This is a genomic window from Nocardia sp. NPDC057227 (assembly GCF_042669725.1).
Taxonomy (GTDB): Bacteria; Actinomycetota; Actinomycetes; order Mycobacteriales; family Mycobacteriaceae; genus Nocardia; species Nocardia asteroides_A.
In genome coordinates this window covers 55,703-111,385 of the sequence record NZ_JBHUXA010000019.1, presented here as the reverse complement: position 1 = coordinate 111,385, position 55,683 = coordinate 55,703, and the positions used below count along the sequence as shown (strand labels likewise).

The following is a 55,683-nucleotide window of genomic DNA, read 5'->3' as shown; positions in this document are numbered from 1 at the left end:
GGCCGACGGGGTGGATCGCGGCGCTGGTCTGCGCCGGGATCGGCTTCGGCTGCGCCGCCGCGGTGCTGCTGCTGCACCGGTTCGGTGCGCTGCCGCGCGCGGAGGTCACGGCATGAGCCTGCCCGGTCCGGAGCGCGGCGATGCCGGCGCGCCGGAAGGAGCGGATCGCGGTGGCGGAGTACTCCCCCGCACGCCGGGCAGCGCGGACGCACGCAACTTCCTCACCGACAATCCCGAGCTGTACCAGGCGCAGTTCCCGGATCCCGGTCACCTGGCGGCCGGGTGGGTCGACGAGATCGGGCGACGGTTCGGGGGCGGGCGCACGCTGCTCGACCTCGGCTGCGGGACCGGGCGGGACGCCGGATACCTGGCCGGGATCGGCTACGCGGTGACCGGGCTCGACTCCTCCGTCGCCATGCTCGAGCACGCCGGGAAGGCACACCCCGCGGCCACTTTCGTCCACGGCGACCTGCGCGAATTCGAACTCGACACCCGGTTCGCCATCATCACCTGCCTGGACAGCGCCCTGCTCTACTGCCACACCAACGCCGAACTCGCCGGTTTCCTGCGGCACTGCGCCCGGCACCTGACCCCGGGCGGGCTGCTGATCGCCGAGATGCGCAACGGCGCCTTCTTCCTCGGGAGCACCGAACTGCTCGACACCCCTGGCACCCGCGCGCTCACCTGGGACGGCAATACCTACCACTCGCACACGACCCTGCGCATCGACCACACCGCACAACTCCTGCGCCGCAGCCGGATCTGGGCCCTCCCGGACGGCACCGCCCTGCACCAGGAGTCGGCCTGGCGCCTCCTCTTCCCGCAGGAGCTGCGGTACTTCCTCGACGTCGCCGGATTCGACGTCCTCGCCCTCTTCGACGGCCCCGGCCCCCGCACCGACCCGGTGTGGGAACCCGGCGCGGCGCCGTCCGCCGACGCCGCCTCCGGCGATCGGCTGCACCTGGTCGCCCGGCTCCGGGCGGCCGCCCCCGAAGGAGAAGCCTGATGCAGCACCCCACCCTCGACCGGCGCCGGTTCCTCGGAATCGCCGCGGGAACGGGCGCCGTCGCGCTCGCCGCCGCCTGCGGCACCGGCCCCGAACCCGCCGCCGCGCCGCGCGCGGGCGGCAGGCTGCGCGCGGTCTTCGCCGGCGGCGGGGCCCGCGAGGTGCTCGACCCGCACCGGGCGAACCTGTTCGTCGAGGCCGCGCGGGCGAAGGCGCTCTACGACAAGCTCGCCGACCTCGGCTCCGACGTCGCCCCGCGGCCGCGGCTGGCCGAGCGCTGGGAGCCGGACCCCTCGCTCACCCGCTGGCGGATCACACTGCGGCAGGCGGTGTTCCACGACGGCCGTCCGCTGCGCGCGGCCGACGTGCTGGCCAGCTACGCCCGCATCCTCGACCCCGCGCAGGCGCTGCGCGCCCGCTCCAGCCTCGCGGTCATCGACCTGGCCGCCAGCCGCGCGGTGGACGACCGCACGGTGGAGTTCGCGCTACGCCGCCCGTTCGTCGAGTTCCCCAACGTGCTCGCCGCCTTCGGCGCGTACATCGTGCCCGAGGGCCACACCGACTTCGACCGCCCGAACGGCACCGGCCCGTTCGCCTTCCGCACCTTCGAACCGGGCCGCAGCACCCTGCTCGCCCGCTTCGCCGACCACTGGGACGGCGCCCCGCACCTGGACGAGCTGGAGTTCCTGCTCGCCAACGAGGAGTCCGCGCGGATCAACGCGTTGCTCGGCGGCCAGGTCGAGTACGCGCACGACCTCTCCGCCACCACCGCGCGCAGCCACGAGGCCGGCGGCCGGGTCGCCGTGGTGCGCTCGGCGAACAGCCTGGCGCACGGCTTCGCCATGAAGCTGGACCGGCCGCCGTTCGACCGCCGCGAGCTGCGCGAGGCGCTCTTCCTGCTCACCGACCGGCAGCAGCTGGTGGACAGCGTGCTCTCCGGCGCCGGGCAGGTGGGCAACGACCTGTTCGGCCGCGGCTACCAGTACTACGACGACGCCATCCCGCAGCGCACCGTCGACCTCGACCGGGCGCGGGCGCTGGTCAGGGCGGCCGGGGCCGATGGCGCGCGGATCGACCTGCTCACCTCCACCGCCTCCGCGGGCATGGTGGAGGCGGCCACGGTGCTCGCCGACCAGGCCCGCGCGGCCGGGCTCACGCTGAACGTGGTGCAGGGCAACAAGGACACCTACTGGGCCGACACCCTGAACACCGGGGCGCTCACCAGTTTCCGCTCCGGCACCATGCCGATCGAGACGCACATCGCGCAGCGGCTGCTCGGCGGCGCGAGCAACAATGTGACCAAGTGGAACCGGCCGGAGTTCGACGCGCTCTACGACACCGCCGTCGCCACCGCCGACCCGGCCGCCCGCACCGAGGTGTACGCGCGGATGCAGCGGCTGCTGCACAGCGACGGCGGCTACCTGTGGTGGGGGTTCGGGGAGAGCATCGTCGGCACCGCGCGCTCGGTCTCCGGCGTGGCGTCTGCGCCTGCCAACACGCTGGACTGGGCGCGCTTCGACAAGGTCTGGATGGCGTGAGCCTCGGCCGGTACGTGGCGCGGCGGCTCGCGCTCGGCGCGGCGCAGGTGCTCGCCGTCGTCACCCTGGTGTTCCTGCTGGTTGAGGCGTTGCCGGGGGATGCGGCGGTGACGCTCGCCGGGGACAACCCGGATCCGGAGCGGATCGCGCGCATCCGCGCCGCCATGGGGCTGGACCGGCCCGCGCCGGAGCGGTACCTGGACTGGCTGGCCGGGCTGCCCCGCGGCGACCTCGGCACCTCGCTCGCCGCCGACCGGCCGGTGCGCGCGTTCCTCGCGGCCGCGGTGCCGCCGACGCTGCTGCTCGCCGGGCTCACCCTTGCGGTGCTCGTCCCGCTGGCGGTGTGGCTCGGGGTGCTCGCCGGCAGCCGGGAGGGCGGGGTCACCGACCGGGTGGTGAGCGGGGTGAGCATCGGGCTGCACGCGGTGCCCGAGTTCGCGCTGGCGCTGCTGCTGGTCGCGGTGTTCGGGGTCGGGCTCGGGTGGTTGCCGCCGACCGCCGTCGGGATCGACCCGTTCGCCGAGCCGGCCGTCCTGGTGCTGCCGCTGCTGGTGCTGGCCGCGCGGCCGATCTGCTCGGTGGCGCGGCTGGTGCGCGCCGGGACGATCGAGGCGCTGGAGTCGGGGTACGTCCGGCAGCTGGTGCGGATCGGGTTGCCCCGGTGGCGGATCCGCTACCTGCACGCGCTTCCGAACGCGGTGGCGCCCGCCGTGCAGCAGCTCGCGCGCACGGTCGACTGGCTGCTCGGCGGTGTGATCGTGGTGGAGGCGGTCTTCGTGATCCCCGGGCTCGGGACCGCGCTGGTCGACGCGGTCGCGGCGCGTGACCTGCCGGTCGTACAGGGGCTCGCCGTGCTCTTCGCGACCACGACGGTGCTGGTCAACCTGGTCGCCGACGTGGCCGCCTTCCGGCTGGCGCCCCGGACGGCGGGGCTCCGGTGAGCGCGGATCGCGAATTCGCCGCGCGATCCCGGCGCCTCGCGCGCTACGGCGTCGGGGTCGCGCTGCTCGGCGTGCCACTGCTGCTGGCGCTGGCCGGCCCCTGGTTCGTGCCGGACGAGCTCACCCGCGGTATTCCGTTCGCGGGCGGCGCGGGGAACCCGCTCGGCACCGATTTCGTCGGCCGCGACGTCTGGCACCAGGTGCTGCTCGGCGGGCGCAGCGTGGTGCTGATCGCGCTCGCCGCCACCGCGCTCTCCTACCTCGCCGGCATCCCGGTGGCGCTCGCGGCCGCCACCACCCGGCGCCGCCTGGTGGACGAGGCGCTCATGCGCCCGCTCGACCTGCTGCTCGCGGTGCCCTCGCTGCTCCTGCTCATCCTGGTCGCCGGGATCGCCCGCGCCGGAACCGGCATCGTGATCGCCGCGGTCGCGCTGGTGAACCTGCCCGACGTGGTGCGGGTGGTGCGCGCCGCCGCGCTCGAGGTCGCGGGCCGGCCCGCGGCCGAGGCGCTCCGGCTGCAGGGCGAGAGCCGGGTGTACATCGCCGTCCGCTACGTCGGCCGGTCCCTGCTGCGCACCCTGGCCGCCGATCTCGGCATCCGGCTCACCGCGGCGCTCTACCTCGTGGCCTCGGCCTCGTTCCTCGGCATCGGCGTCGCCCCGGACGCCGCCGACTGGGCCGTCATGGTCGACCGCAACCGGGCCGGCCTGTTCCTGCGACCCTGGGGAGTCGTCGTGCCCGCCCTGCTCATCGTCTCGCTCACCGTCGGCCTCAATCTCGTCTTCGACAACGCGACGGATCGGCGGGGCCGATGAACCCGGTCGCCGAGATCGCCGCCCTCTCGGTCACGGCCGGTGATCGGACCCTGCTCGATGCGGTCGACCTGCGGGTCGGCGCGGGCGAGATCGTCGCGCTGGTCGGCGGCTCCGGCAGCGGCAAGACCACGACCGCGCTCGCCCTCTTCGGCGAGTTCCCGCCCGGCGCCGAGGTGCGCGGTTCGGCGCGGGTCGCGGGCCGGGCCGCCTTCGTCCCGCAGCATCCGGCGGCCGCGCTCGACCCGGTGCGCCGCATCGGCTCCGCGCTGCGCGAACTCGCGAGGCACCACGGCAACGCCGATCCGGGGAGCGCGCTGCACCGCGCACACCTTCCGGACGACCGCCGCTTCCTGCGCCGCTTCCCGCACCAGCTCTCCGGCGGGCAGCAGCAGCGACTGCTGATCGCCCAGGCACTGCTCGGCGATCCGGTGCTGGTGGTCGCCGACGAGCCGACCACCGGTCAGGACCCGGTGACCAGGGCGGCCGTCGTGGACGAGCTGCGCGCACTGCGCGCCGCCGGAATCGCCGTCCTCGTCCTCTGCCACGACCTGGACGTGGTGCGGGCGCTGGCCGACCGGGTGATCGTGCTGGATCGGGGCCGGGTGGTCGAGGAGGGCACGGTGGCCGCGGTCTTCACCGCACCGGCGGCGGAGTACACCCGCGCCCTGGTGGCGGCGCAGGGCAGACCGCACCCGCGCCGGGACGTCCGCGCACCCCGTGCGGGGATCCGGCGCGAAGGTGCCGTCGCCGCCCCGGCCGCACGGGCGGACGGCCCCGTCGGCGGCGCCCGTCTGGAGGTCAGCGGCCTCGCCGCCCTGCACCACCGCGACACCGTGCTGACCGGCATCACCCTCACCGTCGAGCCGGGCAGCTGCCTCGGCATCGTCGGCCGTTCCGGCAGCGGCAAGACCACCCTGGCCCGCTGCCTGGCCGGGCTGCACGCACCGGCCACCGGCGCGATCCGCCTGGACGGCATCCGGCTCCCGCGCACCATCGAAGCCCGCGGCCGCCCCGGAATCGCCGACGTGCAGTACGTCTTCCAGGACGCGGCGGGCTCCTTCGACCGGCACCGCCCGATCCTGGAGCAGATCGCCAGAACCGCGATCCGCCTGCGCGGCCTCGATACCGCGCAGGCCCGCACGGCCGCCGCGGAACTGCTCGAGCGCCTCGGACTACCCGCACCGGCGACCGCCCGCCGCCCGGCCCACCTCTCCGGCGGCGAACTGCAGCGCGCCGCTCTGGCCCGCGCGCTCCTTGCCCGCCCCCGGCTCCTGATCGCGGACGAGATCACCACCGCCCTGGACACCGTCACCAGGGCCGCGATCCTCGACCTGCTGGCGGGGCTGGACACCACCCGCGTGGTGATCGCGCACGACCTCGCCGTGCTCGCCCGCGTCGCCGACACCGTCGCGGTCCTGCACGACGGCCGCCTGGTCGAACACGGCCCCGCGGCAGCGGTTCTCGGCGCATCCAGGCACGCACCGCTCCGCTGACCGGGGCCGGCCCGCACGGGGCCGGCCCCGCCCCGCTACTTCGCGGGGTACGGCGCGTTGATCGTGCTGAAGTACTGGATCGCCGCCCCGATGGCGGCGGGCGCGGTCACCAGGATCTGCCCGGCGACCGTGCCGAGCGCGCCGATCGCGAGCACCCCGCCGATGCAGCCGATCGCGGCCGCGGGGACGAACGGCCCGAAGAGCCCGACGATGGTCGCCGAGGCGACCGTCGCCCCGGCGATCCCGCCGAGCACGCAGCCCGCCGCGGCGCCGGTGAGCCCGCCGACCAGGGTGCCGATGGTGGCGCCCATGCTGATGGTGCTCGTCATCCGCGACCACGCCGCCTGTTCCCGGTCGTACTCGGTCTTCCAGGGCGCCTTGTCCTCGTACGGCAGCGCGACCGGCTTGTACACCGCGCGCTCCGGCTCGAGCCGCGGCGTGAGCACCGCGGTCCGGCCGGAGATCTCGGCGGCGATCGGGAATTCGAAGTCGTCCAGCCGGAAAGTGAGCGGCGCACCGGCCAGCGTGGCGCCCTCCGGCGAGACGATCCGCAGGACGCCGTCCGCCACCTCCAGTGCGCCCGAGCCGATCTCGATGATCGAGGCGGTCTCGGTGGCACGGGCCTCGAACGTGACGGCCTCGCCGCCCGGCGCGGGCGCGGCGTGCGCCGTGCCGGGCAGCGCGCCGAGCGCGGCGAGCGCCAGCGCGGGAGCGGCAAAGGTCCTTCGCAACATGATTCATCCTCATCGATCGAGCGGTACGAGCCCGCTCACACTATCGACAACGATTATCATTAGCAATCGACCCGAGGGTCACCCGCTGCGCTGCGCCGCCAGCAGATCGAGCGCGATATCGGTGATCAGGTCCTCCTGGCCGCCGACCAGGCGGCGCTCACCGACGGCGAGCAGGATCTGCCTGGTGTCGAGGCCGTACTGCTTGGCGGCGGCCTCGGCGTGCCGCAGGAAGCTGGAGTAGACCCCGGCGTAGCCGAGCGTCAGGGTCTCCCGGTCGACCTGGACCGGGCGGTCCTGCAGCGGGCGCACGATGTCGTCGGCGGCGTCCTGCAGCGCGAACAGGTCGCAGCCGTGCTTCCAGCCGGAGTGGTCGGCGACCGCGACGAAGGGCTCGATCGGGCAGTTGCCCGCGCCGGCGCCGTGCCCGGCCAGCGAGGCGTCCACCCGGATGACGCCCTCCTCGACCGCGACCACCGAGTTCGCCACCGAGAGCGAGAGGTTCTGGTGCGCGTGGATGCCGATCTGGGTGCCCGGATCCAGGATGTCGCGGTAGGCGCGCACCCGGTCGCGGACCCCGTTCATGGTGAGCCGCCCGCCGGAGTCGGTGACGTAGACGCAGTGCGCGCCGTAGGACTCCATGAGCTTGGCCTGCTGCGCCAGCGCGGCGGGCTCGGCCAGGTGCGACATCATCAGGAAGCCGCTGACGTCCATGCCGAGCTCGCGGGCGGTGCCGATGTGCTGGGCGGAGACGTCGGCCTCGGTGCAGTGCGTCGCCACCCGCACCGAGGTGACGCCCATGGCGAAGGCGCGCTTCAGCTCGGCGACCGTGCCGACGCCGGGCAGCAGCAGGGTGGTCAGCTTCGCCCGGTGCACCACCGCGGCGGCGGCCTCGATCCACTCCCAGTCGGTATTGCTGCCCGGGCCGTAGGTGAGGCTGTGCCCGGCCAGGCCGTCGCCGTGGGTGACCTCGATGGCGTCGACGCCGGCGGCGTCCAGCGCGGCGGCGACCCGGCCGACGTTCTCCGGGGTGATCCGGTGCCGCATGGCGTGCATGCCGTCGCGCAGCGTGACGTCCTGGATGTAGAGCGCGGCGCCGTCGACGGCGCTGGGGCGGGTGGTCTCGGTCATCGGACTGCCTCCGAAAGCAGGGTGTCGGCGATCTGCTCCGCGACCTGCAGGGCGGCGGAGGTCATGATGTCGAGGTTGCCCGCATAGGCGGGCAGGTAGTGCGCGGCGCCCTCGACCTCGAGGAAGACCGCGACCTTCCACAGGCCGGGCCCCCGGTCGACGCCGCCGGTCAGCGTGGTGACCGGCTCGGCGTCGTCCAACCGGGTGAACTGCACCTCCTGCTTGAGCCGGTACCCGGGGACGTACTTCGCGACGGCGGCGACGGTGTTCCGCACCGACTCCCGGATCGCCTCCTGGTCGGGGTCGGTGACCAGGGTGAGCACGGTGTCGCGCATGATCAGCGGCGGCTCGGCCGGGTTGAGCACGATGATCGCCTTGCCGTGCGCGGCGCCACCGACCTTCACGATCGCCTCCGAGGTGGTCTCGGTGAACTCGTCGATATTGGCGCGGGTGCCCGGCCCGGCCGACTTCGAGGCGATGGAGGCGACGATCTCGGCGTAGTGCACCTCGGTCACCGCGGCGACGGCGGCCACGATCGGGATGGTGGCCTGCCCGCCGCAGGTCACCATGTTCACGATCGGGGCATCGATGTGCTCGTCCAGGTTCACCGTCGGCACCACGAACGGGCCGACCGCGGCCGGGGTCAGGTCGATGATCCGCTTGCCGTAGGGGCGCAGCGCCTCGACATTGGCCAGGTGCGCCTTGGCCGAGGTGGAGTCGAAGACGATCTGGATCTCGTCGAAGAGCGGGTGCTCGATCAACCCCCGCACCCCGCTGTCGACGGTGGCGACGCCGAGCCTGCGGGCGCGGGCGAGGCCGTCGGATTCGGGGTCGATGCCGACCAGCACGGCGATCTCGACGTGCTCGGCGACGCGGAGCAGCTTGATCATCAGGTCGGTGCCGATATTGCCCGACCCGATGACCGCGGCTTTGATCCGGCTCATGCTTTCCTGCTTTCGGGAGTGCTGAAAATGGCGGTGACGCTGCCGATTCCGGAGAGCTCGGCCCGGTAGGCGGCGCCCGGCGCGACCGGCGCCAGCGGGCCGAGCGCGCCGGAGAGCACGATCTCGCCCGCGCGCAGCGGGGAGCCGAACTCGCGGGCGGTGTTCGCCAGCCAGGCCAGCGCCGCCCACGGACTGCCGAGGCAGTCGGTGCCGCGGCCGGCGGAGATCTGCTCGCCGCCGGTGGTCAGCACCATGGTGACCTGCTCCAGGGCGGGGGCGTCGGCGATCGGCAGCGAGTCGCCGAGCACGTAGAGCCCGGAGGAGGCGTTGTCGGCGACGGTGTCGGCGAACTGGATGTCCCAGTTCGCGACCCGGCTGTCCACGATCTCCAGCGCGGCGTGCACCGTCCGGACGTAGCCGGGGGCCTCGGCGGCGGTGATCGGGCCGGTGATGTCGGCGGCGAGGGTGAAGCCGATCTCGGCCTCGATCCGCGGCTGCAGCAGCCTGCCGAAGTCCACCTCGGCATCGCCGGAGCAGTCGAAGTCGTCGAGCAGCACCCCGAAGTCGGGCTGCTCGACGCCGAGCTGGCGCTGCACCGCGGGCGAGGTCAGCCCGATCTTGCGACCGATGACGGTGCGGCCGCCCGCGAGCAGCGCCGCGAGGTTGCGCTGCTGGATGGCGTAGGCCGAGGCCAGGTCGTCCGAGGCGATCAGATCGCGGATGGGGGCGCAGGGAATGCCGGTCGCCGCGGCGGCGGCGAGCCGTGCGGCCGCCGCCTCGATCGTCTGGGGTTGCACCGTTGTCATGGTTCGTACGGTAGGCCCGCCGCACGGCCGTGAATAGGATCTGTCCCATGAAACGGGACAACCTGTCGCTGCTGCAGCGCTCGGCGCTGGTGCTCGACGCCTTCCCCGGCGGCACCGCGCTCACCCTCGCCGAGGTGGCGGCGCGCACCGGGCTGCCCCGCTCGACCACGCACCGGGTGCTGACCGGGCTGGTCGAGCTGGGCTGGCTGGCCCGCACCGGCGGCGGCTTCGAACTCGGGCTCGGGCTGTTCGAGCTGGGCGAGCGGGTCGGGCTCAAGTACCGGCTGCGCTCGGCGGCGTTGCCGTTCATGCAGGATCTCTACGCGGTGACCGGGCAGACCGTGCACCTGGCGATCCGGGACGGGCTGGACGCGGTGTACGTGGAGAAGATCCACGGCCACGCCGCGCTGCCGCTGCCCTCGCAGATCGGCGGCAGGCTCCCGCTCACCTGCACCGCCGTCGGCAAGGCGCTGCTGGCGCCGGAGCGGCCGGAGGTGCGGGCCGCCGCGCTGGCCGCGCCCGCGCGCAGCTACACCGGCAACTCGATCACCGACCCGGCGCGGCTGGCCAGGGAGCTGGAGGCGGTCCGGCGCACCGGCGTCGCCGTCGAGCGCGAGGAGTCCGCGCTCGGCTGCTGCTGCGTCGCCGCGCCGGTGCTGCAGGCCGGGAGCCCGATCGCCGCGCTGTCGGTCTCGGTGCCGACCGCCGTTTTCGCGCCCGAACTGCTCGCCCCCGCCGTCCGCACCGCCGCCCTCGCGCTCGGCCGCGCGCTCTCCAAGGGCCCCGCGACCGAACTCTGACCGGCGGCGTTTGCCCGCGACGGGCCGGTCGGGCAGAGTAGCGACCGGTGTGCCGGGAAGTCTGGTCGGCACCCGGCCCTGGCTACGGGCCGGGTTCTCCGTCGAAGGGACCCGTCATGCCGCGCCTGCTCCGCCCCGGCTCCTGGGCCGAAGCGCAACGGCTGACCGCGATCCTGCGCACCGAGACCGCGGGCGGACTGCTGCTGATCGGGGCCGCGCTCGTCGGCCTGGTCTGGGCGAACAGCCCGTGGTGGCACGGGTACGAAGCGCTGCGCGACCTCCAGGTCGGCCCGGCGGCACTGCACCTCCACCTGCCCCTGCACGCCTGGGCCGCCGACGGCCTGCTCGCGATCTTCTTCTTCGTGGTCGGCCTCGAACTGAAGCGCGAGTTCGTCGCCGGTGACCTGCGCGATCCGCGCCGGGCGGCGCTGCCCATCCTCGCCGCGGTCGGCGGGATGATCGCGCCCGCGCTGATCTTCGTCGCGGTCACCGCCCGCACCGGCGGCGACGCGCTCGCCGGCTGGGCGGTGCCGACCGCCACCGACATCGCCTTCGCGCTCGCGGTGCTCGCCCTGCTCGGCGCCCACCTGCCCGCCGCCCTGCGCACCTTCCTGCTCACCCTCGCGGTGGTCGACGACCTGCTCGCCGTCACCGTGATCGCCGTCTTCTACACCGACGACCTGCGGCTCGGCTACCTCGCCGCCGCCGCGGTTCCGCTGGCGGTGTTCCTCGTCGCGGTCCGGCGGCGCCTGCCGGGATGGCTGCTTCCGGTGCCCGCCGTGCTCACCTGGTGGCTGGTGCACCAGTCCGGCGTGCATGCCACGGTGGCCGGGGTGCTGCTCGGACTGGCGGTGCCGGTGCTCGCCGGGAACTCCGACGGCCCCGGCCCGGCCGAGCGGCTCGAGCACCGCATCCGCCCGCTCTCGGCCGGCTTCGCCGTCCCGGTCTTCGCGTTCTTCGCCGCGGGCGTGCACCTGGGCGGCGCGAGCGCCCTCGGCGCTGCGCTGCGCGACCCGATCACCATCGGGGTGGTCGCCGGGCTGGTGCTCGGCAAGGTGGCCGGCATCGTCCTGACCAGCTACCTGCTCGCCACCTTCACCCGCTCCCGCCTCGACGACGACCTCGCCTGGGTGGACGTGCTCGGCGTCGGGCTGCTGGCAGGCATCGGCTTCACCGTCTCGCTGCTCATCGCCGACCTCGCCTACGACGACCCGCTCGCCACCGACCACGCCAGCATCGGGGTCTTCCTCGGCACCGTCACCGCGGCGATCCTGGCCGCCCTCGTGCTGACCGCCCGCAATCGTGCCTACCGGCGGATCGCCGAACGCGAGCAGCGCGACGACGACAACGACGGCATCCCGGACATCTACCGGCCCTGAGTCAGCCTCCGCGCAGCAGCCGGGACAGCCGCCAGCGCGCATCGCCCTCCTGCGGCCCCAGGTAGAGCACCGCGACCCCGGCCACCACGATCCCGGCCAGGTTGAGCGCCAGCTGCCCGATCGACATGAGCGCCGCGTGCCACTCGCCGATCGTGCTCGCGACCACCGCGAACCCGGCCGCGGGCACCGTCGTCACCGAGATGAAGACGCCGACCAGCGCCGCCGACTTCGCGGTGCAGAGCGCCAGCATCCCGGCCGCGCCCGCGAGCACCGCGACCACCAGCGAGAACGGCCCGACCCGGTAGATGAAGTCGACATTCTGCGCCGCCTCGAACCCGGTCAGCGTGATCCAGCCGAACTGCTCCCAGCACAGCGTCGCCGCCAGCGTGATCGCCATCGCCAGCGGGAAGCCGGCCAGCAGCGCCAGCGCCGAGCGCCGCACCAGCGCCCGATCCCGGCGGACGACGCCGACCGCGAACGCGGCGAGCGGGCCGAACTCGGGGCCGACCACCATGGCGCCGACGATGGTGACCGACGAATCGGTGGCCACCCCGACCGCCGCCAGCAGGCAGGCGATGGTCAGGAAGGCGAGGAACGAGGCGCTCAGCGTCGACTCCTCGTGCGTGCGGGCCAGCAGCTCCTCCCACACCACCGCGTCGGTCGGCTCACCGGGCGCCGCCTCGTCCGCGCGCTCGGCGGCGTCGGAGAGCACCGTCTCGATCGGCTCCAGCGTGATGGCGCCTGCCTGCGCCAGCCCCAGCCGCTCGAGTTCGGCGAGCACGGTGTTGGCGGCCTCGCGCGCCACGTCGGCGTGGATCAGATCGCCCTCCGGCGCCAGCGCGGCGCCGGGGAGCAGCGACAGGTGGGTGACGCCGGGATCGGCGCGCAGCGCCGCCAGCACGTCGGGGGTCGAGCCGACCGGACTGATGATGCGCAGGTGCAGCACGCCGGGCTTCCTCCCGATTCCGCCCGAGGTGGGCTCCGCAGAATCTACCGGCGCTCCGCCCCAGCCGCACCCGCGGTAACGAGCCGCGTACCGCGCGCGACATGTTTGCCGACAGTGTGCTGCATCGGGTCGAGCGAGCGGAGGCGTGGTGAACGGCGACGGCGCCGGACGGACGGACGATCCACCGGCGGCACTCTGGGCGGAGCGGCTCGCGGAGTTCGCGTGCTGCCGGGTCCGCGTCCGCGTCGACGGCCCGCACGACGGCAGCGGCGCGGTCGCGGTGACCACGCTGGTCTGGTCCGACGGCCCGACCGTCACGCAGATGCGCGCGCTGATCGCCGAATTCGGCGCGCTGGAGCCGCGGCTCACCGGCACCGCGCTCGGCTTCGAGCACCGGCACACCGCCCGCGGCCGCGCGCTCGGCGTCCTGGCCTGGCTCGACCGCGACCCGGCACGGGTGCGGCTGCCGGAGGCGATCGTCGCCCAGCTGGCCGCCGAGCAGATCGGCTACCCGGAGGCGGCGGCCGCGCACTGGCAGCTTCGTGCCACAGGTTTGCTCGGCCTCGGTTCGCGGGTCGGCGAGTTCACCCTGCCCGCACTGCGGCTGCTCCAGCAGTCCGCACGGGCCGACGGCTGGCCCGCCGCGCTGCACTGGCTGGACGGGCTGGCCGAGGATCCGGGCACCCGGCTCACCGTGGTTGACTGAACCCGCAGCGGAGGCGATAACTCCACTTTCGCTGGCGAAAATCATTGTGGCAGAACAGAAGAATCACCGTTCCGTAACGCCGAATTCTGGTTAGGCTGCGGTCCGTGAAAATACCGAGACTCGGTGTCCGCGCCCGAGTCCTCGCCGTCGCGCTGGTTCCGAGCGTGGCGGTGCTGCTCGTCGGGAGCGGCACCGTGGCCTCCCTGGTGTCCGAGGCCGATTTCGCCGCCGAGTGGGCGACCCAGATGCAGCAGACGCTGCCGCAGACGGTGCAGGTGATCGGCGCGATCCAGGGCGAACGCCTGGTCACCATGGCGCACCTCGCCGGCGACCGGGCCGCGACCGCCCGGCTGGCCTCGGCGCGCGCCGCGATGGACACCGCCATCCGCAAGGCGTTCGAGGTGCAGGCGGCGATCGACACCATCGACCGGGACGCCACGATGCAGAACGACGCCTTCGACCAGCTCACCGAGGTGCTGGTGACGGTGCGGGCGGGCGCGGACGCGGGCGCGCTCCCGCTGGAGGACGCCTACCGCTTCTACAACGGCATCCTGGACTCCATCCTCGACGGCACCGCCAACGCCAGGAACGCCACCCCGGACGCCGAGGTCGCGGTGCAGATCGCCGACGGCATCCGGCTGCTGCAGGCCGCCGAGAGCATGTCCCGCGGCAACGCACTCGGCTACGCGCTGGACACCGCCGCGACCGCGACCACCGCGAACGCGGCCGAACTCACCAGGCAGGCCGGGTACTACCGCACCGAGCTCGCCGCCTTCACCCGCGATATCGACGAGCGCGACCGGAGCCGGACCGCCGAGCTCATGGCGACCCCGGCCTGGCAGATGCTGGAGGCCACCGAGCGGGCCGTGCTCACCCGCGCCGCGCTGCGCGCCACCGAGGCCGGTGGCGTGCCCGTGCTGCCGGTGACCCCGCAGGAGTGGCAGGTCGCCGCCGCGGACGTGAGCGAGCGCATCCTGAACCTCTGGGTCGAGCAGAGCCACGACACGCAGGCGCTCGCCACCGAGAACGCCGATGCCACCGAGCGCAATTCGCAGCTCGCCGCGGCGGCGATGCTCACCGTCTCGCTGCTCGCGCTCGGCGTCTCGCTGCTGCTCGCGAACCGGATCCTGCGCAGGTTGCGGCGGCTGCGCGCGGAGACCCTGGAGCTGGCCGACCATCGGCTGCCCGAGGTCATGCAGCAGCTCGGCGCCGACCGCACCGTCGACCCGGCGACGGTGGCCCCCCGGCTGGATTTCGGCACCGACGAGATCGGCCAGGTCGCCTCGGCCTTCGAGCGCGCCGCCGCCTCGGCCATGCGGGCGGCGGTGGCCGAGCGCCGCACCCGCGAGGGCGTGCGCACGGTCTTCCTGCACATGGCGCGGCGCAGCCAGGTGGTGGTGCACCGGCAGCTGGAGCTGCTCGACGACGCCGAGCGCACGCAGGAGGACCCGGAGCTGCTCGGCACCCTGTTCAAGCTGGACCACCTCGCCACCAGGGAGCGGCGCAACGCGGAGAACCTGATCGTGCTCGGCGGCGGGCAGGTCGGGCGGCGCTGGCGGCACGCGGTGGCGCTGATCGACCTGGTGCGCTCGGCGGTCGGCGAGACGCTGGACTACTCCCGGGTCCGGGTGGCCCGGCTGCCCGAGCTGCACATCATCGGCGGCGCGGTCGCCGACCTGGTGCACCTGCTCGCCGAGTTGGCCGACAATGCCGTGACCTTCTCCCCGCCGCAATCGCGGGTGGAGATCTCCGGCACCGCGGACAGCCGCGGCGTGCTGCTGGTGATCGAGGACCAGGGCACCGGCATGATGCCCGCCGACATCGTCCGGGTGAACGCCACCCTGGCCGACCCGCCGGACTTCGGCACCGCGGGCGATTCCCGGCTCGGGCTCTTCGTGGTGGCCCGGCTCGCCGCCAGGCACGACATCGAGATCGAGCTGGGCGAATCGGTCTACGGCGGCATCCGCGCCACCGTGCTGATCCCGGCCCGGCTCGCCGTCTCGGAGCCGGTCCCGATGCGGGGCTGACCCGGCGACGGATTTGGCTAACATCCAGCGACCCTCGGCGATAAGGTATGCGCACCCGGATATACGACCTGCTCACCTCCCGGAGGACGCCATGACCGCCGCCACCCATCAGGAGCACACCGACCACGAGCACGCGCACGGCGAAGGCTGCGGCCACGTCGCCGTCCCGCACGGCGACCACATCGACTTCGTGCACGACGGCCACCTGCACCGCGCCCACGACGGGCACTTCGACGAGTGCGAGACCGCCGGGCACCACACCCACGATGGCCACGCCCACGAGCACGGCGCAGGCTGCGGCCACGTCGCGGTGCCGCACGGCGATCACGTGGACTACGTGCACGACGGGTGCAGGCACGCGGCCCACGACGGCCACTACGACGAGCACTGACCTCGGTCAGACCACCTTGGCCGCGATCAGCAGCTCCCAGATCGCGCCCTGATCGACCACCTCGACGCCGAGCTTCTCGGCCTTGGCCAGCTTGCTGTCGCCGACCCCGGCGCCGGTGATGAGCAGGTCGGTGCTCGCCGAGACCGAGGACGCCGCCGTGGCCCCCGCCTTCTCGCAGAGCCGCTGGAAGGTCGGGCGGGCCACCTTCTCCCCCGAGCGCGGGTCGGCGATGGCCCCGGTGATCACCACGGTCTTGCCCGCCAGCGGCGCGCCCGCGGCGACCACCGGCGGCAGATCCTCCTGCCGCACATCCAGATTCACGCCCCGCGCGCGGAGCCGTTCGAGCTCGGGGCGCAGCCGGGTGAGGTGCTCGACCAGCGAGGCGGCCACCTTGGGGCCGATGTCCTCCACCGCGACCAGCCGCTCCTCGCCCGCGTCGGCGACCTCCTCCAGCGACCCGAACCCGGAACGGGCCAGCCGGGCCGCCGTGCCGTCGGAGGCCATCGGAATGGCCAGCCCGATCAGCGCGCGGCGCAACCCGACCTGGCGGCTGCGGTCGATCGACTCGATCATCCGGGTCGCGGAAACCTCACCCACCCGGTCGAATTCGAGCAGCCGCTCCTTCGTGAGCGTGTAGAAATCCGACGGATTCTCCAGAATCCCCGCCTCGGCGAGGCGCTCGATCCACTTCTGCCCGATGGCATCGATATCGGCCGACGCCCGCGAGGCCCAGTGGATCAACCGGCGCACGGTCTGCGCGGGGCAGGCGGCATTGGTGCAGAACAGCTCCCGGCTGTTGCCCTGCTCGAGCACCGGCTGCGCACACGAGGGACAGACGGTCGGAACCTCGATGTCCTTTTCCGCGCCGGTCCGCTTGGAGGCGTCCAATACCCCGGCCACGAAAGGGATCACGTCCCCCGCACGGCGAACGAGCACGGTGTCGCCGACCTTGATGTCGCGGGCCAGGATCACCTCCTGGTTGGCCAGCGTCGCCTTGGTGACCGTGGTCCCGCCGACGAAAACCGGCTCCAGCCACGCCACCGGAACGATCTTGCCGGTCTTGCCGACATCCCAGATCACCTCGTTGAGCAGCGTCGTCTTCTCCTCGGCGGCGAGCTTGAACGCCAGCGCGCCGCGCGGGGAGTTCGACCGCGTCCCGGCGGCGGCGTAGGCGGCGCGATCGGCCAGCCGCAGCACGGCCCCGTCCAAGTCGTAGTCGAGATCGTTGCGGCCCTGCTCGATCGCGGTGATCGCCGCCTGCGCGGCCTCGGCGTCGTCGCACAACCGCATGGCCGCGCCTGCCACACCGATCGCGGCGAGCCCCTCCCCCAGGTCGGAGGCGGCCCCGCCCTCGGAGGTGTCGAGATCGAACCCGAAGAACTGCAGCCTGCGCTCGGCCACCGTGGCCGGATCCTTGGCCCGCAGCGTGCCCGCGGCGGCATTGCGCGGATTGATCAGCGGCTTGTCCGGGTGCGCGGTGTTGTAGGCGAGGAACGTGGAGCGCAGCATGACCGCCTCCCCGCGCACCTCGACCCGCCCCGGCACCTCGACCCGCTCCGGCACCCCGTCCACCAGTGCCCGGACCAGCGGCGTGACATCGTCACCGGTCGTGCCGTCACCGCGGGTGACGGCGCGGAGCAGCGCGCCGTCGGAGTAGACCAGGGCCAGCGAGAGCCCGTCCAGCTTGGGCATCACCGCCACCGGCTGGCCGGGGAAGCGGTCGAAGAAGGCCGCGACCTGCTCGGGCTTGGTCGCCTTCTCCAGCGAGAGCATGGGCCGCGAGTGCCGGACCGGGGCGTGCAGCACGGCGGGCGCACCGACCTGCTCCAGCGGGTTCGGGTCCGGCGCCAGCTCCGGATGCTCGGCGATCAGCGCGCGCAGCTCGTCCTCGACGACGTCGTACTCGGCGTCGGCGACCAGCGGCGAGCCCCGATAGTAGGCATCGCGCATCGCGACGATGCGATCGGCGAGCTCTTGGATTCGTTCCCCGGCTTCCACGCCCCAGAACCTACCCAGCGGCACCGACAAAAGATGCCCCGACCACGCCGGGCAGAATGCGACGGCGTGCGACCCACTCCGATCACCGCCGACCTCGTGCGCGGCGCCGCCGAACTGGAATCGACCCCGCGCGGGCTCCGGCCGCACCGGCTGCCCGGCTGGGCCCGCCGCCAGTTCCCCGACCCCTACCTGGGGCAGATGCAGGCGCAGACCGCCGGGGTGCGGCTGGTCCTCCGGACCGCGGCCACCGCGCTCACGCTCACCACGCACCCGTCCCGGCTCTCCTACCGGGGACTCCCCCGCCCGCGCGGCCGGATCGACGTGGTCGTCGACGGCGCGGTGGTGCTGCGCGACGAGCTGACCGGCGGCGACCACACCGAGCTCGACCCCGCGACCGGGGCCGCGACCCCGCATCCTGGCCCGGCGCACACCACCGCGGTGACCGGGCTGCCCGGCCGGGCGGCAACGGTGGAGATCTGGCTCCCGCACAACGAGTCGGTCGAGCTGGTCGCCCTGCACGCCGACGCGCCGATCACCCCGGACCCCGAGCCCGGCAGGCGCTGGATCCACTACGGCAGCTCGATCAGCCAGGGCTCGAACGCGTCCGGGCCGACCGATGTCTGGACGGCGATCGCCGCGCGGGCGGCCGGGGTGCAGCTGCGCAACCTCGGCTTCGGCGGGAACGCGCTCGTCGACCCGTTCGTCGCCCGCACCGTCCGGGACGCACCCGCCGAGCTGATCAGCGTGAAGCTCGGCATCAACGTGGTGAACGCGGACGCCATGCGGCTGCGCGCCTTCGTCCCCGCCGTGCACGGCTTCCTCGACACCCTCCGGGACGGGCACCCCGCCACCCCGCTGCTGCTGATCTCGCCGCTCTACTGCGGGATCCACGAGCACACGCCCGGCCCGGGCGCCTTCGACCCGGCGAGCATCGCCACCGGGACGCCGCGCTTCATCGCCACCGGCGACCCGGACGACGTCCCGCGCGGCAGGCTCACCCTGACCGTGGTCCGGGAGGCACTGGCCGAGATCGCCGCGCAGCGCGCCGACCCGAACCTGCACCACCTCGACGGCACCGCGCTCTACGGCCCCGCGGACGCCGAGACCCACCCGCTGCCGGACGGGCTGCACCCCGACACCGCCGCGCACCGGATCATCGGCACCCGGTTCGCGGAGTACCTGGGGCGGTTCTGATCAGGAGGGGTGGATCCAGGGGCCGATCGGGGTCGGCGGCAGCGCTCGTACCACGCCCATCAGCGGGCCGCACCAGAAGCTGGACGACATGCAGACGAAGGCGCCCGTCTTGTCGTAGTTCCAGGCGTCGCCGTGCCAGCCCCAGGTGAGGCCGTCCTCCGACGGGCTCATCGGACACTCCTGCGGCGCCTTGCCCGCGCACGGCCCCTCGATGTTCCAGGGACCGACCGGATAGGCCGACGCCGCAGGTGCCAGCAACGCACCGGCACACGCGATACCCGCGCCGGCGACCAGGGTGGCGAGAATGGGACGTTTCATACTGGGCTCCCTCTGAGCGACGATGTGACCGGTTCCGCCAAGTGCGTCGGGGTACCGGTCCGCATCGTTACCTCGCCGACGGTCACGATTCGGCAGTCGGCCGCGAGCAGCGTGGAGGCGGTGAGCCCGAACATCGCATGAAAACTGTCGCTGAAGTGGCTGGGTGAGGCGAAGCCCGCGTCCGCGGCGGCCCGGGTCAGGTCGCCGCCGGCGGCGAGGGCGTGCCCGGCCCGCAGCATCCGGGCCCAGAGCCGGTAGCGGCGGAAGCTGGTGCCGGTCTGCGCGGCGAAGAGGTGCAGGAAGCGCGAGGTCGAGAGCCCGGCCGCGGCCGCGAACCCCGCCGCGCCCGGCGCATCGGCCGGGTCGGCGAGCAGCATCCGCAATACTTCGGCAATCCTGGGGTCGGCGGGCGTTCCCGCGATCCGATAGTCGAAGAACATCCGCCCCGGCCCCGCCTCGATCCGGTGCACCGTGCGGGGCGGGATGCGCGCACCGCGCACGCGGCGCCCGACCCCGGCGACGGTCAGGTGGAAGGGCTCGTCCACCCCGACGGCGTAGCAGGGGACGGCGGTGCTGTGCGCGTCGAGCCGCAGCGAGGGCCCGAGGTAGGCCGCCCGCCCCGGCCACAGCCAGATCGTGGACGCCGTCATCCCGCCATCATCGCCTACGCGACCGCGCACAGGGCGGCACCGGACACCAGCTCGACCAGCAGGTAGAAGTACACCGGGTAGAACGGCACCCCCGGGTCGAGCAGCCGGGAGAGCAGCCGCCCGCCCGCCATCCCGAGCAGCGCGATCCCGGCCGCGAGCACTGCCCCGGTGTGCGCTCCCCCGGCCCCGGTGGCGGCCCACGCCAGCACCCCGGCCAGCGCGATGCCGAAGCCGCCGTAGACGGCGCGCACCTCCGACGCGGCCGCCGGGGTGGTGGCACGCATGCCGAACGGCGCGACGATCCGGTCCGGCGCGGCGAGCGCGGCCAGCCCCATCAGCGCGAAACCCGTTGCCGCCAGGGCCAGTACGGAGATTCTCATAACGCCGGTCCCGGCGGGTGATGTGTCGTCACCCGGCCATCGTCGCGGACGAGCACCGCCGCCGCTTCCGGAAACGTGCTGCGCTCAGCTGCTGCCGAACCAGCCGGGGCCGACGTAGTCGCTCGGGGTCGGCCGGTTCGGCTCGTCCCGCGGCGGCTCCTGCGGCCGGTCGCGCCGCTCGTGCGGACAGCACTTCGCCCTCGCGGAGTGGAGCATCCTCCCCCCCTGCTCCGCACGGCGCCCGAATGTCAGCCCGCCCGGTAGACGGCCCCGGTGAGCTCCGCGGAGAGCCTCCACATGCGCTCCGCGTCCTCGGGATCGCGCAACCGGGAGAACAGCTTCTGCTCGGCGGGCGCGCCGCCGAGGTGCCCCGGCCCGGACGGTCCGTAGAGCCGCCCCGGCTGCGCCTCCGGCGCGGTGGCGGCGTAGAGCGCGGGCAGTCCGGCGGTCTCGGCGGTGCCGACCAGGATGCCGCGCGCGGAGAGCCACCGGATCACCCGCACCTGGGGGGTGTCCCCGGCCCGCCCGACCTCGGGGCGCGCGGCGAGCAGGCTGGTCGGGGCGACGCCGGGGTGCGCCAGGTTGCTGCTGATGCCCCACCCCGCGGCGCGGCTGCGCCGGTCCAGCTCCAGCCCGAAGAGCCCGAGCGCGATCTTGGAGTGGCGGTAGGCGCGCATGCCGTCGTAGGAGCGCTCCCAGTTCGGGTCGGCCCAGTTGATCGCCCCGCCGTTCGCGGCGATGCTGAGCTGCGAGGTCACCCTGGCTTCCCCCGCCCGCAGCAGCGGCAGCAGCTCCGCCACCAGGGCGAAGTGACCCAGGTGGTTGGTGCCGAACTGCAACTCGAAGCCGTCGGCGGTGCGGCGCTGCTCCGGCGGGGTCATCACCCCGGCGTTGTTGACGAGCAGGTGGATCGGGAGGCCCTCGTCCCGCAGGGTCCGGCCGAGCGCCGCGACCGAGGCGAGCGAGGAGAGGTCGAGCTCGCGCAGCGAGACCGCCGCGCCGGGTGCCGCCGCGCGGATCCGCTCCAGCGCCGCCGCTCCCTTGCCCGCGCTGCGCACCGGCAGCACCACCTCGGCGCCGGCCGCGGCCAGCCGGGTCGCGATGCCGAGCCCGATGCCGTCGCTCCCGCCGGTGAGCACGGCGCGCCGTCCGGTGAGCGGCGGAACGGTGATGTCGATGGTTCTGCGTGGCACGGTGTCCTCCAGAGGTCGGTTGCCTCCACCGTCGCCGACCCGCCCGCGCGCATCCAGGGATCACCGATCCGTGGCTCGCGACCCCGCCTGCCAGTAGAAACGAAGCAGAACGAGAGGAGGACCCGAGATGATCGATCGACCGGGTCTCGCGGAGTTCCTGCGCCGCAGGCGGGCTGCGCTGCAACCGGAGGACGTCGGCCTCCCGCGCGGCCCGCGCCGCCGGACCAGCGGGCTGCGCCGCGAGGAGGTCGCGGCGCTCTGTCACATGTCGGCCGACTACTACACGCGGCTGGAGCGCGAGCGCGGCCCGCACCCGTCGGTGCAGATGCTCGCCGCCATGGCGCAGGGGCTGCGGCTCACCCTGGACGAGCGCGACCACCTGTTCCGGCTCGGCGGGCACAACTCCCCCGCCCGCGGCACGAGCGGCGAGCACATCGGCGCGGGCATGCTCCGGATCCTCGACCGGTTGCAGGACACCCCCGCCGAGATCGTCACCGAACTCGGCGAGACGCTGCGCCAGACCCCGCTCGGGGTCGCGCTCACCGGCGACACCGCCGCGCTCACCGGACCGCGGCGCTCCATCGGCTACCGCTGGTTCACCGATCCCGCCGTCCGGGAGCGCTACCACCCGGCCGACCACGCCTTCCTCTCCCGGGTCTACACCTCCGGGCTTCGCGAGGTGCTCACCCGCCGCGGCCCCGGCTCCCGCGCCGAGCACTACGCCGAGCTGCTGCTCGCCGCGAGCCCCGAGTTCCGCGCGCTCTGGGAGGTGCACGAGATCGGCATCCGCCCGGCCCAGGTGAAGCGGCTGGTGCACCCGGAGGTCGGCGCGCTCGAGCTGCACTGCCAGACCCTGCTCGACCCCGAGCACGCGCACCACCTGCTCGTCTTCACCGCGGCGCCCGGCAGCGAGAGCTACGAGAAGCTCCAGCTGCTCGGCGTGATCGGCGCCCAGACGCTCTCCTGAGCGCTACCGGGCGAGCACCGCCACCGCTAGCTGCTGCCGAACCAGCCGGGGCCGAAGTAGTCGCTCGGGGTCGGCCGGTTCGGCTCGTCCCGCGGCGGCTCCTGCGGCCGGTTGCGCCGCTCGTGCGGATAGCACTTCTGCCCGGGCAGCGTCGGACCGTCCCAGACGTGGCAGTCGAAGGGTGCGCCGACCTCCACCCGCCGATCGGGGGCGGCGACCGCGGGCGCGGCGAGGGCAACGAGCGGGATCGCGGCGCAGACGCCTGCGAGCGCGAGACGGGTGAGCAAGGAACGGTTCTCGGTTCGGCCGGGCACGGTGGATCCTTTCACTGCGGAGTGAAGCACCCTCCACCCTGCTCCGTGCGGCGCCCGAAAGCCAGGCCGCCGGGTTAGAGTCCGATCGTGGCGGAACCGGCAGGGCAGCGTCGTACCGAGCGCGGCCTCGAGCGGCTGATCTTCTTCAGCGACGCGGTGGTGGCCATCGCGATCACCCTGATCGTGCTACCGCTGGTGGACAGCGCCCGCGACGTGGGCGAGGGCAGCACCGCGGAGTTCCTCTCCGACAACAGCTACGCGCTGTGGGCGGCGGGCATCAGCTTCGTGGTGATCAGCTCCTTCTGGCGCGACCACCACAGCCTCTACGAACGCGCCACCGGCTACACCCCGATCCTGGTCCGGCTGAACCTGCTGTGGCTGGCGGGGATCGTGTTCCTGCCGGTCGTCACCGTGCTCGACGTCTACTCCCACACCCGCGACCGGCTCACCCTCGGCCTCTACGTCGGGACGATCGTCGTGGTCATGGCGCTGCTGCGCGGCCAGGCGCTGATCCTGCACCGCGCCGGGCTGCTCGCCGATGACGGCGGGCCGACCGCCCCGGCCGCGCGGTGGGCCGCGGTCGGCGCCGGGCTCGCGGCGCTGGCCCTGGTGCTGGTATTCCCGGTCGTCGGGCTGTGGTCGCTGCTCCTGCTACTCCTCGCGATCCCGATCCGCCGCTGGTCGCACCGGCACGGCGGCCGCTCGGTGTGATCGGCGCCCGCACGATCCCCCGCGGGGCTACCCGGCGCGCAGCCCCGGCCAGCCGTACGGGGTCGGGCCCGGGGCGAGCCCGGCCTGCACGACCGTCTCGAACGGTGCCGCGGTGGTCGCGGCCGATCGATTCGGTGCGACCCCCATCTCGCGCCGGACGGCGTCCATGTCCAGCCACATCACCTGCTGCACCACGTCTTCGAGCTGGGCGGCGGTGTGGAAGCCCGCGTTCGCGTAGACCAGCAGCCCCTCCCGGTAGGCGTGCAGCGTCGGCAACCCGGTGACCTGCGCGGCGGCCGCCAGCGCCGACTCGGCCTCGGTGTCGACCGTGGCATGCACGATGTCGCGGTGCAGGTTCGACGATTCCTCGAAGACCGGCGCGAACCGGGTGCACCAGCCGCACCAGGACGCCCAGTAGTCGACCAGGACGATGGCTCCGCCGGACACCGCCCGCTCGAAACTCCGCTGTGTGAAAGCCTGCGTGGGCATACCGGAAATCCTGCCACGGATTCCGGGCGGGGAACGCGCTCAGGCGAAGCCGGTCAGGAAGAGCGCCTCGGCGAGCGCGGTGCGGCGCAGCTCCTCCGGGTCGACGCTCTCGTCGACGGCGTGGATCCGGCACAGCGGCTCCTCGACGCCGAGCAGCGCGATCTCGGCGCGCGGCACCACCTCGGCCAGCACCGTGCAGAGCGGGATCGAGCCGCCCTGCCCGGAGTGCACCACCTCGGCGCCGTAGGCGGTGCGCAGCGCCGCGGTGAGCGCGCGGTAGCCGGGGCCGTCGGTGGCGGCGGCGAAGGGCGCGCCGATCGCCTGCGCCTCGACCGCCACCTCGACCTGCCAGGGGATGTGCGCACGCAGGTGGGCGGCGAGCGCGTCGTAGGTGGCGCGCGGGTCGAGCCCGGGCGGGACCCGCAGGTTCAGCAGCGCGGCCGCCTCCGGGATCACCGCGGCCACGGCGTCGGCGGTGCCGGGGGCGTCGATGCCGATGACGGTCACCGCCGGACGCGCCCACACCATGTCGGCGGGGGTGCCGGTGCCGAGCAGCTCGGTGCCCGGCAGCGCGGTGGAGTCGGCGCGGAAGACCTCCGGCGGGTAGGGCGCGCCGGTCCAGCGCTGGCCGCCGGGGACGCCGTCGATGGTGGTGTCGCCCGCGGCGTCGCGCAGCGAGGCCAGCCCGTGCAGCAGCGCGGCCATGGCATCCGGCGCCGCGCCGCCGAACTGCCCGGAGTGCACCGCCGAGCCGAGCGCCCGCACGGTGACCTTCGCGTTCACCACGCCGCGCAGGCTGGTGGTGAGCGTCGGGGTGCCGACGGCGACGTTGCCGGTGTCGCCGATGACGATCACGTCGGCGTCGAAGAGCTCGGGGCGCTGCCTGGCGAGGTCGTCCAGCCCGGCGCCGCCCGCCTCCTCCGACCCCTCGACCACGATCCGCACCGCGCAGCCGGTGGCTCCGGCGGCGCGCAGCGCGGTCAGGTGCGCGACCAGGTTGCCCTTGCAGTCCGCCGCGCCGCGGCCGTACCAGCGGCCTGCCCGCTCGGTGAGCTCGAACGGCGGCGAACTCCAGCGCTCGACCGGCCCGGCGGGCTGCACGTCGTGGTGGCTGTACAGCAGCACCGTGCGCGCGTCGGGGGTGGCGCCGGGGCGGTACCCGACCACCGCCGGGCTGCCGTCCGAGGTCTCGATCACCTCGACCTCGAAGCCGAGCTCGGCGCAGGCCTTCGCGCTCCACTCGGCCGCGGCCCGGCACGCCGCCCCGCTGCCCGGCTCGAGGTGCACCGAGCGGTGCGCCACGAGTTCGGCCAGATCGGCACGGGCCCGCGTCATCAGTGCGGCGACGCGGGCGCTCAGCTGGGTATCCACGGCCTCCACCGTAGGCGCTGCTACAGCACGGGCAGCGGATGCGAGGGCGGGAAGACCACCGGCAGCGCGGCCAGCGCGCGGTGGAACGGGCCGGGCCGCCAGACCAGCTCGCCCGGCGGCACGGCCAGCTCCACCTCGGGCAGCGTGTCGAGGAGGCCGATGCCGTGCCCCGCCCGCTGCCCCTGTTGCCGATCGGTCGCCTCCGCCGACATCGAATCGTAAAAGATCTTCGGCGGAGCGCGAAATCAGCGCCCGTAGCGCTCGTGCAGCGCGGCGGCGAGCACCGCGTCGCCGTGCGCCGACGGGTGGAACGGGAGTCCGACCGGGTCGGCCCGCGGGTCCAGCACGCCGTTCAGCCACGGCGCGGCCGAGCACAGCCCGTGCCCGGCGGTGAGTGCCCTGGTGTCGAGGAAGTCGATGCCGAGCTGTGCGGCCGCCGCCCGCTGCGCGGCGTCGATCCGGTCCAGGTACTCGATCAGCCCGCCGCCGCGCGGCTGGACGAAGGCGCCCGCGCCCAGGATGTTCAGGCACACCGAGTCCTGGCCGGACGGAAAGAGCTCCGGGTACCCGACCAGCACGATCCGCGCGTTCGGCGCGTAGTAGCGCAGGTACCGCACCACGTCGCCGATTCGGGCCGCGTAGGCCGGGCCGGTGACCGCGCGGAAGTCGGTGATCCGGCCCGCGGCCGCGGCATCCCGGTCGCAGCCGTCGGCCAGGTTGAACACGCACGGGATGAGCGAGGTCCAGAGCGTGGCCCGGTGCTCGACGCCCCAGTCGTCGTTGAGCCCGAACTGGATCGCCACCATGCGGGTGCGCGGGCCGAAGCCGCCCGCCCGGTCGGCGTCGAGCGTTTCGCGCACCAGCGAGTAGCCGCGGTCCGATTCGATGGCCGCGCCGGAGCAGGAGCGGTCGACGAAGTCCGGGGTGTTCGCCGTGCCCGTCAGGCGGCTCAGCTGATTGGGCCAGGAGGTCTCGCCGCGCAGGCACTCCTTCGCGTCGGCCTCCCAGCGGAACCCATTCGCGGCGAAGGAGTCACCCAGCACGACCAGCGCACTGCCGTCCCCATCCGCCCCGGCCGCAGGCGCCGAGGGGACGAGCGCGGCGACGGCCAGCGCCAGCGCTCCCGCCCAGCGCGCCGCTCTCCCGATCACGCTCGGTACCCGGCTCGCGGCTCGATCGGCGTGCGCGGCGCCTGCCCGGCCGCGCTCCCGGCGGGCACCGTCGCCCCGCGGGCGACGACCGCGAAACCCATCCGCATCGGTTCTCCGTTCCTCCGCCGTGCGCACGAGCCACACGAGCCGATGCCACCCTGTCGCACGGGGCGACGCTCGCCGAGCCCCCAATTTCCTGGGGACGGAACGGGTTCGGGCCGCGGTCAGCCGGGCTCGGTCATGGCGAGCAGCTCGGCCCTTGCCAGCGCGAGCTCCGCGGCGTTCAGGTACGGGCTGGACCGGGCGACCGCGAGCCCCTCGGCGGCGTGCTCGATCACCAGCACCCGCGCCGCGGGCAGCCCGTCCGCGGCCAGGGCGGCCCGCCACCGCTCGGCATCGCGCGCGAAGAGTTCGTCGACCCCCGGCGGGTTGCCGATCGCCGCGGCCAGCCCGGTGGGGTCGAGCACCGTCGCGAAGAAGTCGCTGTCGCCGGTCATGGCGCGGATGTAGCCGCGCAGGAGCTTGCCCGGCCGGTTCTCGGCGAGGTCGACGTGCGCGTGGATCTCGCTCCACATGCGCTCGATCGTGTCCTCGACCACGCCGCAGAGCAGGGAGTCCCGGCTCGGGAAGTGGTGCCGCAGCCCGCTCTGCGTCACCCCGGCGGCCTTGGCGATCTCGGCGAGGCTGGCCTTGGAGCCGTGCTCGGAGAGCATGCGCCCCGCGGCGTCCAGGATTGCCCGGCGGGTGCGTTCCTTGTCCCGGGTCGTGGCCGGTTCAGTGCGCGTCACGGGTCCCAACCCTGGCACCTCGGGGCGAGGGAATCACCCTCCAGGCCACAACCGCCGAGGCGACGAGCAGCACGGCCGCGATGAACGAGGTGGTCTGCACCGCGGTGGCGAAGGCCGTCCTGGCGTGCTCGACCACCACCGGGTCGGCGACGGAGCCGACGGTGCCCGCGAGCGACGCCTCGGCGGACGCCGCGTCGGCCGGGGCGGTCCCGGCGGGCAGATCCAGGTGCGCGCGGTACACGGCGAGGTGGATCGAGCCGAGCACCGCGATGCCGAGCGCCGTGCCGAGTTCGTACGCGGTCTCGGCGATCGCCGAGGCGGCGCCGGCGCGCTCCTTCGGCACCGCCGAGACCACCGCGTCGGTGGAGAGCGTCATCGCCACACCGATCCCGAGCCCGACGACGACCAGGGCGAGACCGAGCCCCCAGTAGGTGGACCGGAACGTGGTGAGCCCGATCCCGGCCAGCCCGAGCGCACCGAATCCGAGCCCGAGCGCGATCGCGCGCCCGGCCCCGAGCCGCGCCGCCAGCACGCCGACGAAGGCGATCACCGCCATCGCGGCCAGCGTCGTCGGCAGCTCGGCCAGCCCGGCCCGCAGCGGCCCGTACCCGCGCACCAGCTGCAGGTACTGCGAGAAGAAGTAGAGCAGCCCGACGAAGGCGAAGATCGCCAGGCCGTTCGCGGCCACCGACCCGGCGAAGGCGGGCACCCGGAACAGCGTGATGTCGAGCAGCGGATGCGCCAGCCGCAGCTGCCTGCGCACGAAGATCAGCCCGGCCGTGACCCCGGTCGCCGCGCAGAGCGGGACCGTGAGGTCCCACCCGCTGCCGACCCAGTGCTTCACCGCGTACACCAGCGGCACGATCGCCAGGATGGACAGCACCGAGGACAGCACGTCGATGGACGTCGCGGTGTCGCCGCGGGACTCGGGGATCAGCACCGGCCCCGCGATCAGCACCAGCGCCATGATCGGCAGGTTGATCAGGAACACCGAACCCCACCAGAAGTGCTCCAGCAGCACCCCGCCGACCAGCGGCCCGACCGCCGCGCCCGCCATCGCGCCGGTCGACCACACCGCGATCGCGGTGGTCCGCTGCTTCGCGTCGGCGAACATGGCGCGCACGATCGACAGCGTCGACGGCATGAGCGTCGCACCCGCGATCCCGAGCAGCGCGCGGGCGGCGATCAGCGTCTCGGCGTTCGGCGCGAACGCCGCCAGCGCCGACGCCGCGCCGAACGCCGCCGCACCCGCCAGCAGCAGCCGCTTGCGGCCGATCCGGTCGGCGACATTGCCCATGGTGATGAGCAGCCCGGCGAGGACGAACGAGTAGATGTCGCCGATCCAGAGCAGCTGGGTCGCGCTCGGCGCGATGTCGGCGGTGAGCGACGGGACCGCCAGGTAGAGGACGGTGCCGTCGACCGCGAGCAGCGTGACGACCAGCACCAGGACCGCGAGGGCCGACCATTCCCTGCGTCCGGCCCGCGGGGTGGGTTGCAGCGTCATGCCCCCAAGCTAACAACTCGATCGAGCTGTTGTAAAACTCGTGTGAGTTTCTTCATCGAGGTGCAGGGCCATCAGCACGGCGTCCCAGAGCTCGCCGTCGCGGCGGCGGTAGTGGCGGCGCAGCCGCCCCTCGACCTCGAATCCGGTGCGCCGGTACAGCGCGATCGCGGGTTCGTTGTGCGGCCACACCTGCAGCGTCACCTTGTGCGCGCCCTGCTCGCGAGCCCAGGCGACGACCCGGTCGAGCAGCGCGGCACCGATGCCGCGCCCGCGGTGCCCGGCGGCGACCATCATCCCGAAGGTGGTGACGCCCGCCGTGCTGATGTACGTGTGGGCCGTGCCGGCGAGGACGCCGTCGCCGTCGGCGACGAATACGCCCTTGCCCTCCGCGATCGCCGTCCGGATGGCCACGGCCGCGGCGGCCTCGTCCACCGGCGATTCGGCGCCGATCCAGCGGCCCTCGGCCGCGACCGCGGCGCGCAGTGCCGCCATCGCCTCGGCGTCGGCGGGCGTGGCGGGGCGCACCACCACCTGCCGCGACGTACTCACCCGGCGATCCGTGCGGCCGAGCGGTCGAGCACGGCCGCGGGGGCCGCGATGTCGAGGCGTTCGCCGATGCTGCGCATGTTCAGCCCCCGTCGAGGAGCGCGATGGTCGCGCGGTTGATCCGGTCGCGCCCGAGGGTATCCCGTGCTCGCCGCCGTCGAACTCGCCGCCGCGGCAGCCTTCGCGAGCATCCGATCGTGCGGCACCGCTACGGCCGCAACCTCGCCTTCACCCGACCCGTAGGGTCGGGAGATGGCTGTGCGGCGCCTCGAATTCCCGGCTCTCGACCCTGTCCTCGACGACCGCGCGCTGCGCGAGCTCTACGCCTATCCCCCGGCGCTCACCCGGCCGTACGTCCGGGTGAACTTCGTGAGCAGCATCGACGGCGCGGTGACCGACGGCGACACCGTCGCCACCCTGACCACCCCCGCCGACAAAGCGCTCTTCTTCGCGCTGCGCGCCGTCGCGGACGCGGTGCTGGTCGGCGCGGGCACCGTGCGCGCGGAGAACTACGGCCCGGCCGGTGGTGACGAGGAGGTTCGGCGGTGGCGCGCCGAGCACGGGCTGGCACCGATCCCGCCGGTGGTCGTCGTCTCCGCCTCGGCCCGGATCGAGCCGGACTCCCGGCTGGTCACCGCCGCGTCGATCGCGCCGGTGCTCGTCACCGCCGCCGCGGCCGACCCCGAGCGAGTTGCCGCGCTGGAACAGGCCGGGGTCCGGGTCATCCGATGCAGCGGCCCGACGGTGACCAGCGCCGAACTGCTCGCCGCGCTCGCCGATCTCGGGCTGCACCGGGTGCTCTGCGAAGGCGGGCCGACCCTGCTCGGCCAGTTGCTCGACGACGACGCGGTGGACGAACTGTGCGTCACCACCTCGCCGCTCACCGTCGGCGGCGAAGCGAGCCGGATCGCGCACTCGCCCACCGCAGCCCGGCGGCCCATGCGCCGCGGACGCACGCTCGCGGACGACGACGGCACCCTCCTGGTGCAGTGGATTCGCGACCGCGGCTGAGGGCCTCGATCGGCACCCCGAGCACGTCCCGCACCGGCCGCCCCGTGATGATGTGGCGGTGAATGTGGATGACATCGGCACCCGGACCCGCGAGCTGGCGACCCGACTGGGGATTCAGCCCCCGGAGGTCCAGGAGGGACCGGTCCCGGCGTGGATAGCCGAAGGCGTCCGCGCCGTGCCGCGGCCCGACCAGACGCTGCTCGTGGTCGGGCCCGTGTTCGACGAACTCGCCCCGGCCGAGCGGGACGCCGGGCTGGCCAGCGCGATGGTGGTCGCGGAGCTGTACCGGCGCGGCAAGTGGAAGCCGCTCGCCGCGGCCGCCGTGCTCACCGTGGCCGTCGGCGTACTGGCCTTTCTCCTCGTCAGCCCGAAGTGGCTGGCCATCCCGATCGTCGTGGTGCTGTTCCCGATCGGCTTCGTGCTCGCGCAGGCCCTCTGGTTGCGCGGCGTCGCCTACGGCCACGATCGCCGGCTCGCGGAGGTGTTCGGCCGCGACACCCCGGAGCTGCTGCTCGAGCTGAATGCCCGCAACGAGCACGAGATCCGCGGCGTGCTGCGCGCCTACCTCGCCGTGTCGAATCCCGCGCGCAGCCGCCGCCGCGCGCGCCTGCACTCCGCCTGAGCCCGGCCCGGCCGAGGCTCGATCCGTCCCGAGCGTGGCCGCTCCCGAGAGTGGGCTCGCTCGTGATATCCGGCTTCGCTTCGGCCATCGCGGTGGCCACAGCACTGGCACAACCACATCGAGCAGGGGGTGCGGCTCCATACCGCAGGGCGGGCCTCGATCAGAGGTGTAAGCCCCAGATCCGCCGTTGGCCTTCGGCGGTGGTGGCCCGTTCGACGTGGACCTGGCCGCCTTCGTTGCCGTCGATGGTGTAGGGAACGACGATCTGTAGCGCGGTTCCCTCGGCGTGCTCGACGACGAATTCGGCGGCGTCGGTGTCGGTGGGCGGGACGGTGACGTCTAGGACGATGGCCAGGGCACGGTGGGTGCCGCGGTCGGTGTCGAGGATCAGGGCGTCGATGATCGCCGACCGCGTGGCTGCCGCCGCGGGGGCGGTCCGCAGGGATCGGGCGCCGTGGTGATCGACGGCCAAGGCGAAGGGGATGAAGCCGCGATGGCTGCCGAGCTGCTTTTCGACCAGGTCCATGGCCACGGCGAACAGGGCGTCGATATCGTCCTGGGCTTGCTGTGTCGCCTCGTCCCGCCACCTCCTGGCCACGCACCCCCACCCTCCTGTTGCCCGGTTATCGTGTACCGGGGACTGTAGTTGTTCCTGCCGACCCCGGGGCGGCAGGTTCGGAGGGGGATTGTTTGTGAGTGACGAGCTGACCTTTTCACCGCAGCAGATGCGCGCGGCCGCCACCCGGTTGCAGGATCTGCAGCGCACGCTCAGCGACGCGGCCCGCACTGTCGACAGCGCCCATACCGACCTGCACACCACGTGGACCGGCTCGGCGGCGAGTTCGATGATGACTCTGTGGCAGCGCGAGTTCACCACCGTCTCCCCGTTCCTGGACCGGCTCACCGAGCTGGCGACGTCGCTGGCCGCGGCGGCGGACTCGATGGAGAGCCAGGAGGCGGCGAACACGGCCTCGATCGAGGGCTCCACCCCGCCGCCGAGCCACTGACATGGCCGCTCACTCGTTCGACCTGGACGCTCTCGCCGCCTTCTCCGGCACGCTGAACGGATTCCTGCGCAGTCTCAGCACCGAGATGGGCTCGGTCACCGCCGCCATCAGCGCGCTCGACAGCGGTTTCACCGGGCAGACCGCCGATGCCGTAGCGACCGCGCACCGGATGTGGCAGGCCGAGGGCGCGGAGATCATCGCCCAGCTCGCCGACTACCGGACCAAGCTCGACAACGCCCACCACAACTACTCCGCCGCCCGCCGAGCCATCGCCGACACCCTCAATTCCTCCGCGGCCGGGGGTTGAGGTGATCGAGCCGGAGGCGTACTACACCGCCGCCGCCCGCCTCGTGCTGGCCAGCACCACCATCGACCGTGCCCTGCGCGACCTCGACACCGCGTTGGACGTGATCCGCTCGGCGGGCCATCACGAAGCCGGGGTGCGCTGGTCGACCAGCTACGACCAATCGGCCTCCGACGTCTTCGAGCTCGCCTCCTTCTGCGCGATGGCCGCCCGCGAACTCGGCTACCAGGTGCACGCCTTCGGCATCATCCACGCCGAGACCGAAGCCGCCACCGACCCCGCCCAGGGCCCCTACACCCCACCGGCGAATCCGCAGGGCACCACGATCACCACCGCCCTGCACCCGACCAAGATCTCCGCCGGCGGCAGCGGCGACCGGCCCGCCCACTGGGACTACATCGCCGCCCGGGTCACCAAGAAATGGCCCGACGCCGACTTCACCCGCATCGCGGCCGCGGGTGAGCTGTTCCAGGGCTTCGGTACCAGCGCCGACACCGACAGCTACTCGGTGTTCGACGAGGTCAAAGCCGCGCTCTACGAGCAGACCGAACCCGAGATCGACACCGTCCTCGACGACCTGAAATTCCTGGCCACCGCCTACCGCGACACCGGCATGCTCGCCTCCGCGCTGCGCGCGGCCTGCGCGGAAGTCGCCACGAAGACCGATATCGAACGCCAGCAGGTCCAGGCCATCCTCAATGCCCTGCACACCACGATGATCGCCCTGGACGTCGCCGAGATCGGCGCCAAGGGCAACCCTCCCCCGGCCCGCCAGGTCAGCGAGCAGGCCATCGAGCTCGAACGCGAGAAGAACCTCGCCATGGCCACGAAACACTTCCACGAGCTCATGACCGAGCTCGAGGAGTTCGTGGCGGCCGCGATCGAGTCGAACACCGGCGTCTACACCACCGCCACCGCCTCCTCGGCCCTGCTACGCCCGATCCTGGGCCGGATCCCGCGCAAGACCGATCCCATCCACAACGGTGGCGGCGGTAAACAGAACGAGGAGACCGGGGAGCGCGGTGAGGAACGCGCCGGCATCCCCCCGGGCCCGCACTCGACCATCCCGGTCAGCGGCCCCAACACCCCCGACTACGTCGACATCCCCAACGAGCAGATCACCGAGGTCAAGAACAAGAACTCCCTCGACCGCAGCGACACCGCCCAGATCACGAACTACCTCACCTACGCCGACAGCGTCGGCTACTCGGTCATCCTGGTCACCGACCACCGCACCCAGCTCACACCCGACGTCCAGCAACTCGTCGATCAAGGCAGGATCACCCTGATCAGGAAGGAACTCGACGATGGCGACGGACACTGACCCCGGCTCGCCCCGCGCAGCGCTGGACACCGTGATCGAACAGCTGACCGTCCTCATCGACCGGATCGAACGGACCGCAGCCGAGACCAGCACCACCGCCGACCGGATTCCCGCCGAGCCGGCCACCGCCCTCAGGGCATGGGTCAGCGATGCGGAACGGGTCCGGTCCCGGCTGCAGAACCACCGCAAACTCCTGCAAGCACGCGGGGCACTGCTCTCCGCCGAGACCGCCGCCGCGCAACTCCCCGACCGGACACCATCACCGGGTCCGGCGGCCCCGACCCGAGACTCCCCCGAAGAAACCCCTCTGATCCACCCTGCCTACCCGGGCATGCCCGAAGGCGATGACTGGCTCGACCATCCACCCGCGGGCGTGCGCGACGGCCGCGGGGGATTCGAACTGCGGCTGTTCCGCGAGCTCGCCGCCGTTGGCGTACGCAGCTACTCGTTGAGCGTGCTCACCAAGTTCCCGGACATGCCCGCCGCGGTCCCGATCGTCGCCGACTGGCTCACCCACCTCGACGAACGGGTCCCCGGCCCGGAAGCCTTCGGGGTGCTCGGCTCCCCGGAAGAACACAAAGCCGTCCTGCGCGCGGACCTCATCCGCAACCTCGCCAAGCGCAGCGCCCGCGGCAACCCCGCCATCATCGACCTGCTCAGCACCCAGCTGCGCCGCACCCCGCCCCTGCGCTTCGACGTCCGTTTCCACGCCGCCACCGCGATCGCCGACCTCGCCCGCCCCACCGACTTCGACCTCGTCGCCACCCTCCTCGACGAACAACCACCGGGCGAGCAGACCCGCAACGCCCTGCTCACCTACATCGCCCGCCAGGGCGATCCCCGCGCCCGCGACATCGCCGCCGCCCACCTCCACCACCCCGACACCCGCGCCGCCGCCATCGACGCCCTCACCCGCCTGCGTGCCCCCGACGCCACCCCCCTCATCGAGCCCTACCGCAACGACCCCGACCCCTACGTCCGCCAACGAGCCATCCGCGCGCTCGAGAAACTCTCCCGATGACCCACACCGTGTGGCCGGGTAACCGGCACTACGCGATGATCGCCGGCCTCACCCTGACCGCATTTGCAACAGCGGCGTGCTCCCCCGGCCCAGCACCCGACGAGCAACCGAACAGCGCTGTAGGCCTGTGGGATCCGTGCACGGAAATCCCCCACTCCGTACTGGCCGAACTCGGCGTCGACCCCGCCACCGAGACCGGCACCAGCCGCGAAACACCCCGGATCCGGCTCTGCCAATGGACCAGCTCCCCCGCGACCTGGCAGCAGATCCTCGAAGTCACCGCCACGACCATCGCCTTCGACACCACCAAGCAGATCAACGCCGAGAGCGGCTTCACCGAAATCACGATCCACAGCCGCCCCGCCATCCGCACGAGGTCCGTTGTCACCCCCGAACAAGGCCGATGCGACATCGCCTCGGCATCGCCGTGGGGAACGGTCACCGTCTCCGTCACACTCAACAGCACCGATGATCCCTGCCCGGCCGCTGAAGCAGCCGCTGCCAGACTCGACGCGGTAATTCCGCAGTGACCGCCTGCCGGTCCACATAGACATCGGATGGGTGGTGGCCAGCCCGCGAGTTGCGCGCCGACAGGTGGGCCGTCCTCGGGTTTACAGTCCACCTCTCCGGTTGCAGTTTGCCGCCGCCGGGCGTGAGCGCACCACCACCGTGCGCCTCGATGGCCGAACTGGCGACCGCGGTCGCGGTCCTGACCGGCGAACCGCACCCCCTGGCGCGGCATGTCCGCCCGGTCGTGGCACGGCACCGCGACACTCCGGGCACCGGATCGACCTCCCGGAACGTGTAGCGTGTCGCTGCAAGAACACATCCAGGTTGCGTTTTCGCGTTGAAAAGTGTGTCGTGGAGCCATGACCAGCACATCGGGAGACGCGTACCCCGTCACGGACACGATGACCACCTCCGTCTCCTCGCGCGAGGGCGCGACGGTGCTGGCGGTGGCGGGCGAGGTGGATCTGGCGACGGCGCCCGCGCTGGAGAACGCGATCGACGCGATCCTCGGCGAGAAGCCCGCGTCGCTGATCATCGACCTGACCGAGGTCAGCTTCCTGGCCTCGGCGGGGATGGCGACGCTGGTGGCCGCGCATCAGCGGGCCGGGGAGTCGACGGCGATCGCGGTGGTGGCGGACGGCCCGGCGACGAGCAGGCAGCTCAAGATGACCAGCCTGGATCAGGTGTTCTCGCTGTACGCCACGCTGGACGAGGCGGTGGCGGGACGCCGCTGACCCATCGGCACGTGGTTCGGCCCCGCCCGGGAAGGGCGGGGCCGAACTCCGTTCAGACGATGTCGCGGAGCTGCTCGATGAGCTGCACCCGCTCGGCGGAGCTGCCCGCCAGCGGGACCACGTTGAGCACGGTGACGCCTGCCTCGCGGAAGGCGGCGACGCGCTCCTTCACGAAGCCGGCCGGGCCGATCAGGGAGACGTCGCGGACCAGGTCGTCGGGGACGGCCTTGGCGGCCTCCTCCTTCTTCCCGGCGAGGTACAGCTCCTGGATGCGGTCGGCTTCGGCGCCGTAGCCGTAGCGGGTGGCGAGGGTGTGGTAGAAGTTCTTGCCGCGCGCGCCCATGCCGCCGATATACAGCGCGAGGTGCGGTTTGACGAACTCGAGCAGCGGGGTCACGTCCTCGCCGATGGCGAGCGCGGGGCCCGCGTAGACCTCGAGGTCACCGAGCGCGGGGTCGCGCTTCGCCTGCCCGGCGGCGAGTGCGTCGCCCCAGACGTCCTTCGCCTTCTCGGGCAGGAAGAAGATGGGCTGCCAGCCCTCGGCGAGCTCGGCGGCGAGCTCGACGTTCTTCGGGCCGAGCGCGGCGAGCAGCACCGGGATGCGTTCGCGCACCGGGTGGTTGATCAGCTTGAGCGGCTTGCCGAGGCCGGTGCCCTCGCCCTCCGGCAGCGGGATGCGGTAGTACTTGCCGTCGTACTCCAGCCGCTCGCGGCGCCACACCTTGCGGCAGATCTCGATGAGCTCGCGGGTGCGGCCGATCGGCGCGTCGTACGGCAGGCCGTGGAAACCCTCGATGACCTGCGGCCCGGAGGCGCCGAGGCCGAGCACGAAGCGGCCGTCGGAGACGAAGTCGAGGCCGGCCGCGGTCATCGCGGTGAGGCTGGGGGTGCGGGTGTAGATCTGCAGGATGCCGGAGGCGAGCTGCACCCGCTCGGTGCGGGCGGCCAGGAAGCCGAGCGCGCTCACCGCGTCGAAGGAGTACGCCTCGGGCACGAACACGATGTCCAGCCCGGCGCGCTCGAGGTCGGCCACCTCGGCGGCGACCTCCTTGAAACCGCCCGAGTAGTTGATCCCCAATCCGATCCGCATGGGGTCAACATATCCCCGGCTACGGCCGGGGCGAGCACCGGTGCGGTCGGATAGCGTGTAGCGGCCAGCTACCGACCTCGAAAGGTGCCGCCCCGTGTCGCAGTCAACCGCGCCGAGCCCGCAGCCCGGAACCGAAGCCGGATTCGGCGCCGTCACCGTCGCCGCGTACCTGGAGCAGCTGGGCGCCAAGGTGCCCGCGCCCGGCGGCGGCGCGGTCGCGGCGCTGCACGCGGCACAGGGCGCGGCGTTGGTCGCCATGGTCGCGCGCTACACCACCAGGGCGAAGGACGCCGAGCACCGGCCGGAGATCGACCGGATCATCGCCGCCGCGGACGCCGCCAGGGAGCGCGCGCTCGCCCTGGCCGACGCCGACGCGGCCGCCTTCACCGCGGTGGGCGCCGCCTACAAACTGCCGAAGGAGTCCGCGGCGGAGCAGGCGGCCAAGCGGGCGGCGATCACCGCATCGCTGCTCGGCGCGGCCCGGGTGCCCGCCGACGTGGTCGATGCCGCCGACGAGGTGCTCACGCTCGCGGCCGACCTGCTGCCCATCGGCAACCCGAACGTGGTCACCGATATCGGGGCCGCCGCGGACGCCGCGCGGGCCGCCGCGACCAGCTCGCGGCTGAACATCGAGATCAACCTGGTGTCGCTGCGCGGCGCGGCCGCTGATAACGATCTGGCCGACTTCGCCGCCGCGCTGGCCCGCGTCGAGGAGATCACCGCGCGGGCGGATGCCCTGCACACGGACGTCGTGCGCGCTCTCGGCAACTGAAACCGACCGTGTCTCAACCGGGTTACCCCGGATCGAGGGCGCGCGCTCGGCTGGACCGCGAAGATCATGACGGCCTAGGCTGAACACCTACTTACCACACCCGGTTCGAAGGTGGTTGTCATGAGGAGCGCGTGTCGGCCTCTTTTCCTGCTCGCCGCGGTGGTCGCGCTGGCGGTGACCGGCGCGGGCTCCGCGTTCGGCAGCATCGCGACCGCGCCCGCGACGCCCGCGATCGTCGCGATCAGCCCGTCCGACGGCACGACGGTCGGGATCTATCCCCCGGTCACCGTGCGCTACGCGGCGCCGGTCACCGATCGCGCGGCGGCCGAGCGGGCACTGACCGTGCTCGCCCCCGAGGCGGTGCCGGGCCACGTGACCTGGCGCGGCGCCACCGAGATGACCTGGCTGCCGGAGGCCTATCTCCCCGCCCGGACCAAGGTTCAGGTCTTCGCGGCCGGTTGGCGCACCGAGTTCGAGACCAACGCCGGCTTCAGCGCCGAGGGTGACATCTCCGCGCACACCTTCACGGTGAGCATCGGCGGCGTCCCGGTGCGCACCATGCCCGCCTCGTACGGCAAGCCCGGCTGGGAGACTCCGGCGGGCACCTTCCCGATCCTGGAGAAGTTCCGCCGGGTGACCTTCGATTCGCGCACCATCGGCATCCCGCTCAGCTCGGCGGAGGGCTACCTCATCCAGGGCGAGTACGCGGAGCGGCTCACCTGGGGCGGGGTCTTCGTGCACTCGGCGCCGTGGTCGGTGGAGTCGCAGGGCTCGGCGAACGTCAGCCACGGCTGCGTGAATCTCGCCCCGGACGACGCCGCCTGGTTCTACGAGAACGCCGGGATCGGCGACCCGGTGCAGCTGCACTGGTAGTTTTCGCCGCCGCCGCCCGGGTACGCGCCGCTCGACGGCCGGGGCGGGCCCGGCCGCGGGCGGAGGTGTCATGCGGATCGGGTACAAGCTGGTCGCGGAGGCGTACGGGCCGAAGGAGCTGATCAGGCAGGCGGTCGCGGCCGAGCGGGCCGGGTTCGACTTCGTCGAGATCAGCGACCATTTCCACCCGTGGCTGGACAACCAGGGGCACTCCCCGTTCGCCTGGACGGTGCTCGGCGCCATCGCCGCGCGCACCGAGCGGGCCGGGCTGGTCACCGGGGTCACCTGCCCGATCATCCGCTACCACCCGGCGATCGTTGCCCAGGCCGCGGCGACGCTGGCGCTGGTCAGCGACGGCCGCTTCACCTTCGGCGTCGGCTCCGGCGAGCGACTGAACGAGCACGTGGTCGGGCGCGAGTTCCCGCCGGTGCAGACCAGGCACGCCATGTTCCGCGAGGCGCTGGAGATCATCCGGCTGCTCTGGCAGGGCGGGTACCGCAGCTACGAGGGCAGGTACCTGCAGCTCTCCGACGCCAGAATCTTCGACCTGCCGGACGAGCTGCCGCCGCTGGTGGTCGCCGCGGGCGGACCGGAGGCGGCGCGGCTGGCCGCCGAGCTCGGCGACGGCCTCTTCGCCACCGACCCGGACGCCGAACTCGTGCGCGCCTTCGCCGAGGCAGGCGGCTCCGGCCCGCACTACGCCGAGGTGCCGCTGGCCTGGGCCCCCGACGAGGACACCGCCGCCCGGGCCGCGCTGGAGACCGCGCGCTGGGCGGTGACCGGCTGGAAGGTCATGAGCGAGCTGCCCAACCCGGTGAACTTCGCCGCCGCCACCGAGACCGTCCGGGTGGACGACATCAAGCAGAACTTCACCTGCGGCAGCGACCCGGCGCGCGTCGTCGAGGCGGCCCGGCCCTTTGCCGACGCGGGCTTCGACCACCTGGTGTTGCTGAACGCGGGCCCGGACCCGGACGGCTTCCTCGATTTCTACGCGAGCGAGCTCGACCGCCCGCTGCGCGCACTCGGGGTGTGAAAGCGGCCGCCCGCTACCGTTTTCGGGGTCGGGCGATCTTGGTCGAGCGCACTCGAGTAAAGTGCAGGTAATGAGGCGCGACACGGGGTGGGACGGCTGACCGGTGGTTATCGAGGAGACCGCGCTGGCTTTGATCCAGCTCGGAGCGGTGTTCTTCGGTCTCGGTGTGCTCGGCCGGGTGGCGGCGCGGATCGGGATGTCCCCGATTCCGCTGTACCTGATCGGCGGATTGATATTCGGCTCCGGCGGGCTGGTGCAGCTGCACGAGGTCGACGAATTCATCCATCTCGCCAGTGAGATCGGCGTCGTCCTGCTCCTGCTGCTGCTCGGGCTGGAGTACACCGCAGCCGAGCTGGTCACCGGGATGCGGAAATCCTGGCCCGCGGGGCTGCTCGACCTCGCGCTGAACGCGACGCCGGGCGTGATCGTCGCCTTCCTGCTCGGGCTCGGGCCGGTCGGGGCGATCGCCATGGCAGGCGTCACCTACATCTCCTCCTCCGGGATCGTGGCCAAGGTGCTCGGCGATCTCGGCAGGCTCGGCAACCGGGAGACGCCGACCATCCTCTCCATCCTGGTGTTCGAGGATCTGGCCATGGCGGCGTACCTGCCGGTGCTCACCGCGGTGCTGGCCGGGGTGGGGCTGATCGCCGGGCTGTGGACGCTCGGCATCGCGCTCGCGGCGGTGACGGTGGTGCTGGTGGTGGCGCTGCGCTACGGCCGCTACGTCTCCGCGCTGGTAGCCAGCGACGATCGGGAGATCTTCCTGCTCAAGGTGCTGGGGGCGGCGCTGCTCGTGGCCGGGCTGGCCTCGGCGGTGCAGGTGTCGGCGGCGGTCGGGGCATTCCTGCTCGGGATCGCCATCTCGGACTCCACCGCGCACACCGCGACCAAGATCCTGGAGCCGCTGCGCGACCTCTTCGCCGCCATGTTCTTCGTGCTCTTCGGGCTGAACACCGACCCGCGCAGCATCCCGCCGGTGCTGGCCTGGGCGCTGCTGCTCGCGGTGGTGACCACGGCGACCAAGATCGCCACCGGGTGGTGGGCGGCCGGGCGCGCCGGGGCCGGGGAGATGGGCCGGGCGCGCGCCGGGGTAGCGCTGGTGGCGCGCGGCGAGTTCTCCATCGTGATCGCCGGGCTGGCGGTGGCGGCGGGGGCGCTGCCCGACTCGTTCACCGCGCTCGCCACCACCTACGTCCTGCTCATGGCGATCATCGGGCCGGTGGCGGCGCGGATCGTGGAGCCGGTCATGCGGATGCTGCGCGGGAAGCCGCGGGCACCCGAGCGCGTCCGGGAGTGACCCGGGGCGCCGGTCGGCGCTGACCGGGCTGGTGGCGCCGTCTTCGACAGCGCTCCCGGTTCCGCGGGCAGGCGACGTCGACCGCCCCTGCGTCGCCGAGTACCGCTCAGACCCGGGCGGACCGCTCGGCAGCCCGGACCACGTGGCGCATGAGGAGCGCGGTGGTGACCGGGCCGACGCCACCGGGGACCGGGCTCAGCGCGGCGGCGCGGCCGCGCACGCTGTCGGCGTCGACGTCGCCGACGATGCTGCCGTCCGGCCCCTCGTTGGTGCCGACGTCGATGACGACGGCGCCCTCCCGGACGTGCTCGGCCCGGATGAGCCCGGCCCGGCCCGCGGCGGCGACCACGATGTCGGCGGCCGAGGTGACGGCGGCGAGGTCGGCGGTGCGCGAGTGCGCGACGGTGACGGTGGCGTTCTCCGCGAGCAGCAGCTGGGCCAGCGGCTTGCCGACCACGTTGGAGCGGCCGACCACCGCGACGTGCCTGCCGGTCAGCTCGATGCCGTGCTGCTTCAGCAGCACCACGACCGCCTCGGCGGTGGCGGGGGCGAAGACGGGGGTGTTGGCGGCGAGCAGACCGAGCGAGAGCGGCGAGACGCCGTCGACGTCCTTGTCGGCGCCGATGGCGGCGGCGACGTCCTCCAGCTTCACGCCGGCGGGCAGCGGGGTCTGCAGCATGATGGCGTCGACGGCGGGGTCGGCGGTGCGGGCGGCGAGTTCGGCGCGCAGCGTGGCGATGTCGGCGTCGGTGCCGAGGTCGACGGTGTCGCACTCGATGCCGCGGTTGGCGGCGGACTTGCGCAGCGAGTTCACATACCAGGCGCTGGCCGGATCGGCGTTCGCGACCACCAGCGCCAGGCGCGGGGCCCGGCCGCGGGCGGCGAGCGCGGCGGCCAGCTCGGTGGTCTCGGCGTTCAGGGCGGCGGCGGCTTCCTTGCCGGTCAGCGATGCGGTCTCCACGGGGTCAACCCTATCGGGACGGTTTCGGACCACCGCTCCGGTGTCACTCTCCCGGCCCGAATCGCCGTGGTACGGCGAAATCACACCGGCAACATCAGCCCCAGCCGTATCGTGGTCGCTGCTCCTACAGCACAGCCGGCTGCCCTTTGCGAAAGGTGTGACCTGTGGCGACTCCCCGAACCCGAAGATTTCTGCTCGCGGCGCTGACCGCGCTCGCGCTGACCGGGGCGGTCGCCGCGCCCGCGGCGGCCGACCCCGACCCGGACGCCCTCTACAACTCCGCGCAGCGGCACTTCGCCGCCGGGGACGACGCCGCGGGCCGCGCCGACCTGCGCGCGCTCGTCGGCGCCGCGCCGGACGACACCGAGGCGATCGCGCTGCAGGCGGTCTGGTCGCACTACGCGGGCGACCGGATCGGGGTGGACGACGCCTTCCGCAGGCTCGCCGCGCTCGACCCGGCCCGCGCCAACGGCACCCGCCGGGTGCTGGACGCCATCGGCGCCGCCGTCGGCACGCTGCCCAACCCGCTGCCCGCCCTGATCGGGCCGCAGACCGGCATCGTCGTGCTCGGTTACGGCCTGCTGCCGGACGGCGCGCTGCGCCCGGAGCTGGTGAACCGGCTGAACGCGGCGTGGGTGCAGGCGATCGCCGCGCCCTTCTCCCGGGTGGTCGTCACCGGCGGCAACCCGCAGAACGGCGTCGCCGAGGCCGACGCCATGGCGGGCTGGCTGATCGGGCGCGGGATCCCGGCGGGCCGGATCATCGTGGAGAACCGGGCGGGCTCGACCGTGCAGAACGCGCTGTTCAGCACCGACCTGCTGCGCAATGCCGGGCTGACCAGCGCCGTCGTGGTGACCTCGCCGAACCACATCCGCCGCGCGGTTGCCGATTTCATCGTCGCCGGGACCGCCGTCATCGGGGCGATGGTCTCGCTGGAGCAGCTGGTGTCGAACCTGCCGCCGCCGAGCCGGGCCGGGCAGCGCGGAATCTACCTGGACGCCACCCGCACCTTCCGGCTCGCCACCAGCCGCTGAAAAAGGTGGACGGGGCGCGCGGCGGCGCGCAGGATGACGCGGTGCCCGTGCTCCCCCGCCCCGCCCCGGATCGTGCCGACTTCGCGGGGATCGTGGCGCGGTTACGGGCGGCGGGGTGTGTCTTCGCCGAGGACGAGGCGCGGCTGCTGATCGCGGCAGGCGGCGAGCTGGCGGCGCTGGTGGGGCGGCGGGTCGGCGGGGAGCCGCTGGAGCAGATTCTCGGCTGGGCCGAGTTCCGCGGGTTGCGGGTCGGCGTGGCGCCGGGGGTGTTCGTGCCGCGGGCGCGGACGGCGGAGCTCGTGGACGCGGCGATTCCGCTGCTGCGAGCGGCGGGTGCCGGGACAGCGCCGGTGCTGGTCGACCTCTGCTGCGGTACGGGGGCGCTCGGGCTGGCCTGTGCCGAGGAGGTCGCGGTCCGGTTGACGGCGGCGGACATCGAGCCCGCCGCCGTCGCCTGCGCGCGGCGCAATCTCGGGTCTACCGGCGAGGTGTACGAGGGCGATCTGTTCGACGCCCTGCCGGACTCGCTGCGCGGCACGATCGCCGTCCTGCTGGCGAACGTGCCGTACGTGCCGAGCGAGGCCGTCGCCACCCTCCCGCCCGAGGCCCGCGAGCACGAACCGCGCCGCGCGCTCGACGGCGGCGCGGACGGACTCGACGTACTCCGCCGGGTGGCGGCGGGCGCACCGGAGTGGCTCGCCCCCGGCGGTCACGTCCTCATGGAAACCAGCGCCGCACAGGCCGATTCGGCACTGGCGGCGCTGGCGGCGAACAACCTGGCCGGCCGGCTCGCCGAATCCGGCGAGCACGGCACGACCGTGGTGATCGGGACGCTCAGCTCTCCTTGCGACCGGTGAAGTGGTCCATCGAGCGGTACACGCCGACGGTGTTCAGGAAGAGGTCGCGGGCCCGGATCGGGAGCAGCCCGGAGAGCGCCTTGTTGAACCGCGAGGTCCAGGGCAGCACGAGCAGCGGCGTCCCGGCCTTCATCTGCGTCCACGAGGTCTCCACCACCACGTCCTGCTTGAGGATCGGGGTCAACCAGAAGCCCTTGGCGCCGTCGAACATGCCGGTGTCGATGTAGGTCGGGCAGACCGTGGTGATCTTCACGTGCTCGTGCCCGGCCTGCTCCAGCTCGATGCGCACCGAGTCGGACCAGCCGATCGCGGCCCACTTGGAGGCGGCGTAGACGCTCATCCGCGGGTTCGAGACCAGCCCGGCCGAGGAGGCGATGTTCAGCACCCGGGACGGCGACTTCGAGGCCACCATGGCGGGCAGGAACTCCAGCGTGATCCACATCGGCGCCAGCGAGTTGATCGCCATCGTCTTCTCGATGTCGGCGCGGTTCGTGGTCTCCCAGAAGAACTGGTTGCCGCGCACGATGCCCGCGTTGTTCACCAGGATGTCGATATCGCCGACCTCGGCCCGTACCGCGGCCGCGGCCTCGGTGATCGCCTCCTGCGACGACACGTCGACCACGTTGTAGTGCACGGTGCCGCCCAGCTCGGTCAGCTCGGCCGCGGTCTCCTTGAGCGCGGCCTCGTTGATGTCCCAGAGCACCACCGCGGCGGCGCGCTCGCGCACCGCCGTGGTGGCGAAGAGCTTGCCGAGCCCCATGGCGGCGCCGGTGACCAGCACCGTGCGCCCGGCGACCGATTCCAGCTTCATCGCTGCGTTCCTCACTTCTGTCGCAGGGTCTTCATGACGCCGAAGTAGAGCGTCATGGTCTTGGCCCACAGCTCCTCGGACATGCCGGGCAGCGGGGCGATCGGCAGCACCCGCTGCTGCGCGATGGTCTGGGTGTCGAGGTACTTGAGCAGCCCCTCGGGGCCGTGCCTGCGGCCGGTGCCGGAGATGCCGAGCCCGCCGGAGGGGGCGTCCGAGCTGCCCCAGGCGGCGATGAAGCCCTCGTTGACGTTCACCGAGCCCGCGTTGATCCGGGCCGCGACGGCCCGGCCGCGGGCCGCGTCCTTGGTCCAGACGCTGGCGTTCAGGCCGTAGGCGGTGTCGTTGGCGGCGGCCACCGCGGCGTCGTCGTCGGCCACCCGGTAGACCGAGACCACCGGGCCGAAGGTCTCCTCGCGGTAGACCGTCATCTCCTCGGTGACGTCGGCGAGCACGGTCGGCTCGTAGAAGAACGGGCCGAGGTCGGGGCGGTGCTTGCCGCCGGCGAGCACGGTCGCGCCCTTGGCGACGGCATCGTCCACGTGCTGCTGCACGGTGTCCAGCTGGCGCTGGAAGGTGAGCGAGCCCATCCCCGCGCTGTAGTCCAGCGCGCCGCCGAGCTCGATGTTCTTCGTGTGCGCGGTGAACTCCGCGACGAAGCGGTCGTACACGCTGTCGTGCACGTAGATCCGCTCCATGGACTCGCAGAGCTGGCCCGCCGAGGCGAAGCAGGCGCGGATCGCGATCTTCGCGGCCCGCGGCACGTCGGCATCGGCGAGCACCAGCAGCGGGTTCTTGCCGCCGAGCTCCAGCGAGTAGCCGATCAGCCGCTCGCCCGCCTGCTGCGCGATGGTGCGGCCGGTGGCGCTGGAGCCGGTGTAGTCGACGTAGTCGGCGCGGGCGATCACCTCGCCGCCGATGTCGCGGCCGCGGCCGAGCACGGCCTGCCAGAGCCCACGCGGCAGCCCGGCGCGCTCGGCGGCGTCGATGGCCCAGAGCGCGGTGAGCGCGGTCTGGTTGTCCGGCCGCGCCACCACGGCATTGCCCGCGACCAGGGCCGGCAGCGCGTCGGAGACGGCGAGCGCCAGCGGGTAGTTCCACGGCGAGATGACCGCGACGACGCCCTTCGGCCGCTGCCTGACATCCACCCGGGTGAGCACGGGGAGCACGCCGCGCGGCCGCCGGGTGGAGAGCAGCTTGCTCGCCACCGACCCGTAGTACCTGGCGTTCACCGCCACATCGCCGACCTCGTCGAAGGCGTGCGCGCGGGCCTTGCCGGTCTCGGTCTGCACGATGTCGAGGATGGTCTCCTGCTCGCCCAGCACGATGTCGTGCAGCTTGCGCAGCACGGCGACCCGCTCGCGCACCGGCCGCGCGGCCCACTGCGCCTGCGCGGCTCGGGCGGTGCTGAAGGCGCGCTCGATGTCGTCGGTGGAGGACTGCGGCAGGTCGGCGATCTTGGCGCCGGTGGCGGGGGCGAACACCTCGACCGACGGCGCGCCGCCCGCGGTCGCCCGCTCCAGCAGCGGCTTGACCAGGTCGGCGGGGAGGGCGGCAGGCGTCATGGGCGGCTCTTCCGTGGTGTTCGGGGTGGTGGTCGATGGGCGCTCATTAAATGAACACTGCTGTTAGAGTAATGGCCGTGCGACCCCCGGTGTCAAGCGTCACGTCCCGTGCCACATGCGGCGATGGCGAGAAACTGTGACCGCTCACAACACCGAGCGCCCGGCCCGCCGGGGCCGCCCCCCGCAGACGCCGGAGCAGGCCGACGAGGTGCGCGCCCGGATCGTGGCGGCCACCGCCGCGGTGTTCACCGGGACCGGTTCGCGCGGGCTCAGTGTCGCGCAGATCATCGACCGGGCCGGGCTGGCGCGCCCGACCTTCTACCGCTATTTCGCGAACGCCGCCGAGCCGCTGCACGCGCTGCTCACCGTCTCCAACCAGGAGCTGGTCGGCGGGATCCGCACCGCGCTCGGCTCCGCCACCGCGCCGCTGCACGGCGTCGAGCTCGGCATCCGGCTGATCGACGCCTACCTGGCCTGGGCGCGCGGCCACGGCACCATGCTGCGGCCGCTCTTCGCCGAGCTGCACGACCCGGGCTCGCCGGTATCGGCCTACCGCGAGGAGGCGCTGGACGACATCCGCGGCATCATCCGGGAGACCTTCCGCGTGCTCGACCGCCCGGTGCCCACCCCCCTGGACCTGGATGCCGCGCTGCACCTCTGCGAGTACGTGGTCTACCGGGTCTCGGCGGCCAGCGCGCCCGGCTCCGAGCCGGAGCCCGCGGTGGTGGACGAGGCGCGGCTGACCATGATCCGGGTGCTGCTCACCACGCTCGGCACCCGCGCCGACCTGGAGTACGCGCTGACCGTCCCCGGGCTGCTGCGCGACTAGCCGGGCCGGGAGAGGCCGCTGGCGCGGAGCACGCGGCGGTCGATGCCAGCGCGGATGGCGGCCTCGGTGCCGATCACCCGGACGCGGCCGCGCGCCCTGGTGATCGCGGTGTAGAGCAGCTCCCTGCTGAGCAGGGTGGATTCGGGTTCGGGGAGGACCACCGAGACGGTGCCGTACTGGCTGCCCTGGCTGCGGTGGATGGTCATGGCGAAGACCGAGACGACGGCGGAGAAGCGGGTGGGGTGCACCAGGTACGGGGTGCTGCCGCGGTGCAGGGCGGCGCGCAGGGTGCCGTCCGGGAGCCGGACGATGACGCCGGTGTCGCCGTTGTAGATCCTGGCCTCGTGGTCGTTGGCGGTGACCAGCAGGGGCTGGCCGGGGTACCAGAGGTGCTGCTGCGGGTCGGCGGTGGCGCCGCTCGCCGCGGCCCACTCGGCGGCGAGGCGGTCCCAGCGCTCGACGCCGAACGGGCCCTGGCGGTGCGCGCAGAGGAGGCGGTGCGATTCCAGGGCGGTCAGGGCTTGTTCGGCGTCGCCGTCGATGGCGGCGGCGGTGACGGCGCGGGCGGCGGTGACCACGTCCTCGCGGACGGCGGCGATGTCGTCGGGGGCGCGGAGTTCGACGTCGTCGGCGCCGGAGGTGAGGAGTTCCAGCGCGGTGTCCGCGTCGCCCGCGCGCACCGCGACGGCGAGTTCGGCGATGGTGCCGCCGAAGCGGCGGCCGCGGGTCAGGCGGACGATGCCGCCGTCCAGGCGCTCGTGTTCGCGCGGGGTCAGCGCCTCGGTGGAGGAGAGCGAGCCGTCCGCCGGGGACGCGTCCGACGGCCGCGCGGCGACAACCGGCGATATCGCCGCACCCGCTGCGGCCGCGGGAAGGACGCCGGTGCCGATGATCTCGGCGAGGACCGGGTTGCCTTCCCCGCGGATCGGGCCGGCGACGAGGTCGGCGAGGACGGCGCCGGCGTCGACGGAGGCGAGCTGGTCCGGGTCGCCGACCAGGACCAGGCGGGTGTCCGGGCGCAGCGCGGCGAGCAGGCTGCTCATCAGGGTGGACGAGACCATGGAGGTCTCGTCCACCACGATCACGTCGTAGGGCAGCCGGTTGAACTCGTGGTGCTTGAAGCGGGTGGCGCGGCCACGCTGCCAGCCGAGCAGCCGGTGCAGGGTGGCCGCGGTGAGCTCGGGCAGCCCGATCTCGGCGGCCTGCTCGCGCACCGCCTCCTGCAACCGGGCCGCGGCCTTGCCGGTGGGCGCGGCCAGCGCGATCCGCAGCGCGGGCAGCTTGGGGCGGGCGAGCCGTTCGGCCGCCAGCAGGGCGAGGATGCGGGCGATGGTGTGCGTCTTGCCGGTGCCGGGCCCGCCCGCGACCACGGTGGTCCAGCGGGTGGCGGCGACCGCGGCGGCGAGCCGCTGCCGGTCGGTGGTGCCAGCGGTCTCGGCGCCGAAGAGCCGGTCGAGTTCCCTGCGCACCAGCGCGGGGTCGACCTCGGGGTGGCCCGCGGCGCGCTCGGTGAGCACGCGGCGGATGATCTGCTCCTGCTTGTGGTACCGGTCCAGGTAGAGCAGCGGGCCGCCGTCCGGGCCGCCCTCCAGCAGGTAGAGCGGGCGCAGCGGCCCGGAGGAGCCACCGCGGACCAGCGGGCTGGTGCGCAGCGCGGCGAGCAGCGCCGCCGGGTCGGGCCAGGGCAGCGCGGCCGGGTCGAGCCCGGGGGCGGGCTCGCGGGTCTCGTCGGCGTCGACGCCGATCTCCGCGATCCGGTCCAGTTCCAGGCAGACCGAGCCGGAGCGCACCGCGCGCACCGCGAGCGCCGCGGCGAGCAGCACCTCCTCGCGGTCCTCCCGGCCGAGCCGGGCCAGCCGGGTGGCCACGTGCACGTCGGCCGAGGCGAGCACCCCGGCCTCGTTGAAGAGCCGGAGCAGCCCGGTGCCGCGCTGCGCGATCTGGATCGAGGTCACGCCTGCACCCCCGCCAGCAGGTCGGAGAGCTCGGTGACCAGCGCGGCGGGCGGCGCCCAGTCGAAAACGCCCGCGCCGCCGGGGGTTTCCGGGCCGATCATGCCGCGCACGAACAGGTACCTGACCCCGCCGAGGTGCCGCTCCGGGTCGTACCCGGGCAGCCGCCAGCGCAGGAAGCGGTGCAGTGCGACGGCGTAGAGCACCGCCTGCAGCGGGTAGTGCGAGCGGATCATCTCGGCGGCCATCCGCTCCCCGGTGTAGTGCGCGACGGTGAGGTCGCCGAGCCCGAGCCGGTTGGTCTTGTAGTCGACAACGACGAAGCGCGGGCCGGGCAGCCGGAGCACCGCGTCGATGCTGCCGGTCAGGTAGCCGCGCAGGGCGCCGCCGTCCAGGTGCGCCAGCTGCGCCGGGTAGCCGGCGAGGACGTCGTCGGCGGGCAGGTGCCGCTCCAGCAGCGCGGCGATCCGGGGCAGCGAGGCGGCGGCCGCGGCCGGGCGCTCGCCACCGGCCAGCGGCAGCTCGAAGTCCAGCTCGCTCAGGCGGTCCGCGGCCGGGATCTCGGCCAGGGTGTGGTCGAGCCCGAGCGGGGTGTGCAGGACGGCGAGCAGCGCGTCGGCCAGTACCCCCGGGTCGGCGGCGGAGGCCGCGGCGTGCACGGCCGTCGAGCAGCGGGCGCGCACCTCGGCGGCGAGATCGGCGGCGTCGGTGTCGACCAGCTCGAGCACGCCGTGCACCAGGGTGCCGAACTCGGCGCCGTAGGGCAGCGTGTTCATCAGCGAGGGCGCGGCGGCGGGGGCCGCGGCGGCGAAGGGGTCGTCCGGGTCGAGGACCGGGGTTCCGGCGGGTTCGTCCGGGTGGGCGCGGTCGTCCTCCGGCTCGGTCTCGGCCGCGGCGGCGGCCTCGTGCGCGCCCGCGGTGAGCGCGGAGTACGAGGTGCGGCGCCACTGGTGGTCGAGGGCCCGGTCGAAGCGGGCGGCGGCGAGCGCGCCGGTGTGCGGCTCGACCCGGATGCGGCGCGGCTCGGCGGGGGCGGCGCCGTCCGGGGCGGAGACCGCGATGGCGCCGTCGGCGGGGGCGGCCCACGCGGTGAGCGCGGCCAGCGCGGCGGCGTCGGCGGGGACGGGGGCGCGGGCGGGCACCTCGGCGCCGCGGTCGGGGCGGCCGAGCGTCATCCGGTGCAGCGGGGCGGAGTCGGTGCCCCAGGCGGGGGCCCACCAGGCGACGACCTGGCACATGGCGCGGGTCAGCGCGACGTAGAGCAGCCGCAGCTCCTCCCCCGACTCCTCCGCCTCGGCCCTGCGCTTGGCCTCGGCGGCGCCGGGGACGTCGGGGCCGCCGACGTCGAGCACCCGGGTCCGGCCGTCGTGGTAGAGCTGGGTCGCCGGCTTCGGGTTGCGCGCGCTGTCCCAGGCGAAGGGCAGGTAGACGATCGGGAACTCCAGCCCCTTGCTGGCGTGCACGGTGGCGATCTGCACCGCGGCGGAGTCGCGGTCCAGCCTGCGGCTGCGGTCGGCGACGCTGCCGGAGGCGGGGTCGCGCACCCGGTCGCCGAGCCAGCGGGTGAGCGCGGTGAGGCCGAGGCCGTCGGTGAGCGCGACCTGGTCCAGCAGCTGGGCGAGGTGCCGCAGGTCGGTGAGCTCGCGCTCACCGTTGCGCACCGCGAGCAGCCGGGGCGCGAGCTCGGTCGCGGCGGCGAGCCGCTCGAAGACCGCCGCGAAGCCTGCCCTGGCGAAGAGCCGCGCCGCCTCGCGCAGCAGCGTGCTGATCCGCCCGGTCAGCTCGGGGCCGCCGCGGTCGAGCTCGGCCGCGTCCACCCCGAGCAGCGGGGTGCAGGCGGCGAGCCGCACCCGGTCCGAGCGGTGCGGCTGCTCCAGCGCGCGCAGCACCCAGAGCCAGTGCGTGGCCGACGGGGTGCCGAAGACGCTGGTGCCGCCCGCCAGCACCGAGGCGACCCCGACCCGGTCCAGCGCGGCGCGCACCACCTCGATCTGCGACCGGGTGCGTACCAGCACCGCGATGTCGCCGGGACCGAGGTCGCGCAGCACCCCGGTCCGGTCCCGGAGCCGGACCCCGGACTCCAGCAGCCCGACCACGTCGTCGGCGAGGTCGGCCGCTGCTCGCTCCCGCACCCGCCCGATCTGCGGAAACCCCGACGAACCGAGCGGCCCGGCGCCGGTGCGCGGCAGGCAGCGCAGCCGCAGCGGAACGATCCGCTCGTCCGGGCCGGTGAGCCTGCTCCACTCCCTGGTCGGCTCGACCGCGGCGACGGTGATCGCCTGGTGCCCGAGCGCGGCGCCGCCGTGCAGGTGCGCCAGCGCGCGCAGCAGCCCGGCGTCGCTGCGCCGGTTGTGCGTCAGCTCGTGCCTGGCGTCGGCGACCCCGACGGCGTCCAGGTAGCTGAGCACCTCGGCGCCGCGGAAGGCGTAGATGGCCTGCTTGGGGTCGCCGACCAGCACCAGCGTCGATGCGCCGTGGAAGGCGAGCCGCAGGATCTCCCACTGCAGCGGATCGGTGTCCTGGAACTCGTCCACCAGCGCCACCGGGAAGCGCTCGCGCACCCTGGCCCGCGCGGCCGGGCCGTGCACCGGGTCGGCCAGCACCTCGTGCAGCACCACGAGCAGGTCGTCGAAGTCGCGCAGCCCGAGCAGGCGCTTGCGGCGCTCGGTCTCGGCGCGCGCGGCGGTGGCGAAGGCGACCCGCTCGCCCGCCTCGCCGTCGCCATCCGGGGCGAGCGCGGCGTGCCGGTCGTGCACGGCGGCCAGGGCCAGCGCGCGGGCGGCCTTCAGCGGGAAGGGCGGCTCGGTGCGGGCGTAGCGGGCGAGGTACAGGTCGTCGGCGACGGTCTGCACCACCTCGTCCACGTTCTCGACCAGCCTGCTGCCCGGGTCGTCGTCCCCGGCCAGGCCGAGTTCGTCCAGCATGCGCTGGCAGAAGCTGTGCGTGGTGGCGATGGTGCCCGCGTCGAACTCGGCGAGCGCGGCCAGCAGCCGCTGCCTGCGCGGCGCGGGCTCGGCGGCGGCGAGCGCGCGCACCAGCTCGTCGTCGTGCGCGGCCGCCCGCTCCGGCTCGGCCAGTGCGGCGGCGACCGCGACGAACCGGTCGCGGGTGCGTTCGCGCAGCTCCTGGGTCGCGGCCCGGCTGAAGGTGACCAGCAGCAGGTCGGCGATATCGATCCCGGCCTCGGCGACGTAGCGCACCGCGAGCCCGACGATCGCGTGCGTCTTGCCGGTGCCCGCGCTGGCCTCCAGCACCGTGGTTCCCGTGGGCAGGGGCCCGGCGGGGTCGAAAGCGTCGGGCGCCTGCCCGGCGGGATCGAAGTCGAGCCCGACGGTCGCGACGTCGCCGGGCGCTCCGGCTCCGGCCCCGCTCACGGCCGCCCCTGCTGCTCGGCGCGGAGCAGCGGTTCCCACAGCCGTCTGGCGAGCGCGCCGAACCGGGTCGGCTCGCCCGCGCCGCCGCCCTGCGGGGCTGGCGCGGCGAGCAGCGACGCCAGCGTGACCCGATCGCCCCAGACGTAGCGCAGGTGCCGATCCCGGTTGTCGCCGTAGTCGCCGTCGAACTCCTGCAGGGCGGCGTATTCGGCGTCCTCCCTGCGGTTTCCGAGCATGCGGCTCTGCGCGTAGGCGGCGGTGGCGGTCGGCGCGATCGGGAGCGGCTCGCTGAGCCCGGCGTCGCGCATGGCGACCAGGGTGCGCAGGACGCCGAGCGCGGCCGGCGGCTCGGGGGCGGTGAGCTCGCTGCGCCAGGCGGGGGTGCGGAACCTCCCGCGCCCGATGGTGAGCGCCTGCCAGGAGCGGTCCTCGGTGCAGGTCAGCGCGAGCAGCGGCACCCAGGCCGCGATCCGGTGCTTGGCCGCGACCCGGGAGAAGGTGGTGCGCACCAGCCGGTCGCCGTGCACCTCGGGCACGGTGCCGGTGAGCCTGCGGCCGTTGCCGAGGTCGAGCGCGATGTCCACCGCGCGGGCGGGGATCTCGTAGTGCGGCTGCGCGGTGCGCACCAGGGTCTCGACGGTGCGCTCCACCTCGTCCAGCACGGCGGCGCCGAAGGCGAAGGGCGGCAGGCCGCCGCGGCGCCACTCCGCGGCACGGAGGGTCTCCGGGTCGGTGCCGGTGAGCCGGGCGGCGAGCAGCCGCTCGCCCAGGTCCCACTTGGCGAGGCCGTCCAGCTCCACCGGGAGCCGGTCGTCGATCTCCTCCTCGTGGTCGGGCACCCGCAGCCCGAGCCGCTGGCCGAGGAAGGCGCACACCGGGTGCTCGACGAAGGCGATCAGGTCGGCCAGCTCGACATCACCCGGCTCCGGCCGGGGCAGCGGATCGGCCAGGAAGGCGGGGCGCGGACGCGGCGGCCGCGCGGCCGCCTCGGCACCGGCCAGCGCGACGGGGTCGAAGCCGAAGGGGTCGTCCGGCGCGAAGTTCCTGCGGTCGAAGCTCTGCAGCGGGTGCCGGACGACGACCCGGTCCGCACCGGCGCCGGTGTGCGCGCGCAGGGCGTCGAGCAGCTCGGCCACCGGCACCGCGGGCGGGCGGTGCGCGCCGGTCACCGGGTCGGCGCCGGTGTAGCAGACCAGTAGCCGCTCCTGCGCGGCGAGCACCGCGTCCAGCAGCAGCTGGCGGTCCTCGCCGCGCGGCTCGCGCTCGCCGACCTGCGGGTCGCGGGCCAGCACGTCGTCGCCGTCGACGCCGCCGGCGCGCGGGAAGACCTCGTCGTCGAGGCCGAGCAGCACCACCACCCGGTGCGGCACCGAGCGCATCGGGACAAGGGTGCAGACGGTGAGCTCGCCGGTGCGGAAGTTGGCCCTGGTCGGCGCGGTGCCGAGCCGTCCGGCGAGCACGGTGGCGACGTCGGCGAGGCGCAGCACCACCTCGCCCGCGTGCTCGGTGGCGGCGGCGAGCTCGGTGCGCGCCTCGGTGCGCTGCCAGGCCAGGTGCTCGGGGACGTCGCAGAGCAGGTCGAGCGCGCGGACCAGCACCGCGCTCCACTCCGGGGCCGGGCGCGGGCCGCGCAGGTCGCGCAGGCAGACCGCGAGCCGGTCGACGAACTCGGCGAAGCGGCCGGCCAGGTCGACGTCGTTGCTGTCCACGTCGTCCAGCGGGAGCGCGAGGTCGAGCCAGTCGCCGTCGGTCTCGGCCGCGGTGACGCCGAGCAGGATCCGGTCGACCGCGCTGTTCAGCGTGTTCTGCGCGAAATCGGCGAGGCCGAAGGCCTGGCGCTGGCGTTGGCCGATGCCCCAGCGGGCGCCGGAATCGGCGGCCCAGCCGCGCAGCCGCTCCAGTTCGTCGTCGTCGAAACCGCAGCGGCGGCGGACGGTCTCGGCCGCGGCCAGGTCGAGTACCTGGGTCACCGTGACCCGGCCGTCGGCCAGCTCCAGCAGGGTGGCCACCACGGTGAGCAGCGGGTTGGTGACGGCGCGGCCGCGGTCGGCCAGCCGGACCCGGAGCCGGTGCCCGGGGTGCGCGTGCTCGTCCGTGGCGTCGGCGCTGCCCCGGGAGCCGAAGGCGGCGCGGACCAGCGGGGCGAAGGTCTCGACGTCCGGGCACATGACCAGGACGTCGCGCGGCTCCAGGGTGGAGTCGGCGGCGAAGAGGCCGAGGAGGGCGTCGCGGAGCACCTCGACCTGGCGGTCCCGGCCGTGGCAGAGGTGGATGCGGACGGTGCCGTCGTCCGCGAGGGACGGGTCGGGGGCCGGGGGCCGGGTGTCCTCGCGGACGGCGGCCTGGACGGCGGCGAGAAGGGTGCGCGGGGCCGCGGCCGCCCGGCTCGCGCCCGGAGCGCCGGTGCTGGGCGCGGCGGCGGGGGCTCGGCTCGCGGCCGGGTAGTCGCCGGCCGGTGGCGCTCCGAGACCGGACTCCCGACCGGCGCTCGGCGCCGCGGGCACGGGCGGGTGGTATTCGTCGATGATCTCCGCGTCGCAACCCGACAGCCGCTGCTGGAGTTCGCGGACGTCGCGGCCGAGGCCGGCGAGCAGGGGGTTGCGGACCGCGCGGACGCTGGTGTCGGCGCTGCGGAGCAGGGCGGGCGGGCGGGTGGCGAGGCGGTCCCAGAGCGCGGGGCTCGGGTGGGTGAGCCACAGGTGCAGCTCGCGGTGGGCGGCGAGGGCGGCGAGGACCGCGCGCTGGTCGGCCGGGAGCCGGGTCGGGCCGAAGAGCGAGAGGCGCTGCGGCAGTGCGGTGCTCGCCGGATCGGCGCGCAGCCGGGCGCAGACGTCGGCCAGCCGCTCGGCCGGGCCGGGCACCCCGACGGCCGCGCGCAGCTCCCGCCACAGCGCGGGCTGCCAGCCCAGGTCGGCGGGGAGCGGGCGCCCGGCGCCGTCGGTGTCCACGCCCGCCGCCCAGGCGAGGATCAGCTCCGGCCGCTGCGCCGCGTAGCTCTCGAAGAGCGCCGCCAGCCCGACCGCGGTGGCGTAGCGCCGCCCCGCCCGGTGCTCCGCGCCGAGATGCCTGGTCAGCACGGCGGCCCAGGGCGCGCCGAGCACCCCGTCCAGCACCCGGAGCAGCGCCCAGACCACCCGGTCCCGCTCCCAGGGATCGTCCGCGGCCGCGACCCCGCTCGCCGCGGCCAGGCACTCCGCGATCAGCGCCGCGGGCGAGGGGAAGCGGATCGCGGCGGCGATCCCGTCCGCGGCGCCCGGCCCCGAGGTGCCGAGCACGCCGGAGAGCCGCTGGGTCAGCCAGCGCTCGATCCCCTTGGCGGGCACCGCCACGACCTCGGCGGCGAACGGGTCGGCGGGCGGGGTCGCCAGCTGCCGCGCCAGCGCGTCGGCCAGGGTGTCGGCGCGCTCGGCACGATGGATGTGCAGCGGCATGCCACCCCTTCGACGATCGTGCGTTCCCGCAACGGTTATACGCCCG

The 55,683-nt window shown here is 73.8% G+C and carries 55 protein-coding genes and 1 pseudogene (1 of these 56 running past the window's edge); 29 read left to right on the top strand and 27 right to left on the bottom strand.

What is annotated here, in order from left to right:
- The 6 genes in view from ACFUJ1_RS24470 to ACFUJ1_RS24445 are tightly spaced (each overlapping or abutting the next) and all read left to right on the top strand, a layout consistent with a single transcriptional unit that may run on beyond the window.
- Positions 1-116, top strand: the end of a protein-coding gene (locus tag ACFUJ1_RS24470; protein WP_378649159.1) for an MFS transporter. 1,111 nt of this gene lie to the left of the window's left edge; 116 of the gene's 1,227 nt are visible here — the last part of the coding sequence; its start codon lies beyond the left edge, outside the window; the stop codon is at positions 114-116.
- Positions 113-1,006, top strand: coding sequence for a class I SAM-dependent methyltransferase (locus tag ACFUJ1_RS24465; protein WP_378649157.1), 894 nt, complete (start codon positions 113-115; stop codon positions 1,004-1,006). Before ACFUJ1_RS24470 ends, ACFUJ1_RS24465 begins: the two co-directional genes overlap by 4 nt.
- Positions 1,006-2,544, top strand: coding sequence for an ABC transporter substrate-binding protein (locus tag ACFUJ1_RS24460; protein ID WP_378649155.1), 1,539 nt, complete (start codon positions 1,006-1,008; stop codon positions 2,542-2,544). The genes ACFUJ1_RS24465 and ACFUJ1_RS24460 overlap by 1 nt, the downstream gene beginning before the upstream one ends.
- Positions 2,541-3,485: an ABC transporter permease gene (locus tag ACFUJ1_RS24455; RefSeq protein ID WP_378649153.1), complete on the top strand. Its 945-nt coding sequence runs from the start codon at positions 2,541-2,543 to the stop codon at positions 3,483-3,485. The genes ACFUJ1_RS24460 and ACFUJ1_RS24455 overlap by 4 nt, the downstream gene beginning before the upstream one ends.
- Complete coding sequence (locus ACFUJ1_RS24450) at positions 3,482-4,300, top strand: ABC transporter permease (RefSeq protein ID WP_378649151.1); 819 nt, start codon at positions 3,482-3,484, stop codon at positions 4,298-4,300. The genes ACFUJ1_RS24455 and ACFUJ1_RS24450 overlap by 4 nt, the downstream gene beginning before the upstream one ends.
- Positions 4,297-5,793, top strand: a complete 1,497-nt coding sequence (locus ACFUJ1_RS24445) for an ABC transporter ATP-binding protein (protein ID WP_378649149.1) — start codon at positions 4,297-4,299, stop codon at positions 5,791-5,793. Before ACFUJ1_RS24450 ends, ACFUJ1_RS24445 begins: the two co-directional genes overlap by 4 nt.
- 35 nt (positions 5,794-5,828) lie before the next feature.
- On the opposite strand, the gene ACFUJ1_RS24440 is transcribed toward ACFUJ1_RS24445, so the two are convergent.
- From ACFUJ1_RS24440 to ACFUJ1_RS24425, 4 genes are all read right to left on the bottom strand, one after another.
- Entirely contained in the window at positions 5,829-6,527 is a 699-nt protein-coding gene (locus ACFUJ1_RS24440) for a hypothetical protein (protein WP_378649147.1), read from the bottom strand.
- A gap of 78 nt (positions 6,528-6,605) precedes the next feature.
- Positions 6,606-7,655, bottom strand: a complete 1,050-nt coding sequence (gene dmpG, locus ACFUJ1_RS24435) for a 4-hydroxy-2-oxovalerate aldolase (RefSeq protein ID WP_378612577.1) — start codon at positions 7,653-7,655, stop codon at positions 6,606-6,608.
- On the bottom strand, positions 7,652-8,599 hold the full coding sequence (locus ACFUJ1_RS24430; protein ID WP_378649145.1) for an acetaldehyde dehydrogenase (acetylating): 948 nt from the start codon (positions 8,597-8,599) through the stop codon (positions 7,652-7,654). The genes dmpG and ACFUJ1_RS24430 overlap by 4 nt, the downstream gene beginning before the upstream one ends.
- Positions 8,596-9,405 carry a 2-keto-4-pentenoate hydratase gene (locus tag ACFUJ1_RS24425; protein ID WP_378649143.1) on the bottom strand — a complete coding sequence of 270 codons (810 nt, stop codon included), beginning with the start codon at positions 9,403-9,405 and terminating at the stop codon, positions 8,596-8,598. The genes ACFUJ1_RS24430 and ACFUJ1_RS24425 overlap by 4 nt, the downstream gene beginning before the upstream one ends.
- A 47-nt stretch (positions 9,406-9,452) precedes the next feature.
- On the opposite strand from ACFUJ1_RS24425, the gene ACFUJ1_RS24420 reads away from it, so the two are divergent.
- Together ACFUJ1_RS24420 and nhaA are read left to right on the top strand one after the other, a co-directional pair.
- Positions 9,453-10,205, top strand: a complete 753-nt coding sequence (locus ACFUJ1_RS24420; protein ID WP_378649141.1) for an IclR family transcriptional regulator — start codon at positions 9,453-9,455, stop codon at positions 10,203-10,205.
- A gap of 116 nt (positions 10,206-10,321) precedes the next feature.
- Positions 10,322-11,584, top strand: coding sequence for a Na+/H+ antiporter NhaA (gene nhaA / locus ACFUJ1_RS24415; RefSeq protein ID WP_378649139.1), 1,263 nt, complete (start codon positions 10,322-10,324; stop codon positions 11,582-11,584).
- A 1-nt stretch (position 11,585) separates the two neighbouring features.
- Here the strand turns inward: nhaA and ACFUJ1_RS24410 are convergent, their stop codons facing one another.
- Positions 11,586-12,530: a DUF389 domain-containing protein gene (locus tag ACFUJ1_RS24410; protein ID WP_378649138.1), complete on the bottom strand. Its 945-nt coding sequence runs from the start codon at positions 12,528-12,530 to the stop codon at positions 11,586-11,588.
- Positions 12,531-12,678: 148 nt separating this feature from the next.
- Here ACFUJ1_RS24410 and ACFUJ1_RS24405 point away from each other — a divergent pair, with 148 nt between their 5' ends.
- From ACFUJ1_RS24405 to ACFUJ1_RS24395, 3 genes are all read left to right on the top strand, one after another.
- Positions 12,679-13,236, top strand: coding sequence for a hypothetical protein (locus ACFUJ1_RS24405; protein ID WP_378649136.1), 558 nt, complete (start codon positions 12,679-12,681; stop codon positions 13,234-13,236).
- Between the two features lie 104 nt (positions 13,237-13,340).
- Positions 13,341-15,263: a nitrate- and nitrite sensing domain-containing protein gene (locus ACFUJ1_RS24400; protein ID WP_378649134.1), complete on the top strand. Its 1,923-nt coding sequence runs from the start codon at positions 13,341-13,343 to the stop codon at positions 15,261-15,263.
- Positions 15,264-15,354: 91 nt separating this feature from the next.
- The gene (locus ACFUJ1_RS24395) at positions 15,355-15,654 is read left to right on the top strand and encodes a hypothetical protein (RefSeq protein WP_378649132.1); all 300 of its coding nucleotides are present in this window, start codon (positions 15,355-15,357) and stop codon (positions 15,652-15,654) included.
- A 6-nt stretch (positions 15,655-15,660) separates the two neighbouring features.
- On the opposite strand, the gene ligA is transcribed toward ACFUJ1_RS24395, so the two are convergent.
- Positions 15,661-17,652: an NAD-dependent DNA ligase LigA gene (gene ligA / locus ACFUJ1_RS24390; RefSeq protein ID WP_378649130.1), complete on the bottom strand. Its 1,992-nt coding sequence runs from the start codon at positions 17,650-17,652 to the stop codon at positions 15,661-15,663.
- Between the two features lie 66 nt (positions 17,653-17,718).
- Here ligA and ACFUJ1_RS24385 point away from each other — a divergent pair, with 66 nt between their 5' ends.
- Entirely contained in the window at positions 17,719-18,846 is a 1,128-nt protein-coding gene (locus ACFUJ1_RS24385; protein ID WP_378649128.1) for an SGNH/GDSL hydrolase family protein, read from the top strand.
- Here the strand turns inward: ACFUJ1_RS24385 and ACFUJ1_RS24380 are convergent, their stop codons facing one another.
- From ACFUJ1_RS24380 to ACFUJ1_RS24360, 5 genes are all read right to left on the bottom strand, one after another.
- Positions 18,847-19,164, bottom strand: coding sequence for a hypothetical protein (locus tag ACFUJ1_RS24380; RefSeq protein ID WP_378649126.1), 318 nt, complete (start codon positions 19,162-19,164; stop codon positions 18,847-18,849). It lies immediately after the preceding gene.
- Positions 19,161-19,814, bottom strand: coding sequence for a helix-turn-helix domain-containing protein (locus ACFUJ1_RS24375; RefSeq protein ID WP_378649124.1), 654 nt, complete (start codon positions 19,812-19,814; stop codon positions 19,161-19,163). The genes ACFUJ1_RS24380 and ACFUJ1_RS24375 overlap by 4 nt, the downstream gene beginning before the upstream one ends.
- A 14-nt stretch (positions 19,815-19,828) precedes the next feature.
- Positions 19,829-20,194, bottom strand: coding sequence for a DUF4345 family protein (locus tag ACFUJ1_RS24370; protein WP_378649122.1), 366 nt, complete (start codon positions 20,192-20,194; stop codon positions 19,829-19,831).
- An 84-nt stretch (positions 20,195-20,278) separates the two neighbouring features.
- Positions 20,279-20,410 (bottom strand): hypothetical protein, encoded by a 132-nt coding sequence (locus ACFUJ1_RS24365; protein ID WP_378649120.1) that lies wholly within the window; start codon positions 20,408-20,410, stop codon positions 20,279-20,281.
- Positions 20,411-20,442: 32 nt separating this feature from the next.
- Positions 20,443-21,387, bottom strand: a complete 945-nt coding sequence (locus tag ACFUJ1_RS24360; RefSeq protein ID WP_378649118.1) for an SDR family oxidoreductase — start codon at positions 21,385-21,387, stop codon at positions 20,443-20,445.
- A 127-nt stretch (positions 21,388-21,514) separates the two neighbouring features.
- Here ACFUJ1_RS24360 and ACFUJ1_RS24355 point away from each other — a divergent pair, with 127 nt between their 5' ends.
- Complete coding sequence (locus tag ACFUJ1_RS24355; protein WP_378649116.1) at positions 21,515-22,354, top strand: helix-turn-helix transcriptional regulator; 840 nt, start codon at positions 21,515-21,517, stop codon at positions 22,352-22,354.
- 26 nt (positions 22,355-22,380) lie between these two features.
- Here ACFUJ1_RS24355 and ACFUJ1_RS24350 read toward each other — a convergent pair whose 3' ends face one another.
- Positions 22,381-22,668: a hypothetical protein gene (locus tag ACFUJ1_RS24350; protein WP_378649114.1), complete on the bottom strand. Its 288-nt coding sequence runs from the start codon at positions 22,666-22,668 to the stop codon at positions 22,381-22,383.
- Between the two features lie 87 nt (positions 22,669-22,755).
- On the opposite strand from ACFUJ1_RS24350, the gene ACFUJ1_RS24345 reads away from it, so the two are divergent.
- A complete protein-coding gene (locus ACFUJ1_RS24345; protein ID WP_378649112.1) occupies positions 22,756-23,379 on the top strand; it encodes a TMEM175 family protein in 624 nt (207 codons plus the stop codon).
- A 27-nt stretch (positions 23,380-23,406) separates the two neighbouring features.
- Here the strand turns inward: ACFUJ1_RS24345 and ACFUJ1_RS24340 are convergent, their stop codons facing one another.
- The 7 genes and pseudogenes from ACFUJ1_RS24340 to ACFUJ1_RS24310 form a co-directional block, all read right to left on the bottom strand.
- Positions 23,407-23,868 (bottom strand): thioredoxin family protein, encoded by a 462-nt coding sequence (locus tag ACFUJ1_RS24340; protein ID WP_378649110.1) that lies wholly within the window; start codon positions 23,866-23,868, stop codon positions 23,407-23,409.
- Between the two features lie 39 nt (positions 23,869-23,907).
- The gene (locus ACFUJ1_RS24335) at positions 23,908-25,248 is read right to left on the bottom strand and encodes a dipeptidase (protein ID WP_378649108.1); all 1,341 of its coding nucleotides are present in this window, start codon (positions 25,246-25,248) and stop codon (positions 23,908-23,910) included.
- A gap of 11 nt (positions 25,249-25,259) precedes the next feature.
- Positions 25,260-25,394 (bottom strand): annotated as a pseudogene (locus ACFUJ1_RS24330) (cytochrome P450); the annotation flags it as partial.
- 90 nt (positions 25,395-25,484) lie between these two features.
- Entirely contained in the window at positions 25,485-26,390 is a 906-nt protein-coding gene (locus tag ACFUJ1_RS24325; protein ID WP_378649106.1) for an SGNH/GDSL hydrolase family protein, read from the bottom strand.
- Between the two features lie 224 nt (positions 26,391-26,614).
- Positions 26,615-27,178 (bottom strand): TetR/AcrR family transcriptional regulator, encoded by a 564-nt coding sequence (locus ACFUJ1_RS24320; RefSeq protein WP_378649104.1) that lies wholly within the window; start codon positions 27,176-27,178, stop codon positions 26,615-26,617.
- Positions 27,165-28,682: an MFS transporter gene (locus ACFUJ1_RS24315; protein WP_378649102.1), complete on the bottom strand. Its 1,518-nt coding sequence runs from the start codon at positions 28,680-28,682 to the stop codon at positions 27,165-27,167. The genes ACFUJ1_RS24320 and ACFUJ1_RS24315 overlap by 14 nt, the downstream gene beginning before the upstream one ends.
- A gap of 9 nt (positions 28,683-28,691) precedes the next feature.
- Positions 28,692-29,231 (bottom strand): GNAT family N-acetyltransferase, encoded by a 540-nt coding sequence (locus ACFUJ1_RS24310; protein ID WP_378649100.1) that lies wholly within the window; start codon positions 29,229-29,231, stop codon positions 28,692-28,694.
- Between the two features lie 249 nt (positions 29,232-29,480).
- On the opposite strand from ACFUJ1_RS24310, the gene ACFUJ1_RS24305 reads away from it, so the two are divergent.
- Positions 29,481-30,239 (top strand): pyrimidine reductase family protein, encoded by a 759-nt coding sequence (locus ACFUJ1_RS24305; protein ID WP_378649098.1) that lies wholly within the window; start codon positions 29,481-29,483, stop codon positions 30,237-30,239.
- A gap of 58 nt (positions 30,240-30,297) precedes the next feature.
- Entirely contained in the window at positions 30,298-30,861 is a 564-nt protein-coding gene (locus ACFUJ1_RS24300) for a hypothetical protein (protein ID WP_378649096.1), read from the top strand.
- A gap of 160 nt (positions 30,862-31,021) precedes the next feature.
- Here the strand turns inward: ACFUJ1_RS24300 and ACFUJ1_RS24295 are convergent, their stop codons facing one another.
- Positions 31,022-31,459, bottom strand: coding sequence for a hypothetical protein (locus ACFUJ1_RS24295; RefSeq protein ID WP_378649094.1), 438 nt, complete (start codon positions 31,457-31,459; stop codon positions 31,022-31,024).
- 94 nt (positions 31,460-31,553) lie between these two features.
- On the opposite strand from ACFUJ1_RS24295, the gene ACFUJ1_RS24290 reads away from it, so the two are divergent.
- From ACFUJ1_RS24290 to ACFUJ1_RS24265, 6 genes are all read left to right on the top strand, one after another.
- Positions 31,554-31,868 carry a WXG100 family type VII secretion target gene (locus ACFUJ1_RS24290; RefSeq protein WP_378649092.1) on the top strand — a complete coding sequence of 105 codons (315 nt, stop codon included), beginning with the start codon at positions 31,554-31,556 and terminating at the stop codon, positions 31,866-31,868.
- Between the two features lies 1 nt (position 31,869).
- On the top strand, positions 31,870-32,175 hold the full coding sequence (locus tag ACFUJ1_RS24285) for a WXG100 family type VII secretion target (protein WP_378649090.1): 306 nt from the start codon (positions 31,870-31,872) through the stop codon (positions 32,173-32,175).
- Position 32,176: 1 nt separating this feature from the next.
- Entirely contained in the window at positions 32,177-33,496 is a 1,320-nt protein-coding gene (locus tag ACFUJ1_RS24280; protein ID WP_378649088.1) for a putative toxin, read from the top strand.
- The gene (locus ACFUJ1_RS24275) at positions 33,480-34,517 is read left to right on the top strand and encodes a HEAT repeat domain-containing protein (RefSeq protein WP_378649086.1); all 1,038 of its coding nucleotides are present in this window, start codon (positions 33,480-33,482) and stop codon (positions 34,515-34,517) included. Before ACFUJ1_RS24280 ends, ACFUJ1_RS24275 begins: the two co-directional genes overlap by 17 nt.
- Entirely contained in the window at positions 34,514-35,047 is a 534-nt protein-coding gene (locus ACFUJ1_RS24270) for a DUF3558 family protein (RefSeq protein WP_378649084.1), read from the top strand. Before ACFUJ1_RS24275 ends, ACFUJ1_RS24270 begins: the two co-directional genes overlap by 4 nt.
- Before the next feature lie 381 nt (positions 35,048-35,428).
- Complete coding sequence (locus tag ACFUJ1_RS24265; RefSeq protein ID WP_378649083.1) at positions 35,429-35,761, top strand: STAS domain-containing protein; 333 nt, start codon at positions 35,429-35,431, stop codon at positions 35,759-35,761.
- Between the two features lie 52 nt (positions 35,762-35,813).
- Here ACFUJ1_RS24265 and ACFUJ1_RS24260 read toward each other — a convergent pair whose 3' ends face one another.
- Positions 35,814-37,007: an LLM class F420-dependent oxidoreductase gene (locus ACFUJ1_RS24260; protein WP_378649081.1), complete on the bottom strand. Its 1,194-nt coding sequence runs from the start codon at positions 37,005-37,007 to the stop codon at positions 35,814-35,816.
- Here ACFUJ1_RS24260 and ACFUJ1_RS24255 point away from each other — a divergent pair.
- The 4 genes from ACFUJ1_RS24255 (at position 36,946) to ACFUJ1_RS24240 (ending at position 40,826) form a co-directional block, all read left to right on the top strand.
- On the top strand, positions 36,946-37,623 hold the full coding sequence (locus tag ACFUJ1_RS24255; protein WP_378649079.1) for a cyclodeaminase/cyclohydrolase family protein: 678 nt from the start codon (positions 36,946-36,948) through the stop codon (positions 37,621-37,623). The two genes, ACFUJ1_RS24260 and ACFUJ1_RS24255, sit on opposite strands and share 62 nt — an antisense overlap.
- Before the next feature lie 120 nt (positions 37,624-37,743).
- Positions 37,744-38,496 (top strand): L,D-transpeptidase, encoded by a 753-nt coding sequence (locus ACFUJ1_RS24250; protein ID WP_378649077.1) that lies wholly within the window; start codon positions 37,744-37,746, stop codon positions 38,494-38,496.
- A gap of 70 nt (positions 38,497-38,566) precedes the next feature.
- On the top strand, positions 38,567-39,529 hold the full coding sequence (locus ACFUJ1_RS24245) for a TIGR03557 family F420-dependent LLM class oxidoreductase (RefSeq protein WP_378649075.1): 963 nt from the start codon (positions 38,567-38,569) through the stop codon (positions 39,527-39,529).
- Between the two features lie 109 nt (positions 39,530-39,638).
- Positions 39,639-40,826: a cation:proton antiporter gene (locus tag ACFUJ1_RS24240; RefSeq protein WP_378649209.1), complete on the top strand. Its 1,188-nt coding sequence runs from the start codon at positions 39,639-39,641 to the stop codon at positions 40,824-40,826.
- Between the two features lie 106 nt (positions 40,827-40,932).
- Here ACFUJ1_RS24240 and ACFUJ1_RS24235 read toward each other — a convergent pair whose 3' ends face one another.
- Positions 40,933-41,787 carry a bifunctional 5,10-methylenetetrahydrofolate dehydrogenase/5,10-methenyltetrahydrofolate cyclohydrolase gene (locus ACFUJ1_RS24235; RefSeq protein WP_378649069.1) on the bottom strand — a complete coding sequence of 285 codons (855 nt, stop codon included), beginning with the start codon at positions 41,785-41,787 and terminating at the stop codon, positions 40,933-40,935.
- A 164-nt stretch (positions 41,788-41,951) separates the two neighbouring features.
- Here ACFUJ1_RS24235 and ACFUJ1_RS24230 point away from each other — a divergent pair, with 164 nt between their 5' ends.
- Together ACFUJ1_RS24230 and ACFUJ1_RS24225 are read left to right on the top strand one after the other, a co-directional pair.
- Positions 41,952-42,821, top strand: coding sequence for a YdcF family protein (locus ACFUJ1_RS24230; protein ID WP_378649067.1), 870 nt, complete (start codon positions 41,952-41,954; stop codon positions 42,819-42,821).
- A gap of 41 nt (positions 42,822-42,862) precedes the next feature.
- Positions 42,863-43,678: a putative protein N(5)-glutamine methyltransferase gene (locus ACFUJ1_RS24225; protein WP_378649065.1), complete on the top strand. Its 816-nt coding sequence runs from the start codon at positions 42,863-42,865 to the stop codon at positions 43,676-43,678.
- On the opposite strand, the gene ACFUJ1_RS24220 is transcribed toward ACFUJ1_RS24225, so the two are convergent.
- Positions 43,656-44,489, bottom strand: coding sequence for an SDR family NAD(P)-dependent oxidoreductase (locus ACFUJ1_RS24220; protein WP_378649063.1), 834 nt, complete (start codon positions 44,487-44,489; stop codon positions 43,656-43,658). The genes ACFUJ1_RS24225 and ACFUJ1_RS24220 overlap by 23 nt on opposite strands.
- 11 nt (positions 44,490-44,500) lie before the next feature.
- Positions 44,501-46,051 (bottom strand): succinic semialdehyde dehydrogenase, encoded by a 1,551-nt coding sequence (locus tag ACFUJ1_RS24215; protein WP_378649061.1) that lies wholly within the window; start codon positions 46,049-46,051, stop codon positions 44,501-44,503.
- A 136-nt stretch (positions 46,052-46,187) separates the two neighbouring features.
- Here ACFUJ1_RS24215 and ACFUJ1_RS24210 point away from each other — a divergent pair, with 136 nt between their 5' ends.
- Positions 46,188-46,880: a TetR/AcrR family transcriptional regulator gene (locus ACFUJ1_RS24210; protein ID WP_378649059.1), complete on the top strand. Its 693-nt coding sequence runs from the start codon at positions 46,188-46,190 to the stop codon at positions 46,878-46,880.
- Here the strand turns inward: ACFUJ1_RS24210 and recD are convergent.
- The 3 genes from recD to recC form a co-directional block, all read right to left on the bottom strand.
- A complete protein-coding gene (gene recD, locus ACFUJ1_RS24205; RefSeq protein ID WP_378649057.1) occupies positions 46,877-48,835 on the bottom strand; it encodes an exodeoxyribonuclease V subunit alpha in 1,959 nt (652 codons plus the stop codon). The two genes, ACFUJ1_RS24210 and recD, sit on opposite strands and share 4 nt — an antisense overlap.
- Positions 48,832-52,104 (bottom strand): UvrD-helicase domain-containing protein, encoded by a 3,273-nt coding sequence (locus ACFUJ1_RS24200; RefSeq protein WP_378649207.1) that lies wholly within the window; start codon positions 52,102-52,104, stop codon positions 48,832-48,834. Before ACFUJ1_RS24200 ends, recD begins: the two co-directional genes overlap by 4 nt.
- Before the next feature lie 98 nt (positions 52,105-52,202).
- Entirely contained in the window at positions 52,203-55,637 is a 3,435-nt protein-coding gene (recC, locus tag ACFUJ1_RS24195; protein WP_378649055.1) for an exodeoxyribonuclease V subunit gamma, read from the bottom strand.
- Between the last annotated feature and the right edge of the window lie 46 nt (positions 55,638-55,683).

What these genes read in the sequence shown, in the direction of transcription:
- ACFUJ1_RS24465 (WP_378649157.1), top strand. Translation starts at nt 113, where the DNA reads ATGAGCCTGCCCGGTCCGGAGCGCGGCGATGCCGGCGCGCCGGAAGGA.
- ACFUJ1_RS24460 (WP_378649155.1), top strand. Translation starts at nt 1,006, where the DNA reads ATGCAGCACCCCACCCTCGACCGGCGCCGGTTCCTCGGAATCGCCGCG.
- ACFUJ1_RS24445 (WP_378649149.1), top strand. Translation starts at nt 4,297, where the DNA reads ATGAACCCGGTCGCCGAGATCGCCGCCCTCTCGGTCACGGCCGGTGAT.
- ACFUJ1_RS24440 (WP_378649147.1), bottom strand. Translation starts at nt 6,527, where the DNA reads ATGTTGCGAAGGACCTTTGCCGCTCCCGCGCTGGCGCTCGCCGCGCTC.
- dmpG (WP_378612577.1), bottom strand. Translation starts at nt 7,655, where the DNA reads ATGACCGAGACCACCCGCCCCAGCGCCGTCGACGGCGCCGCGCTCTAC.
- ACFUJ1_RS24430 (WP_378649145.1), bottom strand. Translation starts at nt 8,599, where the DNA reads ATGAGCCGGATCAAAGCCGCGGTCATCGGGTCGGGCAATATCGGCACC.
- ACFUJ1_RS24425 (WP_378649143.1), bottom strand. Translation starts at nt 9,405, where the DNA reads ATGACAACGGTGCAACCCCAGACGATCGAGGCGGCGGCCGCACGGCTC.
- ACFUJ1_RS24420 (WP_378649141.1), top strand. Translation starts at nt 9,453, where the DNA reads ATGAAACGGGACAACCTGTCGCTGCTGCAGCGCTCGGCGCTGGTGCTC.
- nhaA (WP_378649139.1), top strand. Translation starts at nt 10,322, where the DNA reads ATGCCGCGCCTGCTCCGCCCCGGCTCCTGGGCCGAAGCGCAACGGCTG.
- ACFUJ1_RS24395 (WP_378649132.1), top strand. Translation starts at nt 15,355, where the DNA reads ATGACCGCCGCCACCCATCAGGAGCACACCGACCACGAGCACGCGCAC.
- ACFUJ1_RS24380 (WP_378649126.1), bottom strand. Translation starts at nt 19,164, where the DNA reads ATGAAACGTCCCATTCTCGCCACCCTGGTCGCCGGCGCGGGTATCGCG.
- ACFUJ1_RS24375 (WP_378649124.1), bottom strand. Translation starts at nt 19,814, where the DNA reads ATGACGGCGTCCACGATCTGGCTGTGGCCGGGGCGGGCGGCCTACCTC.
- ACFUJ1_RS24370 (WP_378649122.1), bottom strand. Translation starts at nt 20,194, where the DNA reads ATGAGAATCTCCGTACTGGCCCTGGCGGCAACGGGTTTCGCGCTGATG.
- ACFUJ1_RS24365 (WP_378649120.1), bottom strand. Translation starts at nt 20,410, where the DNA reads ATGCTCCACTCCGCGAGGGCGAAGTGCTGTCCGCACGAGCGGCGCGAC.
- ACFUJ1_RS24355 (WP_378649116.1), top strand. Translation starts at nt 21,515, where the DNA reads ATGATCGATCGACCGGGTCTCGCGGAGTTCCTGCGCCGCAGGCGGGCT.
- ACFUJ1_RS24340 (WP_378649110.1), bottom strand. Translation starts at nt 23,868, where the DNA reads ATGCCCACGCAGGCTTTCACACAGCGGAGTTTCGAGCGGGCGGTGTCC.
- ACFUJ1_RS24315 (WP_378649102.1), bottom strand. Translation starts at nt 28,682, where the DNA reads ATGACGCTGCAACCCACCCCGCGGGCCGGACGCAGGGAATGGTCGGCC.
- ACFUJ1_RS24305 (WP_378649098.1), top strand. Translation starts at nt 29,481, where the DNA reads ATGGCTGTGCGGCGCCTCGAATTCCCGGCTCTCGACCCTGTCCTCGAC.
- ACFUJ1_RS24285 (WP_378649090.1), top strand. Translation starts at nt 31,870, where the DNA reads ATGGCCGCTCACTCGTTCGACCTGGACGCTCTCGCCGCCTTCTCCGGC.
- ACFUJ1_RS24275 (WP_378649086.1), top strand. Translation starts at nt 33,480, where the DNA reads ATGGCGACGGACACTGACCCCGGCTCGCCCCGCGCAGCGCTGGACACC.
- ACFUJ1_RS24270 (WP_378649084.1), top strand. Translation starts at nt 34,514, where the DNA reads ATGACCCACACCGTGTGGCCGGGTAACCGGCACTACGCGATGATCGCC.
- ACFUJ1_RS24265 (WP_378649083.1), top strand. Translation starts at nt 35,429, where the DNA reads ATGACCACCTCCGTCTCCTCGCGCGAGGGCGCGACGGTGCTGGCGGTG.
- ACFUJ1_RS24250 (WP_378649077.1), top strand. Translation starts at nt 37,744, where the DNA reads ATGAGGAGCGCGTGTCGGCCTCTTTTCCTGCTCGCCGCGGTGGTCGCG.
- ACFUJ1_RS24245 (WP_378649075.1), top strand. Translation starts at nt 38,567, where the DNA reads ATGCGGATCGGGTACAAGCTGGTCGCGGAGGCGTACGGGCCGAAGGAG.
- ACFUJ1_RS24220 (WP_378649063.1), bottom strand. Translation starts at nt 44,489, where the DNA reads ATGAAGCTGGAATCGGTCGCCGGGCGCACGGTGCTGGTCACCGGCGCC.
- ACFUJ1_RS24215 (WP_378649061.1), bottom strand. Translation starts at nt 46,051, where the DNA reads ATGACGCCTGCCGCCCTCCCCGCCGACCTGGTCAAGCCGCTGCTGGAG.
- recC (WP_378649055.1), bottom strand. Translation starts at nt 55,637, where the DNA reads ATGCCGCTGCACATCCATCGTGCCGAGCGCGCCGACACCCTGGCCGAC.